The organism is Candidatus Hydrogenedentota bacterium, from assembly GCA_035416745.1.
Taxonomy (GTDB): Bacteria; Hydrogenedentota; Hydrogenedentia; order Hydrogenedentales; family SLHB01; genus UBA2224.
The window spans coordinates 1-47,313 of sequence record DAOLNV010000030.1; the positions used below are offsets into that span (position 1 = coordinate 1).

Here is a 47,313-nt window from a genome sequence, read left to right on the forward strand (position 1 = left end):
CAAGTGCAGCCCGGAAGAAGACACGGGATGAAACGGGCATATCCGGAGGCTATATGACCTCATACGGAAGGGATGTTGTGGATTTCTTCGCCGGGAGCATCCCGAGCGCGAAGGGTCTCGCGGTGGGCGGTCCGGCGGCGTTGCTGTGGGCCCTGGCGTGCTTGATGTTTGCCGGGGTTCTCAAAACGCGTTGGAACTGGAAGACTGGGTACACGCGGAAGGTATTTCATTTTCTTATCTTCGGCACAGTAGTGGTTGTACACTGGATATGGGAGGCCTCGGGGGTATCCCTGTTTGGAGGGATGACAACTCTGGTGATCGCGTATGCGCTTCTCAGGGGCCCGGGCCACTTCATGTACGAGGCGATAGCCCGGGAAAAGGACGCGCCGAAACGAACGCATTACGTTGTTGTGCCATATTTTGCGACGCTGATCGGGGGTTTGATCACCAACATCTTTTTCCCGCGCGCGGCCGTGTTCGGGTATCTCGTGGCAGGACTCGGAGACGCTGTCGCCGAACCCGTGGGGACGCGCTTTGGCAAACACCAGTATCGTGCGCCCGCCATGCGCGGCGTGCGCGCAATTCGCAGTTTGGAGGGCTCCGGCTCCGTTTTGATTGTATCGGCACTGGCCCTGACCGCGTGCCTCGGCGTTTCACCTCACTTCTCATTGTCAGGGGGATCTTTGCTCGTGGTTGCGCTGATAGCCGTGGTTTCGACAGCGGTCGAGGCCGTCTCGCCACACGGATGGGACAACGCTGCATTGCAGGTGGTTCCGGCCTGGCTTGGAAGCGTCCTCTTATAGACGGCGGCCGGGTGCTGCTCTCAGGAGTGAAATATGGTGTGGGCATTCTGTTTGCATAGCCTTCTGAGGGAATACGGGTGGCAGTTTCTGAGACGCGTGGCCGTGCCGCATCCCGTGAAGGCCGCACGGGCCATTCTCGACTCCGGCGCCCTGGACTTGTCGGGTGATATGACCGAGGTATGTGCCGGAGGGGCTGGCCAAGGGCTCGAAGACGCGCTATCGATCGTAGGGGCCGGTTTTTGCCTGAAGCCGATGAGTCCATCGTGCATGTCGGGCAGGGCGAACCATGACTGTCATTACCTGGAACACCTGCTCCACTCCAGAGTAAGCGATGTTCCTGGATGCTGTCAGCAATGCGCAATCAGGGAGCTCGGAATCATGGCGCTTGAAGCAGGCGCCGCTTTCTACATCATGACTTCGGCTCAGGACATACTGTTCGATGTGTTTGCCCCGTCGCTCAATGAGGGGAAATTTTCGTCGGGGCTTTTCGTGCTCTGTCGCTATTCAATGAGGCCCTTTGCGGCGGGCTTGCTGGCCTCGGGCATCCGGGGGTGGCTGTTTCCGTTTGAGACAGGCGATTGCCGGGATTACAGAACGTGGCTTCTTGCGGATCGCGGAACCAAGGATGAACGGACCGAGATTAACGAGCCCACCCGAAGAACGGTCAGAGAGGTCCTCGCGAAGATGACCAAGAAGCCACAGTCCGACACTCACTTTGATAGGCGTGGCAACGTACTCTACCCCGGATAGAGGGTGACCATCTGCTCCACCTGACCGCCAGACGGCAAAAGGTTTGTGCCTTCATAGAATGTATTGGGTACATCTCAAGCCTCGACACACAGGCCGTGCGGCACCCACGTCACGAGAACTGTTCATGACCTCATTAGAGCCTTTTGAGCGCGCGATAAGGCCATCTGCCACCCGCCGCCGGGCCTTGATCTCTTATCGCTCACCCGGGATAAGGCCGGATGGACGCGGCGGCCCGTCATACGGCGCCGCACCCAGGCGGCGTCCCGGCCGGTCCTCGACAGTCGTCAGCGCCGGGTCGCCGGTCTTTGGCGCTTCGATGAAGCCATAGTAACGGCCCATCCAGTAGTCTTCGAGCCAACCGATGGGCGGCGTGACGGTCTTTCCCGCTCGGCGGCCGTCGTATCCGAGCGCGTTGCGGCTTCCGTCCTTGGCCTCGGTTTCACGCGGTGACATGGCCCGCGTGCCTCCCCCGTAAGCCACATAGCCGCGCTCCGTACCGAGATCGCATCGGCAGGAGTTCGTGTAGCTATGGTTCACCGTGTCGAGCGACCACTCACGCAGGTGTCGGGCGGCCTGTTCTTCTTCGCAATCGTTTCCGGTGAGGGCGCCGTATATATAGTTGAAGAACGGCACGTGCTGCATCCGCATTACTTCCCAACTGCGTTCCAGGCTTCGCAGATAGACGGAACGCAGCCCGGGATCCTTGGTGTAGGTGAGCAAGGGATGGTAGCACCGAAAAGCCAGCTCGTCATCCCACGGAACAACCGAATCGGGCGGAAAGGTCAACTTCTGGCGCACGGTGTACCGGTGATAGCGCCACTTCATCAGCTGCTCGAGGCCCTCCTGGTATTTCGCGTCGCCGGTCAACGCTTGCGCGGTGATCATGTAGGTTTGGGCTTCCATGCCGTTAAGCCCGCGCGCCTCAAACCCATAAGGAGTCAGCAGGTACTCCGGATCCCACCGCCCCCATCGCGTCGGTTTGCCGTCCATGTCACGCAGCACCCAGCCATTGTCCATGATGTGGGCGGCGATACGCGCGATATGCTCTTTGGCGCGCTCCTTCTCCGCCCCTTTTGCCGCGAGATCGTGAAATAACGCTACCGAGTAGATATGGCCGTTTACCTCGTCGCTCGAGGTGTCGCCCTTCCAGAGCCAAAGGCCATCGCTGGTTGGATACCACTTCGCAGGGAGACCGCCCGAACCGCGATCCGACATTTGGCCCCGGTCGCCTTTAACAGACCAGATGGCGCGGGCGATGAAGCCGGGCGAGGGGGTAATGTCGTCGAGCCAGATCATGGCCTTGAACGCATCGACCGCCTCCGCGCGTGCCTGCTTGTCGCCGGTGGCGGCGTATTTAAACGTCATGGCGGCGAGATAGTGGGCGGTATATCCTCCATCGTTGTCGCTGATCTCGCGCAGCCAACCGTCCTGATCGCCGCTCCAATAGAGTGCGTGGATGAAACCGAGGCGCTTGTGTCCCCACTCCTCAAGCGCGCGTTCGTAGAACGCGGCCTTCCTGGCCAACGTGTAAGGCTCGTAGCGGATGATAGCGAGGCCCGCGTCCGTGGCGGCATACACGGTCCGTTCGGCCACGGCGATATCGCGCACGCCATCGCCGGGAAGCCAGTGGTCCGCGCCGAAGTAGTGGAATTCCTCCCCCACTTTTCGGATCGCGCCGCGCGTGGTGCCGATCCAGAGATCGCCATCGAACCCCTCGGCCAGGCACGTGGTGTCCTCGTAGGGGAGTCCATCCTGGCCGCGCAGGGCGGTCATGGCCATGCCGCGCAAAACGGCCACGCCGCGGTCGGTGGCGACATAGAGGCGGCTGCCCTGGGCCATCATGTCGCGCGTATTGCCGGAAGGCAACATTCCCCAGTCGACGGGGTCAGGCACGAAGGTGTCAATATCAATCAGGGCCAATCTGCCCGGAAGAAGCAAGTACAGAGTGCCACTATAGGAAGCGATGCGCTCAATCGGGCCGATGCGAACCGGGTCAGCCAGCACTTGTGAAAAATCCTCCATCACAACAGTGGAATCGCTGGAGAGATAGCCGCCCTCCGGCGTGATGCTCACGAAACTGCCGTTCTGGAACCGGAAGAGCTCATCACGCGTCGCTCCATATACGGCGCCGAGATGCAGGCACAAATCCACGAAAGGCCGCTCGTCGACGCGCTGCCAGGCCTTGCCTTCGCAGCGGTAGACGCCGGTCTCGGTCGTGGCCCATAACGCGCCATCCAGCACGCGCAAACGCTGTACTCCACTCGGAGCGCCGGGCGCATCCTGCAACGCGCCGTCGCGCGCGATGCGTATGGCGCCGCCGGTGACCACGCACGCCGCACCATCGTACACGGCCACGGCGGTCGCCGGCTGAGGGGTAGGAATCTTCTCCGCCACCTCCTGGAAGTACACGCTGTCGGCGACGGGTTTCCAGTGTCTAGATGCGGGGCTCGCGACCTCGGCGGAGTAGGCCGCCGAAGCGAGCATCATGCAGGCTGCACAAAGGAGGCGCGTGCGTCTCGTCAACATGATCCTCACTCCTCTCTGGGCTCGTGTTCGTGAATATTCCCCTCTCAAGATTCCCGGCGCCTCAATGCCCGGCGCAAGGATTTTCCCGCAACAGGCGCGGGCCGCTTTCGTGTCATTCTAGAACCCGTGGGGTAAGACGTCAACGGCTTGGCTCTCCCTCCCTGCCAGATTCGCTCCTGGCTTCGGGGAACCTGAAGGAACGATGGACGAATGAACGCCTTACCGTACCAAAAGGGCTTTGTCGCCCTGGTGCCCATAGCCGCGCCGCTGTTGTTCACCGGACGCCTCCGTTGTATCCTCCGGCTTACCCGACGGCCGCCATGGTCACGATTTGTACGTCCACGGCGTTCACAGCGCCTGAGCCATCGACGTCGCAATTGAGCGCGTTGACGCCGCCGGTCAGCGTTTGCGCAGCTCCGAGCGCGACGTTGATGACGAGTTGCAGGTCGATCGCGTCGACCTTGCCGTCGCCGTTCATGTCGCCGGTTACTGCGTGCCCATCGGCGAAGCCGTCGGGTTCGTAAGCCACGTGTGCCTGCTGCTCGGAGCCGGTGGTGCGGTACAGCGCGGTCCCGGTGAGGCGGGTCACGCCTGCTTCACCTGATTCTGAGCGTATGCGGTATGTCACGTGTGCGGGGAACGCAGGCGGCCAAATCCAGACAAAATTCAGTTCGCCCGAGTCGCCTTGGACAGGCGCAATGGCGGGCGGTTCCGAGGCATCAATGACGCCATCGAAGGTCCAACCTGCCGGCAGCGCTTCCACAAGGGCCAGGGCTGAGATCGGCTCGGCGCCGACGCTCGTGAACGTCACCTTCACGTCCGAAGCGTCTCCGTTGGCCACGATGCCGCGCGTTGCGTACAGCGCTGGCGCAGTCGCGTCACCGATAACGCTGGCCTTCGCGATCCCCGCCTTGGCGGCGGGACCGGGCGCGTATCCGTCTTCCGTGCTTTCCGCAACATGGTAGCCGCCCAGGTTATAGAATTGGACCGGGCGCAGGATTTCGGACACGCTGATCTTCCAGTCCTGTGGATTGTAGTCGTTGTCGTGTGGTACCCAGGAGGGGTCGGGCGTTCCCGGGAGTCCAGGTTGGTACCCGTCTTCCGTTCCCACCGCACAATGATAGCCGCCGATGTTATGGAACTGGATTACCCGCAGGATCTCCGACACACTGATAAGGTTGTTCGCGGGATTGTAGTCCAGCGTGTGGTGAATACGTTCCTGTATCAAACGTAGACCGCCAATGGCGGCCGTTTTCGCCGTACCACCCACGCGCTGGTACAGCGCGCCTCCCCAGAAGGTCTTGTCGCCTGTCTGGCCCAAGGGCACGTTCACCCTGTACGTAAACGTATACGGGAACGCGGGGATACACGACCACACGAACTCGAGCGTGCCGGTTGCGCCGGAACTCGGGCTTGTCGCGGGACCGCATCCCGGCGGGTCGCAGCCCGCCAGCGAGTCAAACGTCCAACCCGCCGGAAGCTCTTCAACCACCTCCAGGGCGGTCAAGTCGTCCGCTCCCTTGTTGTCGATAGTCACCGAGATCTCTTCGACCCCCGGCGATGCATACTTGTAATACCAGAACGAGCGGGATGCGGATACATCCTCGTTGTCGGAGTCGAGGTAGTACCCAATGATGGGTTCCGCCGTGTCCGAGGCCCATTCCCCGCCGATGGCCAGTTCTCCGCTTGCCTCCAGAGAGAACGAGACATCGATAGTTCTCCCCAAGGCAATGATGGGACTTCCATCCGGATACTTCATGAACCCGCGGAACGGCGCCGTGACCTCTGCCTGGCGCCCATCCGGCGATAATGCAATCTCGAGTATGCCCTGATACACGGGCCCCCTGTCCTGTACCCAGATAATGGTGCTTGAGCCGTCGGGAAGGATTATCTCGCCGGGATTCCCCTGTGGCGTGTCCCACCAGACCCATTGCGTGTACCAATCATAGGTCCCCGGTCGTACGTCGACGATGCCGTTTGCCTGGTCGGCCTGGGCTGCCAGGAATTCGGCCTCGTCAAGACAGCCATGGTTGAGGTAGTGGCCCGTATTGAATGCGCCGTTGTAATACTCAACCTCCATATTCATGTCGTAGCCCGCGGACGTCGGATAGTAGCCGCCTTCGTGAAGCCAGTATCCGGTGGCGTCATCGCTGTCGACGTCGATAGTCACAATGACGTAGTACCGTCCCGGCGTTCCGGCGCTTTCGTGCTGGGTGCTTCCGATCACGCCTGTCGCCCGGAAATACGCGTATAAGTTCTCCTCGTCGTGCGTGAACTTGAACTCGACGAGATCCACGTCTTCGTGCTGTACATGAACCGGCACGTCGAAGGGCCCGTCATGATCGGTGTCGTGCGTATCGTCAACGGGATCTGTATACGAAGGCACATCCGCCCAATCTCCAAATAAGCCATCGATTACTATCGGGTACATGGGTTCGGCGAAAGCCGGAAGTCCGAGGACCCCAATTGCCAAGAAGACGAGTCCTCCGCCAAGCCTCGTCGAAAGAGTGCTGCGTGCGGCTGCGATCGCTCTTGTGAAGAAGAGGGGCCTTGACTTGTTCACCATAGTTCCCTCCGACGTCATGTCTCACTGGCCGACGAAAGCCCCGCGTCCCGACCCCTCCAAGACCGCTGCACGCTCTAATTCAATCATGGTGACAGGTCTTGGTGTCTGGGGCCTTCCCGGGTACGCTCATTCTGACTGCCTTTCAAGAAACCCTCTGGCCGCTTTCTCTGACGATAGACAGTATTTCGGGCGCGCCATGCAAACAGCCCTTCTTAAGCTTACCTCAAGTTCGTCCGTCGTTCTCGTTCTGGAACAAAACCACGCGCCAGCGGCGTTTCCATCGCTTGTTCCTCGCACCTTGGTCTGTTTGCAGCAAGAACGAGCCGGCGGACCCTGTGTTGTCAACGGCGCACCACAGTCTATAGCGGCCGTCCCCCAAAAATCCAAGCGGGAGCGGGCACTGCAATTCCAGCGGACAGCGTTTCCCCAGCGTTCATTCGGCGGGCGCGCCAGCGGATGCGGCCACTTTGTTCACGAGAATGCCAGCGTTTTCGAGTTCCACTTCTACCGTATCGCCGGGCTTCATGGCCTGGGTGGTTCCCATCGTGCCCGTGAAGATAAGGTCGCCGGCCTCGAGGGTCACATGGCGGCTGATCCAACTCACGATCCCGGCGACGTCATGGACCATGTCGCGCGTGTTTTGAAGTTGTCTCACCTCGCCGTTGAGCCGCAGCTGGATCTGCAATGCGTTGTAGTCCACACCCGACACGATGAACGGTCCACACGGGCCGAAGGTATCCGACCCCTTTGCCCTCCACCACTGGATATCGCCGCGCTGCCAATCGCGTGCGCTCACATCATTGCCGCAGGTAACGCCGAATACGTGTTCCAACGCGCGCTCGACCGGCACGTCTTTGCCGCGTTTACCGATGACGATAACCATTTCTGCCTCGTAATGTACCTCCTCCGTTCCCCGAGGAATCACAATATCGGCGCCGGTGGGCACCAGCGCGGAGGGAACCTTGAAGAAGACTTCCGGGTGCGCCGAGGGTGTCTGGCCCCCGATGTGGCTCTTGTAGTTTCCAGCCAAGGCCAATACCTTGGTCGGCGTAGTTGGCACCAGAAGCCGCACCTCCGCCAAGGCATGGGTTCGACCCGTCTTGGCCCAGGTGCCGAACAGGTCCCCCGAGAGTTCCCGGACCCGGTCTCCCTCAACGATGCCGTACGCGATGGTCTCTCCCGATTGAAACCGGCAGTACCGGACTGCGCCATTCTCAGCGGCGCCCGCCCATGCGGCGGTACACGGAGCAAGCACAAGACAGAAGGCCACTATAGAGCAGAACAGATAAGGCGTACGCATGACTCTGACTCCTTCCGGCCGTACGCAAAGCGCGACAGCGTTTCTTTCTCATTCTCGCGTTCTTAAAACAAATGAACCGTGTGCTCAGGATGTTCCGGCGATCAAACGATGAATGAAAGCGAGGCTTTTGGATGCCGTTGCATCAAGGTTTTCCATTGACCCGCCGCCACGGAGGGGCGAACACATCTCATAGGCCACGTAGCCGTCAAATCCGCCGTCCTTCAGGCCCGCCCAGAATGCAGTGAGGTCGACGAAGCCGTCGCCGAGCGGCACCGCCCGCACCATGGCGGGCAATTCGCGATAGTTGATCAGCCCGGGCATATAGGCAAACCGTTTCATGCGGACATAGTCGGCGAAGGTTGTCTGCACCATGTGAGGCGCCAACGCTTTCGCGCATTCGTACAGGCCGTCACCATGCAACGCCGGCGACCAGGGGTCAAACATCGCCCGGCAGTTGGGATGGTCAACGTCGTTCAAGAACTCGAGGAAGCTGTCCGTGCCAACCCCCACGTCGTGATGGTTCTGAACCCCCAACACGAGCCCGTACTCATGTGCAGCGGCTGCGCACTCGCGAACGGCCGTTACGCACTTTGCCCAGTCTCTCTGCGCGGACTCCGGTTCCGTCGTATACCCCGTGAAGACGCGCACGACCGATGCGCCGAGCTCGCGTCCCAGCCGGGCCAGCGTTCGTACATACGCGACCTGCATTTCGACGAAGGGCACTTCAGCAGCCGTCTTGCCCGCCGTGAAATCCGTGTACCCGGCGATGGTCGCGATTTCTATGCCCGCCGACCGGGCCGCGTCCCGCAGTTCAGACACCGTTTCGTCCGTGGCGTCCAGAATCGATAAATGCGGCCGTTTCCCCATGATTTCGACCGCCGGATACCCCAGCTCGCTCGCCTTCCGGACGAAGTCCGTCAGCGACAGGCTGGCTTGTCCCCAGAGTCCCGCATAGCTGACGGAAAACAGAACGGGCTTCATGAGACGCATCCTCCCCTTCCCCGGTTTCTGTCGTGGGCATATCCCGATACTTCATTGGTTCGGAGTGTCGGCGACGGCTGAGAAGTTCTGCACCCCTTCTCGTAATTATCCCCAGGGTTGCGGGGTGATTCAATACTCCCCTGACGGAGCATCTCGTTTAATACTCTATCTCGACCTTGATCTCGCCATTCATGCCCGAGATGTCCACATCGCCCCGTTCGAGGTCAGCCGCTTCATGGGGCGCGCCGTTGACACGAACGCGCTTGGCCGCCGCCTTGTCGGGATGGCGGAATCGGACGACGGTCCGCGGCGGCTGCTCTACGAGGTCGAGCGAGACCGTTGCCGCAAGCCGACCGGCGTCCAGCTGGGGCTCGTAACGAACGCCGGCCTTGCCGTAGTGCGTGGCGACGCCGCTCGCGCCGAATGGTTCCTGCTGAGCAAACCACGCGCGCGGAAGGGTCTTGCCGAAGTACAGGGCCTCGTCCGTGGGATACACAAACATGTACCGGAGCCAGGAAACGGCGTTCGCTTCATCGCTGGTCTTGAAGTGGGCATGGTTTGAGAAGCCAAGCCAGGGAAGCGGATGCTCGACCATGGCGTCGATCTCTTCCCGATAGCAGGCGTTCCACGCGTTGAAGAACATCCAGATGTAAACCTCCGGCTCATCGCGCTCGAGGTACGGCAATAGACCGGCCAGCAGGTTGGGCTGGAAAGAGAATCCAGCGCGGTCAAACCACATGCGCTCGAAATCCTCCATGAAATAGCCGTACGGGGGCTTCGGATAGCGATTGTCCTGGAAATCATCGAGAATCCAGGCCGCCTGTGGACTGTCGGCCTCGTACAATCCTGAGAGCAGCAGATATACCGAGCCTTCCAGCACCTCGCGAATCCAGCCGATCTCGCGTCCCCGGCGGTACAGGCGGCTGGGATAGTGGGGCGCCCAGCGGCCGTCGGACAGGCGCACGAGGGGCGCCTGCCGCCGCATGATCTCGAAACCTTTTGTGATGTCGGCGCGGTAGGCGTCGGACTCGCTGCGAACGCGCGCGGCTTCCGGATGGCCCGCTTTCTCAAGCGCCCGTGCGGCCCGGTCGGTTGCCCGCCAAGTCAGCGCATTGGTCGAAAGCCAGTAGTAGAAGTCGGTGACGTCTTCGAGGCTTCCCGCGGGCAGGAACCCGCGCTCCCAGCCGCGCGAATGGGGCAAATCGGTCATGGTGTTGCGCCGCTGGCGGAAGACCCAGTCCGCGCCGTCGATCACCGAGCCGGCGACGCTATCGAACCAGGCTTTGTCCTGTGTAAGCAGGTAATGTTCGCAGAGGCACCACAACACCCATCCGTGGTGCTGATTGTACGATCCCTGCTCGAAACCGCCCGCGCCGAAATACATGCCATCGTAGTCCGTGAAGTTGCCGGGCTGAGGGACCGTGCCCTGGTATTTGACCCACAGCTCAAGGCGGCGGCGCGCGTCTTCATGCATGCCGCGCTGGTCCAGCTCGTTGACGATCATGCAGGACTCGTTACTGAAATTTCCGTAGGTGGATGTGCCTACGGATGTGTTGATGAGGCCGCTCCCGCCGGGCATGAGAAAATCGGTGACATAAACATGCGCCAAGTGCGCGGCGTACAGCGCATTGAGTTGCGGAATGGGCGTGACGACTTGCGCGCCCCGGCGACCCACTTCGCGCCAATAGGCAGTGACCTGCTGCTCGCACCGGTCGAAATCAAGGCCATCAAGAGCCGCCAGTTCTGAGCCGGACTCCAGAGCGATGAAGGGAACGCGGAGAATGAGCTCGCAGGACTCGCCCGGCGCGAGGGGCTTCTCGAACACGACCTCGTCATCACGGGAAACGGGCAGCATCCCGGTCTCAAAGGTGCATCGGAGCGCCGGATTCCCTTCGAAATCGCTGTAGATTCCATTGCCCTGAATCGCCAGCGCGTCCAGGGGGCTGGGGGGCGTCGTGTTGTCACTTGAACGGCCGGAATCCTGCGAATAACGGATTGGCATGGCAGCCAGCACGGGCTGGTCGCCATCATTCCTGAAACGGAACCGCGCAAGGGCCGCCATGGGGTCGTCCCCGGCCCAGGACTCACTCGCGATAGGGGTCAGAAGCGGTACGGCGAAGGATTTGTATTCGGCCTGAAGCGCGCCTTTTCGCGCGTGCACGTTATACGCGAGCACGGGGGCCGGGTCCACGAACCGGGCTATCGGGGCCCAATCGTCGAGGCCAAAGAAGAGGCGCGCGCTTTCCCTGCTCTTGAAACGGGCCGTGTCCTTGCCCTCGACCCAGGTCACGTTCCGTTTGAACAGCACGAGGTCGCCATTGGATTCGACCCAGAAGCGCTGGCGTGCGTGCGTGCACCCGATGTTGTAGCTTACGCAGTGGGGACGCGGTTGGCCGTTGTACGCGCCGCGGAGGGACTGTTCGCCGCTCTGGGCAACGCGTTGCGCGATCGTGCAGGCGTTCTCGATGGAGGCACGGTACTCGCTGAAAGGAATGGCATCCTCTTCGCGAGCGATGTATGCGGCCATCTCAGGGAACCAGACCGGGCCTTCCTGGGCCAGGCTGACGAGAGAGATTGTAAAAGCATCCTCGCCCATGTCGAAGGTCACGAGGCCTTCGTCTCCGCTATGGTCCCGCCCGGGCTCCAGATGGCGCACCCGAACGCGGAACGCGCGCGAGTCTCCCGCTCCGAGGACGACCTTCTCCCCCACCACTTCGACGCCGCTGACCGGCTCAACCGATTCGATGGAAGCGTTATAGCCGGAGAGAGCAACGCTCTCGGCGGAGGTCCTGCCGCCGGAGTCCAACTCGACACGGAGGGTTGTTTCGGTGGCCGGCGATGCTGTGAAAATGCGTATCGCCCTGACTTCTTCCGGGGCGATGCCGTCGATTCGAAGCCCCTGGGTGCGGCGGTAACCGACGTTGTAGTCGCGGAGGAGGCCCTCGAGTCCGGCCCGGGCGTCGTCGCTGCCAGCCAGCGAATCGAGCTCGGCCTGCAGCTTTTCGAACACGAACGCGATGGACCGGTCCCCGCCTTCGGTTTTGACCGCGGCGGGAGTCCACTCCGAATTGAACCAATCGTCCTGATGAATCCAACCGAACCCCCCGACGGTATCCCCGGCCTGGCGCGCCTCGACGCGCGTCTCGGGCCAGGTCTTTCGGAGATAAGAGAGGCCTGCCGGTGGCTCGCCCGAGTATTCGACGACCACTTTCACAATGTCGCGGGGATCTTCAAACCAGACCTCGTTAGCGGGCGTATTGGGCAGCGCGAAGGGAACTACATCGAACTCGGACGTAGCGGCGTTTTCCTGAGAAGCGGGGACTTCCGACGCGAGAGCGACGAAGAATGGCGTGACCAAAGCGGCTCCAATCGCGACAAGGGCTATCCCGCCGATACGGAAACAAAACCGGCAAAACCTGCAATCGGACGATACATGCTTCATGGGTAGCCCCCTATCCGGCACCGCAGGCCGGCAACTCATGCGCCTCAAGGAACCACCCAAGCGTATCACCGGCTCCGAGACACATCAAGAACCGGACGGATCCCCAATCGCCTGATAGGAAAGCCCTCGCGGGTGGGATCGTATTGTCTCCATAAAGACAAGAACGAACTCACACGGAGACACAGGGAACACGAAGATTGAACCCTCCGAAACAGGATCAGACAGGAAGCATCATTGTGGATTGCGCGGTGGCGCTTCATCGAGAGACGGGTCCCGGGCTATTGGACACGGTGTACGAAGCGGTGCTTGCAGGCGATTTGGAGGCCCGGGGTCTGCGCGCGGCACGGCAAGTCCCCATCCCCATCGAGCTTCGCGGGCTCCGGTTCGACGAAGGGTTGCGTGCAGACGTCATCGCGGAGGATACCGTTCTTGTGGAACTCAAATTCGTGGAGAAGGTCACAAAGGCGCACCGTAAGCAGGTGTTGACCTATCTGCGGTTGACGGGCATCCGACTCGGCTGTTTACTCAACTTCGGCGAGGCTTTGATGCGGGACGGCATTTCCCGCATCATAGACGGAGACATTGAGCAGATTTCGCTTCGGCGGGCGCTCCATTTCCTCCGCGTCCTTTGTGCCTCTGTGTGAGTTTCCCCAATCGTCGTGTTGTCCGGCGATTGGGGTCTATGATCCCTCTTTGAAGCCGTTCACGACCCAGAAGACCTCATCCTGCGCGGCCCCCCCGGCCCTTCGAAAAGCACAGGTTGCACAAAGCTCTTGCGCACTCAATGAGAGTCTGTCAAGATAATTCTGCCGGGTGATACGGCGGCTGACTATCCGGGCGAAGAACCGGCGAAGGTACGTTGCTGCCAGGTGCATGAGAGAATCGGGCGGGAAGAGATTGGGTGTCTCAGACAATTGGGGCTCGACTCCCGCTGAACAGTCTCACAAATTGAGAACCGTGCGATGCCTCGCGAACGCACATTTCAATCCGTAGTTACAGGTGAAAAGTGCTCGTTTGGGACAATCGGCGTTTGTCTGATTCCTGTTGAGCCGGGCCAAGTTGCGCTCTCTGTCTAACGTGAGGATTTGTTAATGAGCAGCGATCGGGTTTCTCGAATGATCATGAGTGTTGGGCTTGGCATCATGTTGGGCGCCATGCTTGGCGGTTGTCCGAAACCGGCTCTGCCAACAGCAGGTTTCACGGCCAGCCCGCGAACGGGGACTGTGCCCCTGGAGGTGGCCTTCTCCGACCAGTCTTCTGCCGGAGGCGCTGAGATCACGGAATGGTCGTGGCAATTGGGAGACGGTCATACAAGCAATGACTCCAACCCTGTTCATATCTATACAGTGCCGGGGACATACACCGTCTCACTCACGGTCACGACGGCCGCCGGAGGGAACACCCGCACGGAAACCGGCTATATCGTCGCATCACCGGCGAACGGACAGGAACTGTTTGTAGAAGTGCCTGACCCGTTGTCCGGCAGTAACCCGGTTTTTCCGCTGAGCTCGGCCAGTGCGCCAGCGCCGGGACAGTCTGTGCCGGATTCGGATTTTGGCCTTTCGCAGACAAGGGTCACGCAGGGGACAAGGATACGGCACGAGTATTCCCGTGTCGATCCGTTCAATCGGAACCAGTCGATGATTCTATTGACGGACCTGGACAATGGCCAATGGCTCGTTTATAGGACGAACACCTTGCCTTACAATACAGCCGCGCAATTGGTGACCACCCCGGAGCTGTCGGAGCCCCGTTGGGATCCCGTCGATTCGGATCTCATCTGGGGGCTCTCCGCAACCGACCACGAATTCCGCCTCTTAAGGATAGACATGAACAACCCCGGGGAAATGGAGGTTGTGAAAGATTTCGCCGCCGATCCGGCAATTCAGCCCATTCTGACCGCGAACCCGGACCTTTACCGGATAACCATGAAGGACGAGGGTGAATCTTCCGCGGACAAACGGTATTGGGCCTTCATTCTTCAGAGCAACGTTGACAATGCCTCCGAAAGTTACCGTGCGAAATACATCTTCACGTGGGACCGGCAAACAGACCAGGTGCTAGGGGTGTACAGTATTCCCCTCAGCGAATCGGACATCGACTGGGTGGGCATGTCTGTAAACGGGAACTGGGTGCTTATCGGCGGCATGGACACGAACACAGGGAACCTTGCCGGGCTCACGATGGCCGACAGAGCCCTCACCCAGTTCCATCGGTTGGACTATTCAACGGCACATGCGGACGTGGCCCTGGACAGCGATGGGAACGAAGTAGTCGTCATGCAGAACGCCAATACCGACTACGTGGACATGATTCCGTTAGAAATGGCTACGAAGCCCATTTTGGAGTCCGGTGGCAGTTATGCCGGAACCAATCGCGTTCCGTTGATTCGTCTTTACTATGCTTCCGAGGAGCCGGACGGGCTGAACAGCGGCGTTCACATCTCCTGCAACACGCCGGGTTACTGTGTAGTTTCCACGACCATCGCTTCAGGCGACCCTGCGCAGAACTGGCTTGACCGGAAGATCGTGTTGGTGAAACTAGACCGCACAAATCCTCGAGTGTTCTACCTCGCCAAAGTCTACGGTTCAGTGGACGATTACTGGGAGGAGACGCACGCCACAATCTCGAATGACGGGACGAAACTGGTCTGGAACACAAATTGGGGGCTCAATCCCGGGCAGGCACAGGTATGGACGATGCAACTGAGCATGCCCGCGGGATGGAGAAGCGTGTTGGGCGACTGAACGGCAAAGAGCAAAAGGAGGGCTTGGAACCCAAAACGCAGCCGGCCAGCACTGCAGACCGGCCGGTCTTGTTCATACCGCGCGTTGGGGCATTATCCAGCGCGGGCTCACTTCCTCAAACAAGAGGGCGCTCCGCGAAACGGGCTGGATATGGAACGGCCCTCATGCCACCGTCGCGCAGGATTCAGGACTCTTCACTACTCCTCAACCCATGCTAGAATCCCCACGACCCAGCCGGTGCCGCCGCGTGTCTTCGTGAACCGACCATCCAACAGGGTTGCTGCCGCTTCCTCCTCCGTGCTCCCGTAGGCCATGACAACAGGGTGGTTAAGCTCACTCTCCGTGAGCAGGGAGTTAATCCATGACTGACTGATTGACTCCCCCCGATGGTAACTGCCGAAAAAGCGCCATCCGCCCCTGTCGTATCCGTGGCCCGTACCGTCAGCCCCGCAGACGGTGCGGATCCCGTCCGCCACGTGACCGTTCATCCAGTCGGTTTCGATGTTTTTCGGTTCGCCATTCGCCGGGCCGAAAATCCAGTTCATCGAGGCGCAGGTTTCCAGGAACAGATGCCGGAGATTCCCTTTGCCTAACCCGTCGTCACCCTCTTCATGAAGCTTAATCCACTTGTCGTAATCCCTCCGGAAATGGTACGTATGCCGCTTATTCGACGGTGAGTACAGGGGCCCGCCGTGGGTAGAGATCATCGCCACATGGCAGAGTTCCAGGTCATTGTAAAATGCCGGTTCCAGCTTGAGATCGGTGCCGAGCGGTGCCGTGAAGGATGCGCCGTCGCACGTCGTGATAGCGGTGTTTCCCGTCGTCGAACCCACAAAACTATACGAATCCAGGCTCCTGTGCCGAGCGACGTGCACGTCATATTCCCATGACTGGCTTGCCGCGTCCCAGTTTCCCCGCATGCCATTTTTCCGGTCGTGAAGGTACCACCAGAACCAACACCAGTATTTGTACTGGGGTAGCGTGATGTAATATGCGGCGTCACCATCTGAATCGTTCGCGCACCAGGCAATAGGGAAAAAGTCCATATAGTACGGATTGCACTCCGAATAGTATCCGCTCGGGTCGGTGCCGCAAGGGATACTGGCATTCGGATCCAGGAATTCCTCCCCCTCGTAGGAATAGGCCGTTAGCTCAAAGCGCACTTCTTCCGGATCGAAGAACGTTCCCAATTGCATGCCGGCAAAATAGTCATAGACCCCCGGCTCAATCAGCCCGCTCGCCAAAGCTTCGTGGAAGACGCCAACGGTCTCCTCGGCCTCCGAAGTCACGAGGGCCGTTTCCGCCCTGACAACCCCTCCACCGGGAGCAAAGGAGATGGCTGTTTCAAATGACCGCGGCGCTGCCGAAGTCTCCGCGACGTCGACGACAGGGCGTCCGTCCCGCGAGATGCTGAACGAAGTCTCATAACCACTTACCTTTGCATCCTCGGAAATCGGGGGAATGAACATCACCGTGGTCCGGCCTTCATGGTATTTGACCGCTTCTGCCTTGGCGTTGGTGCCCTTTGAGGCCACCAGTTCGCGGACCGGGACCACCCGCACTTGCGTGTTGCCGGCGTAGTCTATCCCGAGGAGCGACTTGGCCAGCTGCCTTGCCTCCTCTATCTGGCTCTGAGGCACGGGCTCCTCCATCCATTGGTCAAGAGTCGGTGCGAGGTCCGTAGAGAACGAGGCCGCAAGATGCGGATACACGTTCTTTGACCGGAATAGCTGGCACCCGGAATCGTCCAAGATATAGACCCAATTCTCGGATGCCACTTCCACGTGGTTGCCCACGAATTTCGTCTCTGTTGCCGTTTCATCTTGCGGGTCGACGATATTCCTCATTCTGTCAAAGGAATCCGCGGCGAAATCACGAACCTGCTGCTCTTCCTGGCTCATGCGAGGAGGACATCCCAACATGGCCAGAGAAACAGCAAGTATGGCCAATAGGCATTGCCGAGAAGCATTCATGGTCTCACTCCTCCTGTGTTGGTGGAGCATCTCCCCGCCTTCGCAGACGCACCACTTCCCTCGTTGGTCTTGCCGCCAGTTTTGACAATCCCAAAGGGGCGATATTGGGACGGCAGCCAGCTGAACCGCAAGCAATGAGTCGGGCAGCGATTGCTTCGTTGGACAAGCCTCCCCACTCCTACGCCTAGTCTAGCACATCTTCGTCATTGGGTGGGGATCTTTGGAGAGAACCGCAGCACCCGCGAGAGACCCTGAGAACCGGCGAATTGGGGCCCGGGTGTTCGAGTCCCTCATCCTCCGGCATTTCTGTCAGGACTCGTTAGGAATGGCCTGGCTGTGGCTGAGCGAGTTGTCCACGGGCGGCGGGAAGGGCGGGGGGAAACGCCGGAAACCGCTGGAGCGCAAGAAGGCTAATCCCGCGCCGACACGAAGAGAATCACGCTCGCCGTGGCCTGCGTGTAGCACTGGGAGATCCCGGCTACCGAACCTTATCCAGTCTCCAGACGTCGTTTATGGGCGTGCTGCCAGGGTGGCTTCCTGCGACCATCCACAGGTGGTTGTCGAAGACAAACACGCTTCCCGCATGGCGCGTCGGCCAAGGCGTATTCGGCAACTCGGTCCAATGTACGCCGTCCGGCGAATACCAGACATCGTTGCGGTTCATTTCGGGCGTGTCAAAGTTGGCCCCTGCCATCAGCCACATCTTGTTGTCGAACACGGCCACGCTGTGATATTGCCTGGGCGCCCACGGGGCATCCGCGTCCTTTCGCCACTCCACGCCGTCGGCGGAACTCCAGACTTCGTTGTAGAAAAGGCGGTTCGGATGTGCGGGCGTATCGTAAGTGCCGCCGCCGAGCAGCCACATGCGCCCCTCGAACACAACCGATCCCTGGATCATCCCCCGCGGCGACCAGGGAGCGTGTTCCGTCACGCGTGTCCAGTTCGCGCCGTCGGAGGAATTCCACACGTCGTTGTAGAACGCTTCCGGAACGCCGGGCACGAACTGGGGCAACGTCTGGCCTCCCATGACCCAAATCTTACCGTCGTGAACCATCGTGACCTGCATGTTCCGCTGCCCCCAAGGCGCGCTTGAGGTAACTTGCGTCCAATGCACGCCATCGCTCGAATTCCAGATGTCGGGCTGGTAGTGTTTCAAAAGCGGGTCGCCTCCCACGATCCACATCTTGTCGTTGAAGACCGCGTATCCGCCGCAATGGCGTCCATCCCAAACCGTGGGTGTATTGGGGGTGTTGGGCCTCACTTGGGTCCAGTCCAAGCCGTTGATGGAGTTCCACACGTCGTTGTAGCCAACATGGCCCGGACCGCCTTCCGGCGGATCGGACCAACCCCCGAGCACCCACATCTTGCCGTTATAGGTTACGGCCCCCGCGCCGTCGCGCTTGGAAAAGGCCGCCGCATTCGTCACTTGGGTCCATTTGTACTCCGCCGCCGCGGCCGGCAGAGAAAGCAGCCAGAATACGGCCATCGTTAAGCTCGGTAAGGTGACTCGCATCATCGTAGCTCCAGAGGGATACGGGAGAAATTGACCCGGCATTCCCCATATGGACGCGCCTGTAACCGCCACGCGTTCTTCTTCGGCCAGTGTAGTCGCGTTTCCTGATGTGGTCAATGCTCTTTCTGCTGTCACCTTCCCTCTTTTGAATCTTTGACGGCTTGGCCTGCCCACAGGCAGTATAGCGGTTCCGGCGCAACCGCCGGCGTGTTCGATTTGCCGCCGGTGTTCTCCTGTGGCGTGGCATAGACCGGCACAGCGTAACGGGCGCGCATAGTGCAATGAATGAGGAGCGAACCAATGGACGTGGCCAGAAAATGTCTGACGTGGGCGGTTGTGGCGTGTTGTCTGAGTTGGGCATGGGATGGCGTGCCAGGTGACCCGGCCACTCCCGCCGTCCCCCGGACGGCCGAACTGCTGCGCGCCGGCAGCGACCCCGTGCGGGTTGTGTGTCTCGGCGACAGCGTCACGGGAGTCTACTACCATACCGGCGGCCGGCGTGCCTATCCTGAGATGGTGCAGGTCGCGCTGACGCGCCTGTACCCGAACGCGCCCGTCGAGGTTTTCAATGCCGGCATCAGCGGCAACACTACCGTCGACGGACTCAATCGCCTGGATTCGGATGTGCTCGCCCACAAGCCGCACCTTGTGACAGTGATGTTCGGGCTGAACGACATGACGCGCGTACCGCTGGAGGAATTCGAGGCGAACCTCGCCGCCATCATTCGGAGGTGTCGCGAGGCGGGCGCAGAAGTGATGCTGTGCACTCCCAATTCGGTCTTTGAGACGCCGGAAAGACCCATCGCGAAGCTGATGGAGTACGTTGACGGCGTACGCCGCACGTGCGAACAGGAGCATACGCCGCTCGTCGACTGTTATGCCGCCTATGAAGCGGTTCGGTCCGAGGACCCGTTCAAATGGCTCATGATGATGAGCGACGAGATCCACCCCAACATGGCAGGACACAAGCTCTTGGCCGAAATAATCGCGGAGGCCGTCTCGGGCGAGCCGGTATCGCTTGAACGCGAAGGGCCGCCACAGCCGGCGCTTCCCAAGACCTTGGCGCTCCTGAAAGAAGGCAAGCCCGTCCGCGTATATGCCATGCCGCCGTACGACAGCCTGGCGCCTTCGGCGTTGAAGTCCATCGTGCCTGACGCGCAAGCGGAGGTTACGTCATGGCCCGTGGCAGGCCTGACATTGCCGCAGCTCGAAGAGAGCGCGAAGAACGTGCGCGACCTGAAACCGGACCTTGTAATCGTCGCCGTGCCGATTGACGCAACGGCTGATTCGAAAGAGCAGGCTATACAGTCGTACAAGTGGGTGCTCAACTACGCGCTGAGTTTCGCGCATCAGGAATGGGACTGTCTGGCCGTCGCGCCTTCGGTGACTACCCCGGTTGTCGGTGCCAATATGCAGGAACAGGATCGTCTGGCCAGGGCGCTGATCGGGGCGCAAGATATCGGGATGGTGGAACGGAAAGCGGGAGACTCGCGAGCCCCCGAAGAGATCTTTGCCGAGTGGTTGCGCGAACAGATCACAGGCGCGCCGGACAACGTCATCCCCGTGGGAGACAGAACACAGCTCTTTATTGATTCCCGCTTCATCGCCGAATCGAACAACATAACGCTGTGCATGAACCCGCCTGTCAAGGCGGGACCCGTGATCCTGCCGGACAAACCATGGGAATCGGGCGAGATCGGTTTCTGCGTGAGCGTGGTTCAGCACGAAGGCGAATATAAGATGTGGTATCTCGCCCGGGATAAAACCGGCGGATTCTGCCAGTGTTTCGCACGGAGCCGGGATGGGCGAACCTGGGAAAAGCCTGAGTTGGGCTTAATCGAATATCAGGGGGCGAAAAACAACAACATCGTTTTGACGGGGGCCGTCGAGACGACCGTGTTTCTGGATCCCGCGGCGCCTCCGGAGCAGGGTTTCAAGGCGGTCTCCGCGATGTACTGGCCGGACCCGCAGAAGGCTGGCTTATACATTTGGACCTCGCCGGACGGCCTGAATTGGGCGCAACCGCCTACCCGGGTGTTCCCGCTGCTTCCAGACACCGCCAACCAGGCCTTCTACGATACGCGACTGAAGAAATACGTCGCCAACATCCGGGTATGGGACCCGTTACGCAAGGTTGGCCGTGTCGAGATGAACAACATCCTCGAACCGTGGCCGTTCACTCCGCTGGAGAAACCCTACTACATATGGGGCGCGGACAAGATTCCCGTTCCGAGCCGCGAGGTCCCGATTGTGTTCAGCTATGACGAGAAGGACCCTCCTCAATCCGACCACTACAATGCCGCCTGCATTCAATATGCCTGGGCGGACGACGCGTATTTCATGTTTCCATCCCTCTACCGCCATTTTCCGGAACCGCCGGCAGGAAAGTGGGGCAACGACGGGTATCTCGATATTCAGATGGCCGTGAGCCGGGACGGCGTGAACTGGACCCGGCCTTCACGCGAGCCGTACGTACCGTTGGGGCTGGACGGCTCGCTTGATTCCGCACAGCTGTACATGGCGATAGGGGCCGTCAGAAATGGAGACTCTTTGTATCAGTATTATGGCGGATACAAGAGTACCCACGGCCAGCCGAATGTCGAAGGTGGAGGGTCTATTCAGCGGCTCGAACAACGTTTGGACGGGTTCATGTACGTCACTGCGCCGCTCGAAGGCGGCACACTCACTACTCCGACAATCACGTTCTCCGGACGCCGCTTGTTGTTGAACATCGACGGAAGCGCCGCGGGAACCGGCAAGGTCGCATTACTTGATGCCGGCGGCAAGGAAATCCCCGGATTCACTCTCGCGGAGTGCGACGAGTTCGGTGCAAACTCGTTGTCGCGGGAGATCACGTGGAAAGGCAACAGCGACATGAGCGCATGGGCAGGCAAACCTGTTCGGCTCAAGTTCGCTTTGAAGGCAATGAGGCTTTTTTCATTCCGGTTTGCCGCGTAGTCTCTGGAAAAGTGCCGTAAGTATGCGGACTTCCCTCGTCCACGCTCTGGCGTTGGCTTCGGGAGTCAGCACCCCAGAAGCGGGCCTTCAATGCGCCACGCAAGCGAATCGGCCGTCCTTGAGGTCACGAAGAGAGCCCCGGGTTCGTGATGCACATGGCCGTGTAGAATCGGGCGTGGGATATGACTGTATTCACACTGCGTTCACCAATCCCGGCTCACGCATTTCTGAGGTGACAGTTGGCAGCATTCTGCTTTTGACCCCGCACCGCGGGCTGCCGCCTCGGATCATTCTTCTCTCTGCAACCATCTCAAGTATAATGCGGAAGAGGCTTCTTGCCAGTCCGTGGAGGCGATGTCATGTCACTGAACCATTCGGTTGGCTCTTTGTCTTTTCTTACGCTTGGCGTGCTGTCCGCGTTGTCCACTCCAGCCCACGCGCAGACCGGCCCTATTTACTTGTCTGGCGCCGGAGAAGTTCGGGCCATTTTTGAACGCTCGCCCAACGGCTATCTCTGGACGGCCTACGAGGACACGACCTCGGGGACACGGTGGACCATCGGCGGGCCCCGGTTCAGCCTGCAGACGCCCGACGGAAGACGGACCGACCTTGCCGGCGCGACATCCATCGCCCTCGAACGAAATGACGCGGGCGGCGTTGCGCAAGTGGTCCTCGACGCAGCCTTTCCGAATCCTCTCGTCCAAGTGCGGCAGACCTATTCGTTCTGTGCTGACGGCCGCACCCTGCGAATTCAGACTGCCCTCCGCGCGACGGACATGCCGGTTACGAGCCAACGCGCCGGATTGCTCGAAGTGAAGGTTGAGGGCCAGCCATTCCAGCTCACAGGTCCGTCGCACGTATCCTGCCCTGTCTTCGGGGACGGGCTCTTCGCCGGAATCGAGCATCCGTCCGCGTGGTGTCAGGCAGACGGCGACACGCTGTACCTGGCGCAGCATTCGTACGTGGAAGCCAAGGCTGAATGGGTAAACCTGCCGCCGGCCGTGTTTGGCGCGGCTTCCACCGAAGATCTGGCCGTTTACGGACAGAAGGAGGGTCTTCGCCGCTCATTTCTGCGGTACTTGGACACGGTCCGGGTGAAACCGGCCGACATGCACGTCCATTACAACGACTGGTGGACCGCGCCGGTGCCTTCTTCCGAGGAATTCGTGCTGGGCAACATCGCGGCGCTCAAACGGGACCTCTTCGACGACACAGGCTTTTTCTTTGATTCCTACGCCATGGACATGGGCTGGTCCGACCCGCAGTCGGTCTGGCAGATTGACGCGAAGCGTTTCCCGGACGGTTTCTCCAAGATCCGCGAGGCGCTTGCCGCGGTTCACGCCCGCCCCGGGCTCTGGGTTTCGCCCAGCAGCCTCTATCCTCCCGCGCTCGACAACAACTGGCTGCAGTCCGCCGGCTATGAGGTCACCCCGCACAAAGTCCTGGGCCTCAACGCGTGCTTGACCGTCGGCGGCAAGTACCAGAGCGCGTTCAAGGAGGCTGTCTTGAAGCACGCCGAATCCGTCAACCTGGCCCATGTCAAGTTCGACGGGTTCGTCCCCCAGTGCGAAGTCGAGAGTCATGGACATCATCCTGGGCCGGAGTCGTGGCTGCCCATCGCGGAGGGTCTGATGGACGTGTTCGACGCCCTCCGTGCCCGCGACCCGAATATCGCCTTGGAGCCGACCTGTTTCGGATACCGTCCCAGCCCGTGGTGGCTCATGCACGTTCCGTTTATCATCGGCCCGTTCGGCGACGACAGCCCGGGCGGCCGGTGCCCCTGTCCCGAATGGATCGAGTCGATGACCACTGCCCGCGATATCGAGAACCTTACGGGCCGCGACGCTTTTCTTATGCCCAGTTCCGCGTTGCAGTGTTTCGACATCATCGTGCAATGTCCGGGCCCGTTTCAGAACCATGCCGTAATGGCCATTGGCCGCGGGCGCTGGTTCATCTCGTGCTACATCAACCCGAAGTTCATGGAACGCGACGAGTGGCAGTTTTTCGCGCAGCTCATCGCCTGGGCCCGGCACAACCGCGAGTTCCTCCAGGAACCGATGCCCATCGGCGGCGACCCGGCTAAGCGTGAGCCGTACGGGTATGCCTTTCTCGGCCCCGAGCGCCGGCTTCTCTGCCTGCGCAACCCCTGGATTGAAGAGGCATCGTTCGCGCTGCCTGAGACGTTGCGGAACGCGCCCCTCTCGCCCATGACCGAATTCCGCATGCTGTACCCGCGCCGGGAAGTCCTCTCCCGCATCCCAAAGGGCGCCCCGTTGCCGGATGTGCATCTCGGACCCTACGAAACCGTGTTCGTGGAACAAGTCCCCAAAGACGGGCAATCCGAGCGTTTGAGCGGCCGCACCTCTCCAGAACCGCAAGTCGAGATGCAACTCGCACAGCCGACCGCCGTAGAGCGGCTCGTGTTTGAAGACGAGCCTGCCGCCTACGGGCCTTCCTGGACCTCTCCGGACGGGGATGCGAAAGAGGTGTTCTCGTTCCAGGCCTCGGGCACCCTCACTCTGACGGGCATCGCCTCCGCCGAATTGTGTGTGCTTTGCGAAGGCCCGCCCGAGGTAGCGCTGACCACTTGTTCCGTAAGTCTGGACGGCGCCGCCACGCCCGTCAGCGTCTCCGCTTCCGCGGGCGCTTTCTCGGCGGCGGGAAAGCCCGCGAACGAGGACTGGGCCTGGTTCACCGCGCCTGTGCCCGAAGGACAACACACGCTCGCCGTGCGCTTGAATCTCACGGCGCCGGTATCCACCGTTGCCCTGTATGTCCGCGGGGCCGCCCTGGCGGAGGCTTCCGAGCCTCCCTTCGACTCCGGCGCCGCCTTCCCCCTGTACCGGCCTGAGCAGAGAACGTGGTCCCGCACACTCATCGCCCCGGCGGCCTGCAATGCCGATACCGCCGCCGTGAAGCGGAGCCCACGGCAGATCACCAGGATTGACGGCGTCTATCTCGACACGTTGAAATGGTCCGAAGCGACGGCTGGCTGGGGCGAAGTCCGCCTGAACCGCAGCGTCATGGACAAACCCATGACCATCGCCGGGCGCCGCTACTTTCGCGGCATCGGCACCCACGCCAACAGCAGGATCGACTACGATATCCCCACCGGCTTCGGCGCGTTCGCGGCGACCATCGGCTACGACCAGGAGGTCCGAGGCGGCTCCGTCGTTTTCGTTGTGAATGGCGACGATAAGGAACTGTTCCGCAGCCCTGTCGTCAAGCACGGCACCGGCCCCATCGAGGTCCGCGTGGCGTTGGACGGCGTATCCAAGCTTACCCTGCTCACCGAAGACGCTGGTGACGGCATCGCCGCCGACCACGCCGACTGGGCCGACGCCCGCCTCTTGAAGTAGCGCACGAAGACCGGAACCATCCAAGGGAGCGCAACGGGGGCTGCGCTGGCGTTGCGGTCCGGCCGTGTGGTCCTCGGTGGTTGAGACCGCTGTCCATCGCCCAAATCGGCGGATAACACGACCATTGGGGAAACTCACACAGAGGCACAAAGGACGCGGAGGATATGGAGCGTTCGCCGAAGCGAAATCTGCTCAATGTCTCCGCTTATGATGCGGGAAATGCCGTCCCTCATCAAAGCGTCGCCGAAGTTCAGTAGATGGCCGAGTCGGATACCCATCAACCGCGGATAGGTCAACACCTGCTTACGGTGCGCGTTTGTGACCTTCTCCACGGATTTGAGTTCCACAAGAACGTGTATCCTCCACGATGAGGTCTGCACGAAACCCTTCGTCGAACCGGAGCCCGCGAAGCTCGATGGGGATGGGAACTTGCCGTGCCGCGCGCAGACCCCGGGCCTCCAAATCGCGTGCAAGAACCGCTTCGTACACTGTTTCCAACGGCCCGGGACCCATCTCCCGATGAAGCGCCACCGCGCAAGCCACAATGATGCTTCCTATCTCATTCTGTTTCGGAGGATTCGATCTTCGTGTTCCCTGTGTCTCCGTGTGAGTTCATTCCTGTCTTTATGGAGACAATAAGATCCATCCAGCGAGGGCTTTCTTATCCGGATTGGGGCCACCAGGCATCCCTGGCCCACAGCCACCTCGAAGAGCAAGGATGTCTCAGGTCCCAAGCCCTTCGAAGTATTTGCGGGCGCGGCCCAGTTGTTCGAGCGCTTCGAAATGCTGTTTGCGGAACCTTTCCAGCGTGGCGTGCCAGGGAGTCTGGAGGAATCCTTTAAGATGCTCGGGCGCGATGTGTTTTGCGCAAAACGCGACCGTGTTCTCGAAGTTTTTGGGCGATGACCAGTTACTGCCCGTCGGCACCTGGTCGTAGCCCATTTTCTCGAGCTCCATATACGCTTTCACGGCGCCGGCGGTCGAGTCCTCTTTCACTTCTTCGGCGTAGTACCAAGGGCTTTGCAGCACGGATTTCGGCATCTTTGCGGTGAATTCCTCGGGCTTGTACCAGTAACAATCCGACCAGATCCACGGCCGCGAACCGCCCTTTTCCACTTCCTTGAAGTAGAAGTCCAGGTCGTGCCACCAGAGATCGAACTGGCGGACAACCGCGTACTCGTAGAACCTCTGGTTCTCGATCGTTTCTTCGTCCATTCCCAAATGGAAAAGGCGCGGCGTGTCAAACAGGGCGATCGCCTCCGCGATAAGGTCGCGTACCACCGCGTAGTATTCGTCCGTCGAGACCTTCCGTGCATACGGTCCCAGCCACGTGTCATGGCACGTCGAGAAGTTCATCTTTGGAAAGGGTTCCATGCCGAGCGCGCGGAGATTGGCCAGTTCTTCACGAAGGCGGTCGGTGCTCCACGCGTCCTTTACCGCAATTTCCGGGTGGCTCTTGTATTGGACGCCGTCGCCCAGGTCAACGACGACGGCGTTCACGCCCTCGGCCTTCATTTTGGCCACGAGGTCCTTCCAGAAAGCGTCTTCAAACCGCAGCACGGGCTTCGCGCATGCGAACTCGCCCATCTCCGGCGAGTCGCGGTCGGCCCACATGTTGAGGCCCAGATGCATCAGGTAAGCCCAGATTACCTTGTCTTTCACCTCGCTGCCCATTTTGGATTCCTCCTTCGCCGCCTGCGCCTGCGCCCACGCAAAAGACGGAACCGTTCCCGCCAGGCCCAGCGCCGCAAAATGCTTCAGAAAACGCTCCCGTGTCATGCCACGACTCCCTCGGTTCATTTGTGGATCCTCCGTGCGCCTGCCAAGGCGCGTTAACGCCGGCCGCCCTGCTCCCTCGTTATCGACATATCCAAGCCGCTATGGGTTGGATTCTTCCAGAAATTCAGCGGACAAGCGTCCCTGGAACGGACCAAACACGCCTTCGCCCCAGCGGACGTGCTCTATCGAAAAACCGTCCATGGAGTCGGGGGGCAAGGAGGCCGAACCCAACTTCCGGCCATCCTGTATCACGGTCATGCTGCCGGGCGTGATCCGGAATTCAAAATCAATGGGCGCACCCGTCCACACAATGGGCACGGACAAATGACCGGGCAGGTAGAGCCTATACGCTTCGCCATACTCCTGGGCGCGCCCTCGGTCCAAGAACTCCAGCCGGTTTTCGTAAGTGGCGCCGTTCTTGTTCGAGGTGGAAGCCAGCAAACCTTCCCGGAACGGAACGAGCGACGGTACGCGCTGGCCCCACAAATTGTTGACCTTCTCGCCGAGTAGGGTCATCTCCTTTTCGTAAGGAGCGAGCACCTCCGGCTCAATCGGGGGCTCGTCGAACAGGCGCCCGGCAAACTCCCAGGCCGATTCCGTGTCTTGAAGGCGCCACACCTCGCCCCAAGGCCAAACGCCCGCAAACAGGTCACCCCGGTAGAGGGTAAGCGTCTGCGCTTCCCGCGCACTGGCAGAGGCGCCTTCCGGCCGCGGCGGCCAACCATCCAGCCGTTTCATCTCATTGCCAACCATCTCGAACAACTCTCCCGAGGGGTATTGTCCCATGAACAGGCGGTTCCGGTAGTTGATCATGGCGTAGAGCTGGAAACTCGTCTTCGGATCGGCAGTCCGAAGGGTCGACCATTGTCCGTCACGAAACCGGTATAGCCCGCCGTTGTTTGACCCCACGAGGACATCGTTGTTCTGTTGTCCGTAAGAATACGGAAACTCCCCGGGGGCGGTGAGTGGGAGGATCACGGCCTGCTCGAGCACGGGTTCGGGCTGCGCTTCAATATCCCACGGGCAGGCATGAATCGCGGTGCGGCGTTCGGGCGAATTCGCCTGAGCGACGTGGAAGAACAGCCGCCCCTGAGCATAGTAGTACAATCCGGCGGCGCCGTGGGCGGAGTCAAACCGGAATGCGTCCCGTCCATCGACCGTAACACGGTTCGGATAGCATTCCAGGCGGTGGCTCCCGACGAGGAATCCGGGGGGCTGCGGAGGGTCGGTGGCCGTCCAGATGCCCGCGCCCTCGTCCCATCGCAGGACGGGCGTTTTTCCGGAACGATCGGTCGCGTACACCACGCCGCCCACGTCGAACACGTAATGATGGCAACTGCCGGACGGCCTGGGGAAGGAAGTCACCTGAACCGTGTTGCAGCCACGCGGCGGTTTGACATAGAAATGCAGCGTGTGCCGGTTGGCGCGATAATAGGAGTTGTACGCGCCCAGGAATCCAGCCCCGGCAGCCGAGTTTCCGTCCGGGGACGCCGCCTCAAACAAGGACCCAAAGTTCTGGCCGACATCCTTGCCAAGATCAACGGTCAGCCGGACCGTCCATCCAGGCGTCTCGGCCGCCATGGGCACGGCATCGCGAAGGTAGCCGCCCTGAATCACATCAGGAAGGAACTTCTCCAATCCCGCCCAGGCGAAGACCGCCACACCGGGACACCCCGCTTTCTCCGCAAGCGAACGGTAGTCCGCAATCTCTGCCGCGGACTCGAGCGCGCCATGGCTCGTATGAATCCCCAGCGCGAAGGATAACGACGCGTCCACCCCGGTTTGACGCACCAGTTCGACGGAGTCGCGAACGCGTTTTTCGAAAACGTTGAGATACTCCTCTCCGCAATTCCTGCGGTAACAGTAGCCGGACACATTGACCATATCGATGTACCGATTCCGCACCCAGTCCGGCCAGCGTTGTGAAACGGGGTGATTGAACGGCACGTGAGGTCCCCATGTGTACAGGGCAATCCGAATGTCCGGCTGCTGTTCTCGAAGCGCCTGGCTGATCTCTCTGGCCAGCGTGCTGAGCGACTCCTCTTTGAAGCGTTGCAGGCGCTCCTTCCGGGCGGCATCCGTCTCACCAGCGGGTGCGGCGGCATCAAAGGCCGCGGCGCTCGCAGGATCAAGCTGTACCTCTTCGTTGGGATACCGAAGGTAATCGAGCAGCACGCCGCTGGGCCGGATATGGCCAACCATTTCCCGCATCATGCCGACCACCCACGCGCGGGCGTCGGCGTGCGACGGCGATATCCAGCCCATAGGTTCACCGGACGGTTTGCGGAGCGCCCACTCCAGATGTTCCTCCAGGATTCCCTCCGGGGCGTTATGGCCCGAAACGAGCACGCATACCGCGGGCATCACATGAAACCCGCGAGCCTGCGCTTCACGCGCAAAAAGGCCCAGGGTATCTCCGTCCGCCGCGCCGGTGGGCCGCAGAAAATGGCTCGGATAGTAGGCGCGGCCCCCCGAGGTGTTCCCATACGGAAGCAACGTGGTGAATCCGCAAGCGCCGGCATAGTCCAGAACCTCCGCAATCCGGTTCAGACGCTGTTCCGCCGTGATTCGCCCGTCATCGAAAGGCGCCGGATGCAGATACACGGCCCGTAACGGCTCCAACGGGGCTGCCGCGGCTGCAACGCCCAAAAGCAGTCCCACCACCGCAAACAGAAGAATAGTTGCCGTTACTGTCTCACAGGATCTCTTCTCGGACGCGGACGACTGGGTCTTGTGCATCATGGTCGCTCCCAATCCAATTCCCTCCCATAGGCTTTTCTCTCGCCCTGGCTGTTCGCGGTGCTGTTTGGCAATGTTCTGCATTCTCGCCGTGGTGCGGCGCAGCACGCATCTTATCGAAATTGCGGGCATCACGGCCAATACAGGCTCCGCCCACGTACAGCAAGTGGCGAAAACCCTGACTATCGCACGTCCCTGGCCGGCAACAAGGACGAGTATTTGGGAAGCACGGGAACCGGAGGCGTTTCTGATTGTGCGACAAACGTCCCATTCCGCAACACGTGACTTCAACTCACCTTGGCAACATCAAGGAAGATGATGATTGAAGGATTGCCGACGGGGCAGTAATGACCCGTGAATGTGAGGCTGCCGGTTTCACGATTCACCTGGAAGACGGCAACGTTGTCGGCACGCTGATTGCAGCAAAAGAGGAAATTGCCAGTGGGATCGAAGTTGAAACTGCGCGGATAGTTCCCTCGCGACCATTCTTCCTCTATGAACGCCAGTTCGCCGTTCTGCCCAATGGAAAAGATCCCGATGCTGTCGTGCAGCCGGTTGCCCGCATAGACAAACCGCCCGTCGGCCGAAACCAGGATCTCGGAGCAGAAATTGCTCCCCGCAAACCCGGGCGGCAAGGTGGAGACTGTCTGCCGCGATGCCAACCGCCCCGTTGCGGCATCGTAGTCAAACAACACGATTGTCGAGCCTTCTTCCTGAATAGAGTAGAACCAACGGCCGTTGGGATGAAAATGGAAATGCCGCGGCCCGTCCCCCGGCGCCAGAGAGACCGCCGGCGGTTCATTCGGAGTCAACACGCCCGTGTTCTCGTCGAACTTCCAGACAAAGATTCGATCCAATCCCAAGTCAACATGCAGCACGAAACGCCCCGAGGGATCAGCCTGAATCATGTGCGCGTGAGTCCGATCATGTCCGCTGAACGCAAAGCTGCCCGGCGGAGCGTTCGCCGCTTTGGTCGGGCCAATCGGCCCGTCATCGTTCTTGACATCTACGGCTTCGCTCAAACGGCCATCGGGCAGAATCGGCAGCACTGCCACGGACCCGCCGAAATAATTGGCCACGAGAAGGAAACGTCCGGAAGGATGGATGCTTACATACGTGGGACCGGCGCCGCCCGAGGAAACGGTATTGAGCATTTCCAGCCGCCCGTCCGCCGGATTGACCGCAAAGGCGCTGACCGTGCCTTCCTTGCTGTCACCCACCCGAGCCGTCTCATTGGCGGAATACAGCCGGTTTCCGGCGGCATTCAGAACGAGACAGCTGGGGCTTGTGCCCATCTCATACACGCTGGCTGGCGTCATTGCCCCGGTGGCGCGATTCACCCGGAAAAGATGTATGCCGCGGCCATTGCCGGGCGGCAGGTCCACCTGCGTTGGCAACACATCGCGGAGCGGAGAACTGAACGTGCCGACATAGGCAATAAGTGGTTTACTGGCTTCGTTCGATTGCGCTTTGGGCGAACTCGTGATGAGCGGGGTTGTTCCCGCAAGGGCGACCCCGGTTCGCAGAAAAGAACGCCGGGAACAGCCGTGCAACGTCATGGCAAGAAACAGTCCTTATGGCCGATCAGATGGGAAGGTGCGCAAATACCGACAACGTTCCCAATTGTGATGCTGAACATCCTTGACCGGTATTTGACCCAAATTCACGGTCGAATTTCAACCGTGCGGCAATCCGGCCCTTGCTCCCGCCTCACTGCTTGACCGGCACGACCTGCGTTGGCTGCAGCACCACGGGTCCGAGCAAGCCGGAGGGCTGAAGCGGCGCGTCCTTTGTCCACAGGCGCCATGTGGTGAAGGTGTAGCGCCCCGCGGGGCTGGGCGCACCTTCGTTAAGCCATCGAGGCCACTCTTGGAGCGAGCCCTCGGGATCACGTCCGCTGTCTTCGGGAAGCTGCTCGTCGCCAATGAGGCGGTTCACCCAGAGGTTGGCCACTTTCAGTTCGAGCGCGTTCTCACCGGGTTGTGCGGCGTCCGTGATGTCCACGCGGTACGGAGGCTTCCATGCGGTGCCGAGGTCCTTGCCGTTCAGGGTAACCTGAGCCATCACCTGGACGTTGCCCAAATCGAGGTACAGACGCCGATCATTTCCGAGCATCTCGGCGGGTATGTTGACGGTCCTGGTGTACGTCGCCACGCCCGAGAAGTACTTCACGCCGGGATCGCCGTGGTCGCTCCACGAGATAAGCTTGTCGAGCGCCACGTGGTCAGGCGCGCCCCAATCTGCCGGAAACTGGACTTGCCAGGGGCCTGTCACCTCGAAGGGAGGCGGTACGGACGCCGCTTCTGCTATCCACGCTTTCCCGGAGGCCGTCTTCAACTCGTACCGGCCGGGCTGCCAGGCGTCGAGCTGGAGTTGGCCATCCGGGCCGCAACGGATGCCAGCCACCTGGCCGGGAGGCGTGGCTGGCGGCACGAGTGTGATGGTATCCGGGTCGGAGCCGGAGGCCGTCAGGCGCTGCCCGGCGGCGGCGTACTCGACGACGAGCGTCTTCACGACGTTCACGGCGGGGTCGTCGCCCTCCGCCATTCGGGAGACCTCGAACGAGGATTCTCCTGTATCCACAAGGTGTTGGAGCTTCGCCTTGACGTCGCGCGTGCGGTTGGGGTCGCCCGGGACGCCATATGTCGCTTTCTCGATGACGATTTTTGGGGTTTCGCCAGTCAGATGGACGGTGTCATTGTCGTTTCCGGTGGCCGTGAACGTTTGGCCGCCGGCGGAATACTCGACGACGAGGGTCTTCTGGACGTTCGGGGCGGGATCGCCGTTTGCTGCCAGTTGCGAAACCAAAAACGTAAAGTCGCCCCTGTCCACGCGTTGTTGCACCTCGGCGAGCACGTCGCGCGTACGCCGCGGGCGGGATGACGTTACGCCAGGCGAAGCCTCGCTTCCCACGTCGTCCAGCACGCCGTAGACGGCCTTGTTTACGAGGATCTTGGGCGATGTGTCAGCCAGGGCGAGAATGGGCATGTTGTCGCGCGTCACGGATACGATGGGGTCCACGGGCGCATCGCTCTTGCGGAACACCACGAATACCGAGCCGCTCGGGCCCAGCCTCAACAGCAGACTCGTGGTCCCGTCTCTCTCGTCAAACAGTGCCGCCCGCTCGATACGGCCGCTGTCGGGCCACCATAACTCGGGGCGCTTGCCGGTAATGCGGAACGTGCACGTAGCCTGAACCTCATTCTGTTGCGGATTCGCGACAAAGTAGATGTCCACGCCCTCCATCACGCGATGGATGCGGCCCAACCGCGCTTGGCTCGTAAAGTCGCGGGGTACGCCCGCCTCCGCAAGCACGCGTTCCGGCGCGATGCCCCACACGACGCGGCCGCTGCCAAACCGGTGTTCTTTGCTCGATTTCCCGTCGCAATCGCCCCATATTTCATCGGCGAGTTGCCTCACTTCCACGTCGCATGCCGGATAATCCGTCAGACTCGGCGATTGCTGGGGTCGCGGCCCGATGACCGTCGCCCCGGCCTGGATCAATTCCTTGATCTTGCGCAGCAAGGCGGGTGTCATCGCTGGCGCGCCGGGCAGGACCAACACGCGATAGCTCATGCCGTCCGGCAGCACGAGGCGGCCGTCGCGCGCCGACATGCGCGTAAGCACGGCCTCGGCGCTGCAATTGTCGAAATCGTACCCCGTCGGTTTGTTAGCCAGGAAACTCTGCGGTGCGGCTTCGGGCTGCAGGAAGCAGATATCGGCAACAAAGAGGCCCTGGCGCAGCATGAATTGGCATCGCGCGAGATACGTGTGCCACGCCGGCGTCATGTCCCACCACGTCTGCGTGCGCTCGTAATGAACGCCCCAGGGCCCCATGGTCATGCCGGGCCGCCGGTCCAGCCAAGGCTGAAGCGCGTACCGATGAAACACAAACCGGTTGACTCCGTCGCAGAAGGCGCGGTCGCCGAGGGCCTTGATCGTGGCCGGATGCGCCAGCCACCTCTCGTGGTCATCCGCTGTAAATGATTCCGCACCAAGGATCGGCTTGCCATACGTATGCGCCGCGGAAGCCATCGCTTTCGGCGTCGGGAACCCGCCGCCGCCGACCCAGAACTCGCACATGGGTTCGTCGGCCCGGCCCGCATACGGCAGGTCGTCGCAAGGGCCGCCGTACGCCTCGATCGAGAGCCGCATCCCCTGTAGGCGGGCGAGTGTTTGAAGGTGCCCGGCATAATTCTCGACGACCATGTCCGAGATGGTCTGCCTCAAATCCCACAGGAACCGCTCCGAGACTTCGAGGCTCCCGACCACGCGCCCGGTCATCGCGGGGAGAAACGGCAAGGGGTCGTACCCGCGCCGCGTCTGGAACTCATCGCGCATCCGGGCTGTCCAGTTCTGCGCCCCGTTCTCCCAGCTGTCAATGTGAGTGGAGACCAGCACCTTGCTTGCCGCGGGGCCGGCGTCGGCGATGAGTTTGCCCATCATGCCGGCGAAGTTCGCCTCGATGCCCTCCTTGCTCAGCTTGTCGCATTCGAGGCCGCGGCCGCTTTCGGGCGAAGGGGCGTTCTGCACGCCCGTGCTCGTGTGGCCGAACCGCAGCACCGTCCATTTGCCGGGGGGCACGTCCCACACGAGATGCCCGCTCTTATCCATCGTGCCGCTCAGGTCGACAATGGCCGCGCGGTCGATCACCATCTCCGGCGGGAGACTGGTCTGCACAACCGCCGGCGGCACGAAGCCCGTCTGATAGCAAGCCTTGACCTGGATGTTTTCAATGCGGTAAGAGCCGGGCGTTGGGAACGCGAGCACCTCGATATCCCGATAGAAACCCGCGACCGTTTCCGGCTGCTGGAGCACACCGTCAAAATGTTGCGGCCCTTCGAGGTTTGTCTCGCTCCACACGACCTTCTGCATGGATTGTTCGGGCGTGATCCACGGCCCGCCGCTGCCGTTCCACCCCGCGTCGTTGTTCATGTTGATCTCGAGCCCGAGCCGTTGCGCCTCCGAGACTACGTGTTTGAACAGTGCCCGCCACGCGTCGCTCATGAACGGCACCGGCCCGGGCGGGATACCCTGGTCCACCTCCATGATCAGCACCCCGCCGATGCCCACGCGTTTCATCGCCTCTAAATCGGCCGTGATTCCGTCCTTCGTGATGTTCCCGTTCAGCCAAAACCAATACACCCAAGGCCGCGCCGATTCCGGCGGTTCAAGAAACACCTTCTCCAGGTTGTCCGCCCGGGCGTCCGCGCTGTTCACGACACCAATTACGGCGGCCATGATCAGCACCCCACATAGGAGATGGTCCGAGGCCAGTCGCAGCTTCAACATGTTCCGCTCCCTTCCCGCGTTCAAAACGATTCAAGAGCATCCGAGCATGAAAGCACTTCTTGGTAATCAGGATGCGCTATTCTAAGCCAAAGGCAGGAGCAGGCGCACAGGGCACCCTTCTATCATGTCCAAGCCTTTGCCCGAAGGCCACAGAATCCGATTCGCAGGCTGCAGCTTTGGCCTCTTGACGCTCCGCCGGTACACACAAAGCAAATCCCGCAATGCCAGGTTCTCCACTTGAAGCGCCGCGCGGGCTCTGCGGGTCGAGGCCAAGAAATCCGCGCATGGTTTGATGAGTCTGGCCACATCCTCTCCGATGACGCGTCCAATAACGGCATCGCGCGAAAGGAAAGGCGTAACAGGCGAAGACGGGACCCAACGAATTCAGCGGGCACGCATCCGCCCAAGTCGCCGGATAACACGACGATTGGGGAAACTCACACAGAGGCACAAAGGACGCGGAGGAAATGGAGCGCCCGCCGAAGCGAAATCTGCTCAATGTCTCCGTTTATGATGCGGGAAATGCCGTCCCTCATCAACGCCTCGCCGAAGTTCAGTAGATAGCCGAGTCTGATGCCCGTCAACCGCAGACTCGATGGGGATAGGAATTTGCCGTGCCACGCGCAGGCCCCGGGCCTCTAAATCGCGTGCAAGAACCGCTTCGTACACCGTGTCCAATAGCCCGGGACCCGTCTCTTGATGAAGCGCCATCGCGCAATCCACAATGATGCTTCCTATCTCATTCTGTTTCGGAGGATTCAATCTTCGTGTTCCCTGTGTCTCCGTGTGAGTTCGTTCTTGTCTTTATGGAGACAATACGATCCCATCCGCGAGGGCTTTCTTATCCGGCGATTGGGGTCATAGAACGAAGCGTTGATGGAATCGGCAGGGGCGGCTACAATGACTGGAAATGCGCCTGCGCCGGTCACAGGCAGGTCCAGAGGGGAAATCCCATTTGAAAGGAGTGCGAAAGTGTTGTGCATTTGTTCCTTGCTGGTATTCGCAGGGGGTCTGGCGGTTTCGGCCGTAGAGGCCTCCGCTCAGGCCTCCGCCGTCGATTTCTCGTACGCCTTCGCCACGCCTCATCGCATGGCCGTGGCCCTGCCCGACAGCAGCGATAAGACACTTCTGGACGCCGAACCCGGCAATCTCCGGATGGCGTGGACGTACGGCACGCTCCTGAATGCCCCGTTAATGGCGTACGACCCGCTCACGGCGCCGTGGAGCGTGAGGTTGCATCCGCAGATTGCGGAGCAGCCGCCCGCGGCCAGTGCGTGGAAACGTGTCGAGCAGATACTGCCCGCCCTCGAAAACGCATACACGGATCCGAAAGGCGCGATACGGCTCGAAGTCGTCGGTGGCGCGACCGCGGCGCTCGTCCGCATCACGATGACGAACACGAGTGATGACGCCAATACCTTCCGGCTGCTCTGCAAGTCCGAACGGGGCTTTTACGGCTACAATCCGGCCTATGTGGACCCGGGCCGTGATCGCGACTGTCTGCTGGCGGGCTGGGGCGACCGCGCCGACCGTGTATTGGTGTTGGCGATAGGGTCCGACGACTGCGCCATCCTCGACGCGACCACGCTGTGTCCCACGTGGCACGTGCCGGCGGGCCAGACGCGAACCGGGTGGCTCGTGCGTCCGTATCGAGGCTACGCGGCGGACCTGCCCGCGCTTCGCGGCGCCGACTGGGCGAAGGAAGCCGAAGCCGCGAAACAGGAATGGCGCACACTCCTGGGCCAGGCCGTGCGCGTACAGATTCCCGATCCCGGCGTCGTAGACGCGCTCTACGCCTGCCTGGGCGACCTGTTCATCATGCGCGAACCGGTCGCGCGCGGATATATCGCCGCGACACCCGGAACAGAAGGGTACCGCGCCCCCAACTCAGGCGAGGCCGCAATCGTGTCGGTGGCCCTGGATCAGTTTGGACTGCACAATCAGGCAATCAAGGGATACCAGATGTGTCTCGACCAGCAGGGAACCGACGGCGACTGGGCGGACCCGCAAGGCTGGTGTCACCTGATGTGGTGCATCTCCGGTTTCAAATCATGGGCCGCAATGGAGCATTACCTGCTAAGCGGCGACCGCGCCTTCCTGGAGTCCATCTACCCGCGCATGCTGGCCAGCTCGCGCCATAAGGAACAACAACGCGCGCGGACGCGCCTCCTGGTAGATGGACAACGCCCGCTCACCTATGGCTTGATGCCGCGCGGTATGGGCGATTGCGGACTCAAGGACGGCGACGACCTCTACGGGGTCTTCCTGCCACACAACATCTGGGCGGTGTACGCGGACCGCGTGACGCTCGAAGCCGCCGAAATCCTCGGCAAAACGGACGACCTGTCTGAGGTGAAATCCATCTACGAAACCGCGTTGGGCGACCTTTTGCAGGCGATGGACAAAGGCGCGATCTCCGAATCGGGCTTCCGCTGGATTCCCGGCGTGCCGGGCAAGACAAGCGGCAGCCGATGGGGCGCGCTCAATGCGTTGTTCCCGTGCAGACTCGTGCCGCCCGACCACGAACTCGTTTCCGGCACCATCGGCCGAATCGAGTCGGCCATGAGTCCCGGAGGCCTTCCGCTCAACACCGGCTGGCTCCCCGACGGCATGTGGGTGGCCATCGCGCTCGACAACCTGGCGGCGGCGCACCTGGTTCGCAACGAGGGCGATGCCGCCGCCGCTCTTCTGTACGCCACGTTGAATCACGCCACACCGCTCTACACCTGGTGCGAAGAACGGGGCCAGGAACCGGGTTCGACGACTGTTACCGGCGATCGCCAACACCTGTGGACGCCTGTCGCGGTAGTCCGCGCTATCCGTGATTTCATGGTGTTGGAAGACGGCGCTGAATTGCACCTCGCGCGCGGCCTGCACCGGGATTGGCTGAAGAGCGGGGCGCCTGTCGGCATTACCGATGCGCCGACGCACTTCGGCCACATCACCTACAGCATGCAATATGATGCGGCGGCCTCGCGCGTCATGGGCAAGGCCGTGTTTCCCCAGAACGCCGGCCTCAAAGCCGCCACGCTTCACGTGCGACTGCCCGAAGGACGTCGCGTCGTCTCCGCCAATCCCGAATCGAAAGCGATGGTCTTGCCCGACGGTTCCGGGGTCCGCTGGGACGCGCCGGCCGGCGAGATGCGACTTGCGTTGACTATCCAGTAGGTCAAATTTCAAGCCCGAGGGATTCGCGCCGGCTCTGGATGTTCCACGCGCGGCATTGGCGTCCTGTCCACCTGTCCATGTGGAGGAGGGACGTCCCTGCCCTTGTGCAGCGTGGTGTTTTCCCGGCTATTCAGGGCGTTTCCGCCGTGTGCGAGACGCCCGTGTCTCGCCCCTTCTCGCTGAAAACCGATTCGGCGTCAATCCTGGCCCCCTCATTGGGCAATGCTGATTTCGCGGACGCGGACTTGTTTGAGAACCACGGTGGCTCCGCCGGGGAACTGGAGACGCAGGGCGCTGATGGGTGAGCCGCCGGCGGCAATCGTGACGCGGTGGGTCGGGAACTCCACCCCGGGGTAGCCGGCGACGAACTCCATGTCCTGCCCGGCCTTGAACCCGCCGCCCGTTGCCCATGCCACCCGCGCGAGGTCGAACCGGTCGCACTTCGCCTCGAACTCGAGCATCACGGGGTGCTCCCCGGCTGCGATGTTCAAGCCCGCGAATTCGATCTGCGGCGGGTAGTTTCCCACGCGATCCGCTGGCAGACTCCAGAGCACTTTCTCGCTCACGGGACGTCCGGCTTCCAACTGGTCCACCACGGTCTTCAATGGCGCAAAAGCGCCTGCATAGTACCGTTCGAGCGCCTTGGTAAACTTGGCGCGGGTGGACGCGATCGCGGCCAGCGCCGACTTCTCGCCGTCCGCGTCGCCTGACTGCTTCGCCTGCACCGCGGCCAGCACCCGGCCCTGCAAATCGTCCCACATGGATTGGGGCAAGGGATCATCGAGCGTGGCTTCGAGCTCTTCGCGGCTGGCGCACTGGAGCAGGCCTTTCGCCCGCGCCTGGGCAACGATACTCCGCAACGCGTCCACCTTTACGGTGGCGAACGCCGTGCCGACAGGCCCTTCGGGGGGCCGTCCAACGTCCAGCCGCTCCTCATACATCGAGTAGTAGATGCGCACCTCGTCGTCAAGAAGCATCGCCGTGGAAGCGCCCACCCCCGTGTGTCCTTTCTGCCCATATTCCGTCCAGCTCACCACCGGATCGCTGTCGTGAAACGGCTCCGCCGTGTCGGGATCGTCCCATTTGACCCAATGGATACCGTCGAGCGAGAACGCATACCCGATGCGTTTCACGCCGCAGATGATTTCATTGTTGCTCGGTTGACCCGTGTAGAAGAGGTGATAGCTCGCGCCGGGTTTGCCCGCATACACGTGCGTGTCGGACTGTTCGTCATCGATTTTCACGACTCCCGCCGCGTAGATCCACCCGCCGTCCCACGTTCCCGGCTTGCCCTGTGTCAGAATCGGGTTCAGGCGGCATTTGCGCCAATGGAGGCCGTCAAGGCTCTCCGCGTAACCGAATTCATTCCGGTAACCCCGCTGCCCGCGCGTGATGCCGACGTGCCATAGCTTGAAGCGGTCCCCGTCCCAGATCATCGCGTGATCGCCCACCACCATCTCGTCCCAGTCGCCATTCGGCCCCATGTAGAAGACCGGGTTTGACGGTTCGGGCGTCCAGTGAACGCCGTCCGGCGAACGTTTCAGTCCCATGCCGTCGAAGGCCCCGTTGCGCCGGTTGCAGGTAGACCAGAAGGTGATCCAGTATTGGCCATCAAACTTGAGAACGTCGGGATCGCCGCACTGGTTGCCGGTGGGCCAATCGCCGGTATTGCCCTTGTTGACGACGGATTCCCTGCCCGCCGGCCAAGTCCACCATATCCCGTCCTCCGACTCGGTATACCGGCCCAGCAACGAATCCCACATCCGGAACTTGTCATCTTTAATCACTGCGGGCGAATAGATCGTCAGGTTCACGGGGTTCCCCGCATACGGTGTGACGGGCGACGCGGTGACGTTATGGAGTCCTTTGACGGAAACGTCGCTGAACGTGCCCGTCGCCGCGTTCGTGAAGAAACCTACCCGCCCGGCTGGCTGAATGGTAAAATCCTGCTCTTGCGCCAGCACCACAAACGCGCCGTCGATGTAGCAGTAGATCGTCCCGTGGTCGGTCGCCACGGTCATTTCATACGTCTTGCCGAGTTCCACCGGAAACGGCGCGACCGCAGGCGTGTGGAAATGGTCGCTCACCATCGTCTCGAAGGTCAGCCCGCGCGACTTCTCGATGTGCACCTCGCGGCTGCCCGCCCACAGGCCCACCGTGATGAACGTATCCGTCTGCTCATCACCCCGCACGATCAGCCGCACACCAGGCGACGCCGCCGTGGCGCCCATCGTATCCACCCGCACCTTCGCTTTGATGGCGCAATCCATCCAGCGCGGTCCCTTGATGAACGTTCGCGCATACGGCGCGGATGCGTCCGCCTGCACCAGCGCGCCGTTCTCGACTCGCCACTCGCCGGCCTTGGCTTCGAGGTTCGCGAATGCCTGCCCCGGCGACAGGGCTTCGTTGGCCCGCTCGACCGCAGCCACCTCGGCCGCATCCTGGCGCGCAACTTGCGCCACGGAAAGCAAGGAACACGAAATAGACAGAGTAAATAGGGGTAATAACCTCTTATTAAGCGAATGACGTTTCATTTTCGGGGGCTTCTTTCCAGATATCTCATGTTGAAGCTGCGCCTCGCATGTGCTCAATAGAAGGTCATTGTCCCTGCTTATTAGTGCTCTCGACCGCGTAGAAGATGATTCGAGAATCCCGGCGGTTCGGAATAACGATCTTGAACCCGTCTTCGCGAATCTCCCTACCGGAAACGGCCCAGGTTTCTCCGGAATCATAATCTTCAAACTTCCACTGTTCGGCCGGGTCAATCGTCAAGAGGTCAAACGTCATCGCACGAACGTCGCTCCCCGCGCGCCGCAGGGCGAGAATCATCCCCTCCCGTTCCGCAGGAAGATACAGGTGATACGCGGTCCACGCAGCCGGATTGCGCTGTTCGTGGGTTAAGGGGTAGTAATCGCCAAAAAAGTATTTCTTGCAGCGTTGTGCCTGAATGACATTCGCCTTGATCTGGAGCCATTCCGGCTCTGTCTTCGCGACCATTGCGTTCTCCATGCCCGGACTCAAGGCGCAGCGAGCTTCATACGTATCGAAAAGCGACCAGCCCCGAATCATGCTTCCCTGAATCGGGAGCCAATGGAGAATTCCGTAACTCTGATCCTGCGTCGACTCGGCGGTCGCTTCGGGAAAGCAGTTGTAATCGCTTCGCCAGAGAGGTTGTCCCCGCGCAATCGACTCCAGGTCGATGCGCCGTCCGCCGCTGGCACAATTGAGAATGGCCAGATGCGGGAACTCGCTGCGAAGCGCGTCCCAAAACGCGAAATGGCCTTCGATGAACCGCATCTCGTTCATCCCCCACCGGTCAGGCAGGGCGGCCGTTTCCAGATAGGGATTCGGGTCGATGTTGAAATCCTCTTCGTACCAGTCAATGTTGTAATCCCTGATCAGACCGCCAACGACACCGGTCGCCCACGTCAACGATTCGGGTTTGCCGAGATCGAGAAGAAGCGTTTGCCCGTCTTGGATCTTGCCGTCGGCATTTCCGGTCAGGAAATACTCGGGATGTTCGAGCGTGACCGGCCGGCCGTGAATGGCGCGGCACGGTTCGACCCAGACAAGAAACTTCATCCCCGCTGCATGAGCGGCGTCACTTGTCGGCTTGAGCGTTCCGTTGTGCCAGTTCGGATTCGGCCGCCAGTCTCCGGCCATAATTCCCCAGTCGCCCTCGAACACAGAGTACGACGGGACGACGCCCGTTCCGTACCAGCCCGCATCAAACCAATAGACGTCCAATGGAATCTCATACTCCTTGATCTTGTCGATGATTTCGAGGTGCTCTTTCGACGGAATCCCTCCCCAGACGACTCCGGAAATCGGCGGCTCGACCAATTTCCCACCGACGCGCGGCGAATAATGCTGAAGGACCAGTCTGCGAAACATATTCTGACCGTGCAGCATCTCCCCTTGCCAATAGAGGACCAGATTCAACGTCGAGCGGGCCGTCTCGCCGGGATGAAGGATCGAATCGAAGTTCTCGACCCCGGCCTGAATCGTCGATTTTCCGTTCCCTTGATGGTCAAAATAGGCGCGCCAAGCGCCGCTCCAGCCGAGTCCGGCGATCAAACCGTCGCCGCCGGTCTGATAATTGAAAAACGGCAACCATATGGCGCTCGAACGTCTGTCATTTGGAATGAGGTACGAGTGTGCCTGTGCCCAGGCGGCGTTTGAGGGTGTGTCCATCGCAATCCGGCGGCGCTTGTCCCACATTGAGTTGTGCATGACCTCGCTCATGAAGTGAAAATCGTCCTCGTGACCCGGCGAACCGACCGAACGGTGCAGAACCGGCATCGAACCGTCCGCTGCATCCCAACACGTATCGATTCCCCAGAAATCGTGAACCTTCGCGGAATCGGTTTGCCCGTCGTTTCGGACGCGGACAACCCATTGAAAGGCGGGGAAGTCCTGGAATTCGGTGAGTTCCATCTCGCAATAGAGCGGCGTCTGGGCGTCTCTCCAACTCAGAATATGCGTGCGCGTCCCGTCATTCCGCCAATCCCCCGACTCGATGTTCGCCGTTCCGATTGTGACCCATTCCCGGCTGCTTCGTTCGCCGCATCGGAACGAGAAGGGGAGATCGGCGGCGTAGCGCCCGGCGCTCGCGTCCCCTTGTTTGAGGAGAAACTGTTTCCATTGTGCCACGAACGCCGTCTCGCTGGCCGCTGGCTGTGACGAATACGGCTCGACGGGAATCTCTGCCCCGCTGGCGAACGCTGAGAACAACATTGTCGCGGGAAAGAACAGAAGCGAAAAGAATCGGGGTTTCATTGCCACTTCTCCGTTGATGATATTGCCGCCCGCCGGCAGCCGTTTTGGGGACGTCCTGGTTCCTGCATGTCTCACCACGCCCTTATGTAATCGGGCGTTTGTAAACCGATACAGCCGTCGTCCGGAGATTCTTCGAGCGCAGACTCTTTCATCCTAGCGAAGGGCAGCGGCAGATTCCAGGTGCGCCGCTGATCATCGTGATTCTTGGCCGCCATTTGTCTGGACCGCTTACTACTATCTGGATGTGCCGGTGATGGCGGAGACCGCCGCGGTTCTTGGAAAAAATGACGAGACGCGGCATTATGTGGAATTGGCCGGCAAGATCAAGGAAGCGTTCCATCGGAAACGGCTCGACCGCAAGCTGAGCTAGTATGGCGCGGGCAAGCCCTCACTCGGCAATACGCCCCAGCCGATCGCGGTTAAGAAGTAGTCGTTGCGATGGACGAGACGAGGCCGTAAACGGACGCCTCGGATTGGCGCGAGAACAGTGCTACGCATCTTGTCCCTCAAGGAGTTGCTGCCATGCACGCCAAACACTTTCCTGCGGCTCTTGTACTGCTTGCCGTGTTACCGCTGGCTGCGTCCTTCGCGGCCGAAGACGTCAAAGCCCCCGCCCCACCGGATTATGTACAGCCCAGGGAATTCTCCTGGAAGTCTCTCCGGGAGCCGGAGTGCCTGTTCTGGCCCACGGTCATCTGGTGGTGGAACGGGACGCTCGAACCCGCGGTGCTTCGCGCGCAACTCGCTGATATGAAAGCGCACGAGGTGCGTAATGCGTTGATATTTCCGCTGTCCAACGATCACCGGCCCAACGATTACCATATGGACCCCGACTACCTCACTCCCGAGTTCTTCGACCGCGTGCGAACCGCGGTAGACGAGGCCGCGCGGCTGGAGATGAATTGCTGGCTCTATGACGAGGGCGCCTGGCCGCCAGGACTGGTGCTGCGTCACAATCCACAGTACGCCACGCACCACGCTACGTGCCAGTTGGTGTACGGCGATGGGAATTGGACTCAAGTGCGCAACCCCTCCTCCTATGTGAGCGCCGATTTTCTGAGTCCCAAGACGACGGCGGCTTTCATCGCGACGACTCACCAGCCTTACGCTGAGCTGTTGGCGGCGCAATTCGGTTCGACCATCACGTTCATGTTCACGGACGAGCCCGCATACCAGTACGTCGACCTGGGCCGTTCGATCCCGTGGACCCCGGGCGGGGATGCCATTTTTCAAAGCCGGTTCGGCTACAGCCTGCTGGCCGACAACAAGCTCGATGCCTTTGCCGTCACCGACGCCGGTCAGTTGACCCCGGCGCAGAAAAAAGTGCGCGTGGACGTATTCGACTTCTTGTCGGGACAATTCCGCGACGCGTACTTCTTGCCCAAGCGCGATTGGTGCCGGCAACAGGGCATTGCTCATTGCGGACACCTCGGCGGAGAGGACGAATCGATCAGTCCGGTTATCCATGGCTACGGCAGCGCCCTGCGGCACCTTCGGGCGATGGACATGCCGGGTGTGGATGCCATCTGGCGTCAGATTTTCCCTGGCAAGCCGTGCGAAACGAACTTCCCGAAGTTCGCCTCATCCGCCGCCCATCAGAACGGTACGGCACTATCCTTCACCGAATCGTTCGCCGTCTATGGCAGCGGACTCACTCCGGCCCAGATGAAATGGGTGCTCGACTACCAGTTCGTTCGCGGCATAAACATATACCTTGGCAGCAACTATCCGGTCACCACGCGCGACAACGCGATGACGGGCGAGCGGCCGCGATTCTGTCCCGCCGAGCCAATGTGGGATTTCCTGCCGGACCTCCATCGCTACGTAGCCAGGTCGAGCTACATGCTGGCCTGCGGCCAACCGGCCATCGAGATCGGGCTCTACTATCCCGTGCGTGACATCTGGGCCAGCGGCGACGTGTCCGACCCGGCGGTATGCGGGTTCAACGCGCTCGCTCAAGCCTTGCTCGAGCGGCAGTGCGACTACGACCTGCTCGACGATGATGTGCTTTCCGATCCAGTGACGCAGGTCGCCGATGGCCTTTTGGCGATTGGACCCATGCGCTATCGGACAATCGTTGTCGGGCCGACCCAGTGGATGACAGAACCTGCCCGGCAACGGCTCGAGGAGTTCAAGACGGCCGGGGGGCAGGTGGTCCGCGCCGATGAGCTGGGCCAGATCGACGCAGCCGTGGCCGGGATCGCGCCGACGGTGCAGCTCGAGCCACCTTCCAGGGACGTTCGTGCGCTCGTCCGCCGCTGGCCCGGCGGCGGGGCAGCGTTTCTGTTCAATGAAGGCGAGAAGCCGTACGCCGGCAGCGTCTCTATGGCGCTCGACGGAGAGGCGTACGAGGTCGAGCCGGGAACGGGGGTGCTGCGAACGGTGGAGAGCAAGAAGGCAAAGGATGAGGGCGCCCCCAAGCCCAAACACGCTATTCATGCCATCGCGTTGCATCTTGTGGCGGGACAGTCAATGCTGCTGGTCTCGACTCCACAGGACGCGCCCGCTGACGTTGCGCCCCCACAGGCACCCGAGGCGGCCGAATCCCTCGAGCTGGCCGACGCGTGGACGGCCCGGGTAGACCAGCAGTATGTGGCGGGCGAACATGATTTCGAGCTCCATCCGGCCGGCAACCCGCAGTTCAAGCCGGTGGTGCTGGGCCCCTGGGCGCATACCCTGGGATTGAGCGAGGATTTCTCGGGCCATGTCACGTATCGGCGAACAGTGCGCGTGCCCGAGTCGATGCGTGCCGGGCGGCTGATGCTGGATCTAGGCGGATTGGAGTACGCGGCAAACGTCTCGATTGATGGCCGCGAGGCTGGCTGCGTGCTCTGGCCACCGTGGCGGATTGAGCTTCCACCGCTTGATGGCCGCACAGAGTTTGCGCTGGAGATCCAGGTGGCCAACACGTTGGCAAACGAGCTTACCTCGCAACGGGTGCAAGACAACTGGTCCCAGCGGAAAGGTCCCGGCTGGCCCAGTCCGTACCATGCACGGCAAGTCCAGTTCGAGATGGACTCCCGGGGCGGCGGATTGCTCGGCCCGGTGCAACTGCAACGGGCGGCCCCACAGAACGCTGAGCACGATGCAAAGCGCTGAATCGGAGGCGTAGACGGGCAGTCCCTGCGAAGCGGCAGGTGCGTTCACGCGCCATGACGGAATTACTGAGTTCGCCCTGCTCTTTATGCTCTCCGCAAAGAGCATGGTGCGAGCCCGCGGCCGGCATTCCCAGAATCCCCCCGCCGGAGCTAGTTTTCGGCAATCACCGTCTCCGGGGAAATGCCGTCAGAAGGAGCGATGCCTGGCCGGCGCGGCAACGCGAGCTGAATCAAGAGGATTGTGCCGAGCAGCAGCACTGCCGCCGTCTCAACGCTGATTCTCAACCCATAGCTATCGGAAATCATCCCGTATATCAGCGGAGCAACGCTCACCGGCAACGCCAGCAGCTGCGCATAAGCCAGATTGCGGCGGACCTGCGAGGCTGGCGAGCAGCATACAAGGTAGTTCGGGTAGTATACGCCGTAGAGTTCGCCGGCGCCCAAGATTCCAAAAGTCACCAGGTACCATTTTCCGGGCACCCAAAGCGCCCAAACCAAGCCTGTAAACGAGAGGAGCGTAGTCGCCGTAACACCGGCCCGCGGATGGGTCCGCACCAGCAACCATCCCAGCAACAGGCCAGCCACTGTTTTGAAGCCAAACTGCAGGGCGAACTGGTACCCGGCATACGCCTGCGGCTCTTCGCCGAGCACTTCTTTCGTGTAGAGAGCCACATTGGGCAGGATCATTGAGCTGCCGACCGTCACGAGCAGGAAAGCGATGGCGGCGAGCAGCAGCAGCCGATTCTTGAAAAAGCCGCCGAGGCCGCCGAATACGCCCGAGATGAGCTTTTGACGCGAGACTTCCGCATCAGGGAGCGGAACGGTGTAGCGTGTCGCCGAAAACGCGGGTATTGCCAGAATCAAAACGCTGACGCCAAACAGGACCAGATAATCCCGGGGGAAATTGAACCGGCCCACCACGAACGGACCCAGTTTCCCGTCGAGCACAAGTTGCGTGCCGAGCGAACTGACCACTGCCATCAGGGGCCCGACTCCGAAGGCAAGACTCAAGGCCAGCCCGCGCCGCTGTTCCGCTACGCCCCGGGCGAGGATCTCCCATTCAAAAACGCCGACCACCCCGCCCGCCCAGCCCGTTAAGATGGCGTGCGCGGCCAAAGCGGCCACCAGCCACCTCGACTCTGGCCGCAGAAGCCCCGCCGCCGCAATCAGTCCGCCGCCCGCCATCACGGCGTAGGAGGCGACCAGAACCGGCTTGAGCATCCGCACACGGCAGAAATACCAGGTAAACAGCACCAGAAACGGCGCTGTTGTCCACGCGTAGGCCGAAGCGGGCAGGTTAGCCACTGTGTCGGAGTGGCCCAGCCGGTTCAACAGAACGGCGTCCAGGTTCCCTATGTACACAACCGGCGCTGCCAGGTAGATCAGGCTCTTGTGGAGGGCGAACCGCACCAGGTTCCGGTTCTGGTGGCCCACGGCCAGCGGACAAGCCATGTCGGCAGACCTCCCGCCCATGGAAGTTTCAGACGCCATGTTTTCCGGGGAGACTTCCTCGGGCCCGCCGCGTGCGTCCATGCAACGT

General features: G+C 61.1%; 22 protein-coding genes and 3 pseudogenes. 9 read left to right on the top strand and 16 right to left on the bottom strand.

The window, feature by feature from the left end; all coding sequences use genetic code 11:
- Both PLJ71_11035 and PLJ71_11040 read left to right on the top strand, forming a co-directional pair.
- Positions 1-803, top strand: an 803-nt coding sequence (locus PLJ71_11035) for a hypothetical protein (protein ID HQM49212.1), incomplete at its 5' end; no start/stop codon positions are given.
- 378 nt (positions 804-1,181) lie between these two features.
- On the top strand, positions 1,182-1,553 hold the full coding sequence (locus tag PLJ71_11040) for a hypothetical protein (GenBank protein ID HQM49213.1): 372 nt from the start codon (positions 1,182-1,184) through the stop codon (positions 1,551-1,553).
- Between the two features lie 192 nt (positions 1,554-1,745).
- Here PLJ71_11040 and PLJ71_11045 read toward each other — a convergent pair whose 3' ends face one another.
- The 5 genes from PLJ71_11045 to PLJ71_11065 all read right to left on the bottom strand — a co-directional run bounded on the left by PLJ71_11045 (position 1,746) and on the right by PLJ71_11065 (position 12,368).
- Positions 1,746-4,079 (bottom strand): hypothetical protein, encoded by a 2,334-nt coding sequence (locus PLJ71_11045; protein ID HQM49214.1) that lies wholly within the window; start codon positions 4,077-4,079, stop codon positions 1,746-1,748.
- Between the two features lie 304 nt (positions 4,080-4,383).
- Positions 4,384-6,552 carry a dockerin type I domain-containing protein gene (locus PLJ71_11050; protein HQM49215.1) on the bottom strand — a complete coding sequence of 723 codons (2,169 nt, stop codon included), beginning with the start codon at positions 6,550-6,552 and terminating at the stop codon, positions 4,384-4,386.
- Positions 6,553-7,078: 526 nt separating this feature from the next.
- Positions 7,079-7,945, bottom strand: coding sequence for a fumarylacetoacetate hydrolase family protein (locus tag PLJ71_11055; GenBank protein ID HQM49216.1), 867 nt, complete (start codon positions 7,943-7,945; stop codon positions 7,079-7,081).
- An 84-nt stretch (positions 7,946-8,029) separates the two neighbouring features.
- Complete coding sequence (locus PLJ71_11060; GenBank protein ID HQM49217.1) at positions 8,030-8,926, bottom strand: sugar phosphate isomerase/epimerase family protein; 897 nt, start codon at positions 8,924-8,926, stop codon at positions 8,030-8,032.
- 157 nt (positions 8,927-9,083) lie between these two features.
- Entirely contained in the window at positions 9,084-12,368 is a 3,285-nt protein-coding gene (locus PLJ71_11065; GenBank protein HQM49218.1) for a hypothetical protein, read from the bottom strand.
- 197 nt (positions 12,369-12,565) lie between these two features.
- Between PLJ71_11065 and PLJ71_11070 the strand changes: the two genes are divergently transcribed.
- The gene (locus tag PLJ71_11070) at positions 12,566-13,012 is read left to right on the top strand and encodes a GxxExxY protein (protein ID HQM49219.1); all 447 of its coding nucleotides are present in this window, start codon (positions 12,566-12,568) and stop codon (positions 13,010-13,012) included.
- 447 nt (positions 13,013-13,459) lie between these two features.
- Positions 13,460-15,115: a PKD domain-containing protein gene (locus tag PLJ71_11075; GenBank protein HQM49220.1), complete on the top strand. Its 1,656-nt coding sequence runs from the start codon at positions 13,460-13,462 to the stop codon at positions 15,113-15,115.
- A 197-nt stretch (positions 15,116-15,312) separates the two neighbouring features.
- On the opposite strand, the gene PLJ71_11080 is transcribed toward PLJ71_11075, so the two are convergent.
- Both PLJ71_11080 and PLJ71_11085 read right to left on the bottom strand, forming a co-directional pair.
- A complete protein-coding gene (locus PLJ71_11080) occupies positions 15,313-17,088 on the bottom strand; it encodes a hypothetical protein (GenBank protein ID HQM49221.1) in 1,776 nt (591 codons plus the stop codon).
- A 478-nt stretch (positions 17,089-17,566) separates the two neighbouring features.
- Positions 17,567-18,574: a hypothetical protein gene (locus PLJ71_11085; protein HQM49222.1), complete on the bottom strand. Its 1,008-nt coding sequence runs from the start codon at positions 18,572-18,574 to the stop codon at positions 17,567-17,569.
- 327 nt (positions 18,575-18,901) lie between these two features.
- On the opposite strand from PLJ71_11085, the gene PLJ71_11090 reads away from it, so the two are divergent.
- Together PLJ71_11090 and PLJ71_11095 are read left to right on the top strand one after the other, a co-directional pair.
- The gene (locus PLJ71_11090; GenBank protein HQM49223.1) at positions 18,902-21,559 is read left to right on the top strand and encodes a GDSL-type esterase/lipase family protein; all 2,658 of its coding nucleotides are present in this window, start codon (positions 18,902-18,904) and stop codon (positions 21,557-21,559) included.
- 359 nt (positions 21,560-21,918) lie between these two features.
- Positions 21,919-24,918 (top strand): NPCBM/NEW2 domain-containing protein, encoded by a 3,000-nt coding sequence (locus PLJ71_11095; GenBank protein ID HQM49224.1) that lies wholly within the window; start codon positions 21,919-21,921, stop codon positions 24,916-24,918.
- Positions 24,919-25,052: 134 nt separating this feature from the next.
- Here PLJ71_11095 and PLJ71_11100 read toward each other — a convergent pair.
- The 6 genes and pseudogenes from PLJ71_11100 to PLJ71_11125 all read right to left on the bottom strand — a co-directional run bounded on the left by PLJ71_11100 (position 25,053) and on the right by PLJ71_11125 (position 35,439).
- Positions 25,053-25,431 (bottom strand): annotated as a pseudogene (locus PLJ71_11100) (GxxExxY protein).
- 210 nt (positions 25,432-25,641) lie between these two features.
- Positions 25,642-26,697: a Tat pathway signal protein gene (locus PLJ71_11105; protein HQM49225.1), complete on the bottom strand. Its 1,056-nt coding sequence runs from the start codon at positions 26,695-26,697 to the stop codon at positions 25,642-25,644.
- 99 nt (positions 26,698-26,796) lie between these two features.
- A complete protein-coding gene (locus PLJ71_11110; GenBank protein ID HQM49226.1) occupies positions 26,797-29,439 on the bottom strand; it encodes a hypothetical protein in 2,643 nt (880 codons plus the stop codon).
- A gap of 284 nt (positions 29,440-29,723) precedes the next feature.
- Positions 29,724-30,995, bottom strand: a complete 1,272-nt coding sequence (locus PLJ71_11115) for a lactonase family protein (GenBank protein HQM49227.1) — start codon at positions 30,993-30,995, stop codon at positions 29,724-29,726.
- 151 nt (positions 30,996-31,146) lie between these two features.
- Positions 31,147-34,728, bottom strand: coding sequence for a glycosyl hydrolase (locus PLJ71_11120; protein HQM49228.1), 3,582 nt, complete (start codon positions 34,726-34,728; stop codon positions 31,147-31,149).
- 437 nt (positions 34,729-35,165) lie between these two features.
- Positions 35,166-35,439 (bottom strand): annotated as a pseudogene (locus PLJ71_11125) (GxxExxY protein).
- 261 nt (positions 35,440-35,700) lie between these two features.
- On the opposite strand from PLJ71_11125, the gene PLJ71_11130 reads away from it, so the two are divergent.
- A complete protein-coding gene (locus PLJ71_11130; protein ID HQM49229.1) occupies positions 35,701-37,896 on the top strand; it encodes a hypothetical protein in 2,196 nt (731 codons plus the stop codon).
- 212 nt (positions 37,897-38,108) lie between these two features.
- Here the strand turns inward: PLJ71_11130 and PLJ71_11135 are convergent, their stop codons facing one another.
- Both PLJ71_11135 and PLJ71_11140 read right to left on the bottom strand, forming a co-directional pair.
- Positions 38,109-40,325: a hypothetical protein gene (locus PLJ71_11135; protein ID HQM49230.1), complete on the bottom strand. Its 2,217-nt coding sequence runs from the start codon at positions 40,323-40,325 to the stop codon at positions 38,109-38,111.
- A 169-nt stretch (positions 40,326-40,494) separates the two neighbouring features.
- On the bottom strand, positions 40,495-42,675 hold the full coding sequence (locus PLJ71_11140; GenBank protein ID HQM49231.1) for an alpha-galactosidase: 2,181 nt from the start codon (positions 42,673-42,675) through the stop codon (positions 40,495-40,497).
- 223 nt (positions 42,676-42,898) lie between these two features.
- Between PLJ71_11140 and PLJ71_11145 the strand changes: the two are divergent.
- Positions 42,899-43,045, top strand: a pseudogene (locus PLJ71_11145) (hypothetical protein).
- Positions 43,046-43,197: 152 nt separating this feature from the next.
- Complete coding sequence (locus tag PLJ71_11150; protein ID HQM49232.1) at positions 43,198-45,774, top strand: glycosyl hydrolase; 2,577 nt, start codon at positions 43,198-43,200, stop codon at positions 45,772-45,774.
- 149 nt (positions 45,775-45,923) lie between these two features.
- Here PLJ71_11150 and PLJ71_11155 read toward each other — a convergent pair.
- Positions 45,924-47,313 (bottom strand): hypothetical protein (locus PLJ71_11155; protein HQM49233.1); only part of this gene is annotated, 1,390 nt, incomplete at its 5' end.

Coding starts and splice junctions, on each gene's coding strand:
- PLJ71_11150 (HQM49232.1), top strand. CDS start 43,198: ATGCACGCCAAACACTTTCCTGCGGCTCTTGTACTGCTTGCCGTGTTA.
- PLJ71_11060 (HQM49217.1), bottom strand. CDS start 8,926: ATGAAGCCCGTTCTGTTTTCCGTCAGCTATGCGGGACTCTGGGGACAA.
- PLJ71_11065 (HQM49218.1), bottom strand. CDS start 12,368: ATGAAGCATGTATCGTCCGATTGCAGGTTTTGCCGGTTTTGTTTCCGT.
- PLJ71_11085 (HQM49222.1), bottom strand. CDS start 18,574: ATGGCCGTATTCTGGCTGCTTTCTCTGCCGGCCGCGGCGGCGGAGTAC.
- PLJ71_11140 (HQM49231.1), bottom strand. CDS start 42,675: ATGAAACCCCGATTCTTTTCGCTTCTGTTCTTTCCCGCGACAATGTTG.
- PLJ71_11045 (HQM49214.1), bottom strand. CDS start 4,079: ATGTTGACGAGACGCACGCGCCTCCTTTGTGCAGCCTGCATGATGCTC.
- PLJ71_11055 (HQM49216.1), bottom strand. CDS start 7,945: ATGCGTACGCCTTATCTGTTCTGCTCTATAGTGGCCTTCTGTCTTGTG.
- PLJ71_11090 (HQM49223.1), top strand. CDS start 18,902: ATGGACGTGGCCAGAAAATGTCTGACGTGGGCGGTTGTGGCGTGTTGT.
- PLJ71_11120 (HQM49228.1), bottom strand. CDS start 34,728: ATGTTGAAGCTGCGACTGGCCTCGGACCATCTCCTATGTGGGGTGCTG.
- PLJ71_11095 (HQM49224.1), top strand. CDS start 21,919: ATGTCACTGAACCATTCGGTTGGCTCTTTGTCTTTTCTTACGCTTGGC.
- PLJ71_11110 (HQM49226.1), bottom strand. CDS start 29,439: ATGATGCACAAGACCCAGTCGTCCGCGTCCGAGAAGAGATCCTGTGAG.
- PLJ71_11075 (HQM49220.1), top strand. CDS start 13,460: ATGAGCAGCGATCGGGTTTCTCGAATGATCATGAGTGTTGGGCTTGGC.
- PLJ71_11105 (HQM49225.1), bottom strand. CDS start 26,697: ATGACACGGGAGCGTTTTCTGAAGCATTTTGCGGCGCTGGGCCTGGCG.
- PLJ71_11115 (HQM49227.1), bottom strand. CDS start 30,995: ATGACGTTGCACGGCTGTTCCCGGCGTTCTTTTCTGCGAACCGGGGTC.
- PLJ71_11080 (HQM49221.1), bottom strand. CDS start 17,088: ATGAATGCTTCTCGGCAATGCCTATTGGCCATACTTGCTGTTTCTCTG.
- PLJ71_11040 (HQM49213.1), top strand. CDS start 1,182: ATGGCGCTTGAAGCAGGCGCCGCTTTCTACATCATGACTTCGGCTCAG.